This window comes from Pseudomonas sp. MIS38 (genome assembly GCF_019891575.1).
GTDB lineage: Bacteria > Pseudomonadota > Gammaproteobacteria > Pseudomonadales > Pseudomonadaceae > Aquipseudomonas > Aquipseudomonas putida_A.
Map to the genome: position 1 here is coordinate 166,159 of NZ_JAFLXF010000010.1, position 44,768 is coordinate 210,926.

Annotated in this window: 42 protein-coding genes (1 of these 42 running past the window's edge); 18 read left to right on the top strand and 24 right to left on the bottom strand. The window is 61.8% G+C overall.

The annotated features are described in order from the left end of the window. Positions 1-1,237: the 3' portion of an ATP-binding protein gene (locus tag J1G18_RS14080; protein ID WP_223007905.1), read on the top strand. It extends 233 nt beyond the left edge of the window; the window shows 1,237 of its 1,470 coding nt (coding positions 234-1,470); the start codon falls outside the window, past its left edge; its stop codon occupies positions 1,235-1,237. On the opposite strand, the gene J1G18_RS14085 is transcribed toward J1G18_RS14080, so the two are convergent. Continuing rightward, entirely contained in the window at positions 1,202-4,009 is a 2,808-nt protein-coding gene (locus tag J1G18_RS14085) for an ATP-binding protein (protein WP_223007906.1), read from the bottom strand. The genes J1G18_RS14080 and J1G18_RS14085 overlap by 36 nt on opposite strands. A 355-nt stretch (positions 4,010-4,364) precedes the next feature. Here J1G18_RS14085 and J1G18_RS14090 point away from each other — a divergent pair, with 355 nt between their 5' ends. Continuing rightward, on the top strand, positions 4,365-4,934 hold the full coding sequence (locus J1G18_RS14090; protein ID WP_027611586.1) for a flavodoxin family protein: 570 nt from the start codon (positions 4,365-4,367) through the stop codon (positions 4,932-4,934). Between the two features lie 34 nt (positions 4,935-4,968). Here J1G18_RS14090 and J1G18_RS14095 read toward each other — a convergent pair whose 3' ends face one another. Beyond that, complete coding sequence (locus tag J1G18_RS14095) at positions 4,969-5,424, bottom strand: helix-turn-helix domain-containing protein (protein ID WP_223007907.1); 456 nt, start codon at positions 5,422-5,424, stop codon at positions 4,969-4,971. A 118-nt stretch (positions 5,425-5,542) separates the two neighbouring features. On the opposite strand from J1G18_RS14095, the gene J1G18_RS28035 reads away from it, so the two are divergent. The 6 genes from J1G18_RS28035 to ycaC all read left to right on the top strand — a co-directional run bounded on the left by J1G18_RS28035 (position 5,543) and on the right by ycaC (position 10,466). Next, entirely contained in the window at positions 5,543-5,674 is a 132-nt protein-coding gene (locus J1G18_RS28035; RefSeq protein WP_262415589.1) for a hypothetical protein, read from the top strand. Between the two features lie 57 nt (positions 5,675-5,731). Beyond that, positions 5,732-6,655 carry a LysR family transcriptional regulator gene (locus tag J1G18_RS14100; RefSeq protein WP_223007908.1) on the top strand — a complete coding sequence of 308 codons (924 nt, stop codon included), beginning with the start codon at positions 5,732-5,734 and terminating at the stop codon, positions 6,653-6,655. A gap of 214 nt (positions 6,656-6,869) precedes the next feature. Next, positions 6,870-7,286, top strand: a complete 417-nt coding sequence (locus tag J1G18_RS14105) for a DoxX family protein (RefSeq protein ID WP_098964597.1) — start codon at positions 6,870-6,872, stop codon at positions 7,284-7,286. Beyond that, entirely contained in the window at positions 7,279-7,905 is a 627-nt protein-coding gene (locus J1G18_RS14110) for an antibiotic biosynthesis monooxygenase (RefSeq protein ID WP_095136682.1), read from the top strand. The genes J1G18_RS14105 and J1G18_RS14110 overlap by 8 nt, the downstream gene beginning before the upstream one ends. A 30-nt stretch (positions 7,906-7,935) precedes the next feature. Continuing rightward, the gene (locus J1G18_RS14115) at positions 7,936-9,774 is read left to right on the top strand and encodes an amidohydrolase (RefSeq protein ID WP_202370322.1); all 1,839 of its coding nucleotides are present in this window, start codon (positions 7,936-7,938) and stop codon (positions 9,772-9,774) included. A 68-nt stretch (positions 9,775-9,842) separates the two neighbouring features. Beyond that, complete coding sequence (ycaC, locus tag J1G18_RS14120) at positions 9,843-10,466, top strand: isochorismate family cysteine hydrolase YcaC (RefSeq protein ID WP_007961287.1); 624 nt, start codon at positions 9,843-9,845, stop codon at positions 10,464-10,466. Positions 10,467-10,658: 192 nt separating this feature from the next. On the opposite strand, the gene J1G18_RS14125 is transcribed toward ycaC, so the two are convergent. Then, a complete protein-coding gene (locus tag J1G18_RS14125; RefSeq protein WP_027611592.1) occupies positions 10,659-12,086 on the bottom strand; it encodes a mechanosensitive ion channel family protein in 1,428 nt (475 codons plus the stop codon). A 207-nt stretch (positions 12,087-12,293) separates the two neighbouring features. Next, positions 12,294-13,310, bottom strand: a complete 1,017-nt coding sequence (locus tag J1G18_RS14130; protein ID WP_223007909.1) for an alpha/beta hydrolase — start codon at positions 13,308-13,310, stop codon at positions 12,294-12,296. A 129-nt stretch (positions 13,311-13,439) separates the two neighbouring features. Here J1G18_RS14130 and J1G18_RS14135 point away from each other — a divergent pair, with 129 nt between their 5' ends. Continuing rightward, positions 13,440-14,327: a LysR family transcriptional regulator gene (locus J1G18_RS14135; protein WP_096796201.1), complete on the top strand. Its 888-nt coding sequence runs from the start codon at positions 13,440-13,442 to the stop codon at positions 14,325-14,327. Between the two features lie 400 nt (positions 14,328-14,727). After that, on the top strand, positions 14,728-15,534 hold the full coding sequence (locus tag J1G18_RS14140) for a class I SAM-dependent methyltransferase (protein ID WP_135296175.1): 807 nt from the start codon (positions 14,728-14,730) through the stop codon (positions 15,532-15,534). A 135-nt stretch (positions 15,535-15,669) separates the two neighbouring features. On the opposite strand, the gene J1G18_RS14145 is transcribed toward J1G18_RS14140, so the two are convergent. The 18 genes from J1G18_RS14145 to J1G18_RS14225 all read right to left on the bottom strand — a co-directional run bounded on the left by J1G18_RS14145 (position 15,670) and on the right by J1G18_RS14225 (position 34,511). Beyond that, complete coding sequence (locus J1G18_RS14145; RefSeq protein WP_223007910.1) at positions 15,670-16,362, bottom strand: GNAT family N-acetyltransferase; 693 nt, start codon at positions 16,360-16,362, stop codon at positions 15,670-15,672. 55 nt (positions 16,363-16,417) lie between these two features. Next, on the bottom strand, positions 16,418-17,209 hold the full coding sequence (locus tag J1G18_RS14150) for a ChbG/HpnK family deacetylase (protein ID WP_223007911.1): 792 nt from the start codon (positions 17,207-17,209) through the stop codon (positions 16,418-16,420). After that, complete coding sequence (locus tag J1G18_RS14155; protein WP_223007912.1) at positions 17,181-18,365, bottom strand: GNAT family N-acetyltransferase; 1,185 nt, start codon at positions 18,363-18,365, stop codon at positions 17,181-17,183. Before J1G18_RS14155 ends, J1G18_RS14150 begins: the two co-directional genes overlap by 29 nt. 4 nt (positions 18,366-18,369) lie before the next feature. After that, the gene (locus J1G18_RS14160; RefSeq protein WP_223007913.1) at positions 18,370-19,059 is read right to left on the bottom strand and encodes a GNAT family N-acetyltransferase; all 690 of its coding nucleotides are present in this window, start codon (positions 19,057-19,059) and stop codon (positions 18,370-18,372) included. A gap of 215 nt (positions 19,060-19,274) precedes the next feature. After that, complete coding sequence (locus J1G18_RS14165) at positions 19,275-21,194, bottom strand: hypothetical protein (protein WP_223007914.1); 1,920 nt, start codon at positions 21,192-21,194, stop codon at positions 19,275-19,277. Then, complete coding sequence (locus J1G18_RS14170; protein WP_135296944.1) at positions 21,191-22,495, bottom strand: lipopolysaccharide biosynthesis protein; 1,305 nt, start codon at positions 22,493-22,495, stop codon at positions 21,191-21,193. Before J1G18_RS14170 ends, J1G18_RS14165 begins: the two co-directional genes overlap by 4 nt. Continuing rightward, the gene (locus tag J1G18_RS14175) at positions 22,492-23,493 is read right to left on the bottom strand and encodes a polysaccharide deacetylase family protein (protein ID WP_098964582.1); all 1,002 of its coding nucleotides are present in this window, start codon (positions 23,491-23,493) and stop codon (positions 22,492-22,494) included. Before J1G18_RS14175 ends, J1G18_RS14170 begins: the two co-directional genes overlap by 4 nt. A gap of 13 nt (positions 23,494-23,506) precedes the next feature. Next, positions 23,507-24,643: a glycosyltransferase gene (locus tag J1G18_RS14180; RefSeq protein ID WP_223007915.1), complete on the bottom strand. Its 1,137-nt coding sequence runs from the start codon at positions 24,641-24,643 to the stop codon at positions 23,507-23,509. Then, positions 24,636-25,604, bottom strand: coding sequence for a glycosyltransferase (locus J1G18_RS14185; RefSeq protein WP_098964579.1), 969 nt, complete (start codon positions 25,602-25,604; stop codon positions 24,636-24,638). Before J1G18_RS14185 ends, J1G18_RS14180 begins: the two co-directional genes overlap by 8 nt. Next, complete coding sequence (locus J1G18_RS14190) at positions 25,601-26,971, bottom strand: O-antigen ligase family protein (protein ID WP_134786784.1); 1,371 nt, start codon at positions 26,969-26,971, stop codon at positions 25,601-25,603. The genes J1G18_RS14185 and J1G18_RS14190 overlap by 4 nt, the downstream gene beginning before the upstream one ends. Next, positions 26,968-28,059 (bottom strand): glycosyltransferase family 4 protein, encoded by a 1,092-nt coding sequence (locus J1G18_RS14195; RefSeq protein ID WP_210558971.1) that lies wholly within the window; start codon positions 28,057-28,059, stop codon positions 26,968-26,970. Before J1G18_RS14195 ends, J1G18_RS14190 begins: the two co-directional genes overlap by 4 nt. Further along, entirely contained in the window at positions 28,056-29,648 is a 1,593-nt protein-coding gene (locus J1G18_RS14200) for a GumC family protein (RefSeq protein WP_223007916.1), read from the bottom strand. The genes J1G18_RS14195 and J1G18_RS14200 overlap by 4 nt, the downstream gene beginning before the upstream one ends. 17 nt (positions 29,649-29,665) lie before the next feature. After that, positions 29,666-30,691, bottom strand: a complete 1,026-nt coding sequence (locus J1G18_RS14205) for a polysaccharide biosynthesis/export family protein (protein WP_098964572.1) — start codon at positions 30,689-30,691, stop codon at positions 29,666-29,668. Positions 30,692-30,712: 21 nt separating this feature from the next. Then, positions 30,713-31,360, bottom strand: coding sequence for a CpsD/CapB family tyrosine-protein kinase (locus tag J1G18_RS14210; RefSeq protein ID WP_007961335.1), 648 nt, complete (start codon positions 31,358-31,360; stop codon positions 30,713-30,715). Beyond that, positions 31,360-32,034, bottom strand: coding sequence for a sugar transferase (locus J1G18_RS14215; RefSeq protein ID WP_410477712.1), 675 nt, complete (start codon positions 32,032-32,034; stop codon positions 31,360-31,362). Before J1G18_RS14215 ends, J1G18_RS14210 begins: the two co-directional genes overlap by 1 nt. Next, the gene (locus J1G18_RS28430; RefSeq protein WP_227698836.1) at positions 31,989-32,096 is read right to left on the bottom strand and encodes an ESPR-type extended signal peptide-containing protein; all 108 of its coding nucleotides are present in this window, start codon (positions 32,094-32,096) and stop codon (positions 31,989-31,991) included. Before J1G18_RS28430 ends, J1G18_RS14215 begins: the two co-directional genes overlap by 46 nt. 28 nt (positions 32,097-32,124) lie before the next feature. Next, positions 32,125-33,162: an NAD-dependent epimerase gene (locus J1G18_RS14220; RefSeq protein ID WP_134786781.1), complete on the bottom strand. Its 1,038-nt coding sequence runs from the start codon at positions 33,160-33,162 to the stop codon at positions 32,125-32,127. After that, positions 33,159-34,511, bottom strand: coding sequence for a UDP-glucose dehydrogenase family protein (locus tag J1G18_RS14225; RefSeq protein WP_096796216.1), 1,353 nt, complete (start codon positions 34,509-34,511; stop codon positions 33,159-33,161). The genes J1G18_RS14220 and J1G18_RS14225 overlap by 4 nt, the downstream gene beginning before the upstream one ends. A 389-nt stretch (positions 34,512-34,900) precedes the next feature. Here J1G18_RS14225 and J1G18_RS14230 point away from each other — a divergent pair, with 389 nt between their 5' ends. The 7 genes from J1G18_RS14230 (at position 34,901) to J1G18_RS14260 (ending at position 42,232) form a co-directional block, all read left to right on the top strand. After that, a complete protein-coding gene (locus J1G18_RS14230) occupies positions 34,901-36,598 on the top strand; it encodes a sulfatase-like hydrolase/transferase (protein WP_210558969.1) in 1,698 nt (565 codons plus the stop codon). A 195-nt stretch (positions 36,599-36,793) separates the two neighbouring features. Continuing rightward, positions 36,794-37,447: an ABC transporter ATP-binding protein gene (locus J1G18_RS14235; RefSeq protein WP_223007918.1), complete on the top strand. Its 654-nt coding sequence runs from the start codon at positions 36,794-36,796 to the stop codon at positions 37,445-37,447. Further along, the gene (locus tag J1G18_RS14240) at positions 37,444-39,915 is read left to right on the top strand and encodes an ABC transporter permease (RefSeq protein WP_223007919.1); all 2,472 of its coding nucleotides are present in this window, start codon (positions 37,444-37,446) and stop codon (positions 39,913-39,915) included. Before J1G18_RS14235 ends, J1G18_RS14240 begins: the two co-directional genes overlap by 4 nt. Continuing rightward, positions 39,905-40,975, top strand: coding sequence for a lipocalin-like domain-containing protein (locus tag J1G18_RS14245; RefSeq protein ID WP_223007920.1), 1,071 nt, complete (start codon positions 39,905-39,907; stop codon positions 40,973-40,975). The genes J1G18_RS14240 and J1G18_RS14245 overlap by 11 nt, the downstream gene beginning before the upstream one ends. Positions 40,976-41,125: 150 nt before the next feature. Then, a complete protein-coding gene (locus tag J1G18_RS14250) occupies positions 41,126-41,368 on the top strand; it encodes a hypothetical protein (protein ID WP_098964563.1) in 243 nt (80 codons plus the stop codon). Between the two features lie 11 nt (positions 41,369-41,379). Next, complete coding sequence (locus J1G18_RS14255) at positions 41,380-41,562, top strand: hypothetical protein (protein WP_027611616.1); 183 nt, start codon at positions 41,380-41,382, stop codon at positions 41,560-41,562. A gap of 85 nt (positions 41,563-41,647) precedes the next feature. After that, the gene (locus J1G18_RS14260; RefSeq protein WP_098964562.1) at positions 41,648-42,232 is read left to right on the top strand and encodes a hypothetical protein; all 585 of its coding nucleotides are present in this window, start codon (positions 41,648-41,650) and stop codon (positions 42,230-42,232) included. Positions 42,233-42,561: 329 nt separating this feature from the next. Here the strand turns inward: J1G18_RS14260 and J1G18_RS14265 are convergent, their stop codons facing one another. Beyond that, a complete protein-coding gene (locus J1G18_RS14265) occupies positions 42,562-43,368 on the bottom strand; it encodes a glycosyltransferase family 2 protein (RefSeq protein ID WP_223007921.1) in 807 nt (268 codons plus the stop codon). A 205-nt stretch (positions 43,369-43,573) separates the two neighbouring features. On the opposite strand from J1G18_RS14265, the gene J1G18_RS14270 reads away from it, so the two are divergent. Then, positions 43,574-44,386 carry a VanW family protein gene (locus J1G18_RS14270; protein ID WP_223007922.1) on the top strand — a complete coding sequence of 271 codons (813 nt, stop codon included), beginning with the start codon at positions 43,574-43,576 and terminating at the stop codon, positions 44,384-44,386. Positions 44,387-44,424: 38 nt separating this feature from the next. Here the strand turns inward: J1G18_RS14270 and J1G18_RS14275 are convergent, their stop codons facing one another. Beyond that, positions 44,425-44,598: a hypothetical protein gene (locus J1G18_RS14275; RefSeq protein ID WP_262415581.1), complete on the bottom strand. Its 174-nt coding sequence runs from the start codon at positions 44,596-44,598 to the stop codon at positions 44,425-44,427. Positions 44,599-44,768 lie beyond the last annotated feature (170 nt).

Below are 44,768 nucleotides of genomic sequence, written 5' to 3' on the forward strand. Positions count from 1 at the left end.
CATTGCCGCCCTGCGCCGGGCGCTCGGTGACGGTGAGAACGGCCAGCGCTACATCGTCAATGTGCCGCAATGTGGCTACAGCTTCGTTGCTCCGGTGCACGGCGACAATTTCGAGCACGTGGCCCTGGAACACCTGCAAGCGCCACAACACAACCTGCCTGTGCGGCTGACGCCGGTGACCGGTCGCGATTCAGTGGTGGGCTCGATGGTGCGGCAATTGCCACTGTGCCGATTGATGACCGTGACGGGGCCTGCGGGTGTCGGCAAAACCACGGTGGCGTTGCGTGCTGCAGAGTTGCTGTTACAGCATTTTCGCGACGGGGTCTGGCTGGTGGACCTGGCGGTAGTCAACGACGCTACGCCACTGCTCGATTATCTGTTGCACACCCTCGAAACCGATCTCGTCACGCTGGCAGCGCGTCACAGCTTGCTGGTGCTGGATAACTGCGAGCATCTGCGTGAAGCCTGCAAGGCTCTGGTTGAACGTTTACTGGAGGCCGCGCCACGGTTGTCGATTCTTGCGACCAGTCGCGAAGCATTGCAGGCCAGTCTGGAGACCGTGCAAACCCTGCCGCCACTGGCCATTCCCAAGTCCTCAGCGTTGGGCAGTGTCGAAGAGACCATGAGCTATTCGGCCGTGCAATTGTTTGTCAGTCGTGCCCGAGCCCGGCAGCAGGGTTTTACCCTGCGTGAACAGGATCTCAATGCTGTGCGCGACATCTGTCGGCGGCTCGATGGGCTGCCACTGGCGATTGAACTGGCGGCGGCGCACATTGATGCGCTGGCGTTGGTCGGCTTGCAGTCTCAACTCGACAATTGTTTACAGCTGCTCAGCCATGGTCGGCGTACTGCCGTGCCACGCCATCAAACCCTGAAAGCCGCGCTGGACTGGAGCTATCACCACCTGAGTGAGCAGGAACAGCGGGTGCTGCAACGCCTGTCGGTCTTCAAAACGGCGTTTGCCATTGATGCGGCGATGGGCGTCATCAGTTGCGCGCAATTACTTCCGTCGACGTTGGCCCTGATGATTGATCGGTTGGCGCAGAAGTCTTTGCTGGCGGTGGAGCGGGGCAGTGCCGGGTTGCGCTATCGCATGCTCAACACCACTCGTCGATACGCCCGCGAACAACTGGAACGCAGCGGTGAATCCAACGAGTACGAGCGTCGGCATGCGCGCTTCGTCAGCCGCAGTCGTTGGGTGTCAGGCTCGCAGTTGGCGGCCCAACTCGTCGAGTAACCAGCGCACCTTGCGCAGGTCCGGGGTGGCGTAGCCCTCGGTGAAGCGTTGATAGATCGGGTTCAATAACTCCAGTGCTTCGCGGTAGCGGTTCTGCCGTTGCCACAACTGCGCCAGCGAAGTGGCGCTGCGCAGTTCCCAGGCCAGCGCGCCCTGGGTTTGCGCGATCGACAGTGCCTGGAGCAAGACCTTTTCGGCTTGCCGGGTGTTGCTGTCGGGGCAAGCCGAATCTTCAATCAACATCCGATCGGCCCGAGCCCGCAGAATCTCCGCCGTGCTCCAGCCTGCCGCTCCGCTGTGTGCCCGCTCAAGCAACGCATCATCAACAAAGCGGCTGTCCAGGGTCACCATGATTTCTCTGATCAGACCGCTGTCATCGGTCGCTATCGGCACGGCGGCATCGGCGTCGAGGACCTGCGCGTATTGCCGTGCCCAGCGATAGAACAGCAATACGGAATGCTTCTGCGCCTGCTCCAGCAACAGCTGCAGCAAAGCACGGGCGTTTTGCGGGTCACCGTTGTAATGAGCAATCAGGCAACTGGCCAGCGCCAGGGTGTAGCAGATCGAGGTGCCGTGGTTGATTTGCACGGCGATGTCCAGTGCCTGCCTGGCCGTACGCCAGGCCTGTTCAGGGAAACCTTGCAGCCACAACACCCGGGCCAGCACCGTCAGCGAGGCGACGCTCTGGTCGTACTGCACGCCGAAGCCATGGGTGAAGCGGTTGGGGTTGCCGTTTTGCGCCATGCGCTGAATCACTTGCTCGGCATGCAGGCGTGCCTGCTGCTGGTCGCCGGCGTAATGCAGCGCCAACACCCGCAGGCGATGTGTACTCAGCGACAACTGCGGGTCGCCGTGCAGGCCGAGTCGATCGAACTGTTCGCTCTGTTCCAGCGCCGACCGATAGTGGCCACAGCTGAGGTTGACCGCCATGTGCCCGGACACCGCACGCAGTTGGCCAGCCACGTCGTCGTACTCTTGCGCCAGCGCATGGGCATCGACGAATGCGGCGATGGTTTCCGGGGTGCCACCCCAGGTGTGGTAGCAGGCGCTGCCGAGCGCCAGTTTCAGCGCGATCTTCACCCGAGGGCAAGGTTCGGCAGCGTTTTCCAGCAGGGCCAGCGCCTGACGCACGTAACCGCCGTATTCCTTGAGCAGCGACAACTCTTGCCACAGGGGCGCCGAGGTCGCGGCCAGATAAATCCCCACATCATTGGGGCCTGCACCGTTCAGGCTCCAGTCGAGCGCCGCGCGCAGGTCTTCCAGACCGCGTGCGTAGCGTTCGATCCACAGGGCGGTTGAGGTCGTTTCCCAATCGGTCTGCGCCTGATACATCAGCGCCAGACAACGTTCAGCGTGGCGTTCGCGGGTTTCGGCGAGTTCGGCGCCTTGCTCGAGTTTTTCCAGGGCATACCTGCGCGTGGTGTCGAGCAACCGATAGAACACTTCCTCGTCACCGACTTCGACGTTGAGCAACGATTTGGCGACCAGTTGGGTGATCGAACCGAACACCTCGCCGGGCTGGATCTGCTGTCCACCGATCACCGCAGCGGCGGACTCCAGCGTGAAGCCACCCCGAAACACACCGAGCCGGCGCAGGCAGGTCTGTTCGCAATCGGTGAGCAGGTTGAAGCTCCAGTCCAGCGTGGCACGCAGCGTCTGGTGGCGCTCCACGCTGCTCTGATTGCCGGCAGCCGATACCGGCAGACGCCCTTGCAGCTGGCTGAGCAAACCCTGCAGGCCGAGTTCTCCAACCTGCGCCGCCGCCAGCTCCAGCGCCAGCGGAATGCCGTCCAGACGCCGACAGATTTCAAGCGCATCGGGCAACTCGGCGTCGCTCAATTCAAAGCCCTCGTGCGCGGCCAGGGCGCGTTCGGCAAACAGTTGCAGTGCCGAAAAACTCAACGCCTGCGCACGATCAAGCACGGCAATCGGCGGCGGGTAATCGAGGGATTCGAGACGTTGCACATACTCGCCTTCGGCACGCAGGCTCTCGCGGCTGGTGGCCAGAATGTGAACCTGCGGCGCACCGCGCAAAATGCTCTCGCTGAGCAGTGCCATGGCGTCGATCAGGTGTTCGCAATTGTCGATTACCAGCAGCATCTGGCGCTCGCGCAGCGCATTGACGAGGTGGGTCAGCGGATCGTTGTCATGCGGCACCACATCCAGCAGGGCCGCCAGGTGCGAGCAGATCATTCGTGCGTCGTTGATCGGCGAAAGATCCAGCAGCCGGATACCGTCCCGATAGTGGCCGATCATCTGCTCGGCAACGCGCAGGGCCACGGTGGTTTTGCCGATGCCGCCGGGGCCGACCAGCGTGATGCAGCGCTGGCGCGGCAACTGCCTGATCAGGCTGTCGACCAGCGGCTGGCGGCCGATCATTCGCGTGCGGCGCAGTGGCAGGTTATGCCGGGTGCCGGTCTCTGCGCAGGTGTGCTGTTCGATCGATTGCAGCCTGATCGGTGCGACAAAGCTGTAGCCGCGCTGCGCCACCGTGACGATGTATCTCTGCCCGCCCTGACCATCGCCCAGGGCTTTGCGCAACGCCGCCATGTGCACCCGCAGATTGATGTCTTCGACGACGCTGTCCGGCCACACGCCGGCAATCAGTTGCTGCTTGCTCACGACATCGCCGGCATGCGCCAGCAGGATCAGCAGAATATCCATGGCACGTCGGCCCAGGCGTAACGGCTGCTCGCCTTCAAGCAGCAGCCGTTTGCCGGGCTGAATCCGATAGGGGCCGAAACCGAGGGCCTGATTCGGGGGAAGACTCAACAGCTCACTCCTGCGAAATTTTTATAATCCTGCCCACGGCGTGTGAAGCCTCCGTGAAGGGCAGCGCGGATCAGCGTCAGCGGCACGCAAGCCTTCTAATCCGCAGTTTTGCGGACATATTCCGCAGGTTCTGGCGTCAGTGCAACGTGCAGATTGCCGGCAATGCTCGAAAGTGATGCTGCGATCGGCATTTTTGCCCGCTGCAATGTTCAGACCAGCGCTTTGTCTCGCGGACAATTAACAACGATTAACTCGTCTGTGTTCGCTTCAACCCCAAAAATCCGCTGAATCAAGCCTGGCCTCAGGCCAGGACCTGATGGCTGCAATGGAGTGCACCCGAGCGGAGGACGGCGCAATGAGCAACGTGGTGGTGGTCTATCACAGCGGCTATGGCCACACTCGCGTCATGGCAGAAGCCGTGGCGCAGGGCGTCGAACGGCACTTGGGCAGTACCTGTCGGTTGGTGGCGGTAGAAGAAGTCGAGTTCTATTGGGATGAGTTGCACCGCGCCGACGCGATCATTTTCGGTGCGCCGACTTACATGGGCAGCGCGTCGGCGGGCTTCAAGCATTTCATGGAGGCCAGCGCGGCGTTCTATCTGGCAAAACCATGGCGCAACAAGGTTGCCGCCGGGTTCACCAATTCCGGAAGCCTGTGCGGCGACAAGCTCAATACATTGCTGCAAATGGCGGTGTTCGCCGCGCAGCATTCGATGATCTGGGTGGGGCTCGACCTGCTCCCGGCGCGCTCGGTGGCGGGCTGCTTCGATGGACAGTTGAATCGTCTGGGCAGCGCGCTCGGGGCCATGTCCCAATCCAATGTCGAACAGCCCCCCGAGCAGGCGCCGCCGCTCGAAGATCGGCGTACGGCGGCACACCTGGGCGAGCGGGTGGCGCAAGTGGCGCAGCGTTTGAGGCAGCAATGAAGCGCAGGGAAATGAGCTTGGCGCGCGGCAGCGTCTAGACCGCCAGGCGTATGCCGACAGGCGCGGCCGCTGGTTGCGGTCTTTCGGGCTTCATGCCCGGCACCTCACGACACCGCCAGGCGAAAGGGCTGATCCCTTCGCTGCGGGTGAAGATATGGCAGAAGTGCGCCTGATCACAGAAGCCACATTCCAGGCTGATCTGCGTCAGGCTCAAGTGGGTGAGCCGGATCAACTGCTTGGCGCGAGCGATGCGCTGGGTGCGGATCCAGTCCTGTGGCGAGAGTCCGGTACTGCATTTGAACGCCCGGGAAAAATGACTGCGTGACAACGAACAGGCCTCTGCCAGTTCGGTGACTTCCAGGCTTTCACCCAGGCGATCGAGGATCAACTGTTTGGCCCGCCGTTCGCGTTGCGGACTGAGGCCGCCGATGCGCGGTGTGCAAGATTCGCTGGAGGGGGCGAGGGCGACTGTTTGTTGTAAGTGAGCCATGGCCAATGTCCGTGTCGGGGGGCAACGCACGCTCGGCACGTTTCCCTCTGGTCAAAAAAACAATGTTTCGCAGAGGGTTTCATTGTTGGACGGGGCCGGAAGACTGACGAGTTAAACGTTGTTAATTGCGCCGCAAAACGTTGAACTCAGCACATCGCTGCAAGTCGCTGCCCTCGACAAACACTTCCAATGGATACCGGTGGAATACGGCCCATACAAACGCGCGGCCAACGTACCGTTGATCGAGTAAAGTACGGCGCTATCGCACCTGACTGAACACGACTTCTCAAGCAAGGAACACGAGCCCATGAACCGTAACGATCTGCGTCGCGTCGACATGAACCTGTTGGTGATTTTCGAAGCGCTGATGTTCGAAAAGAACCTGACCCGCGTCGCTGAAAAACTGTTCATGGGCCAACCGGCGGTCAGTGCGGCGCTGGGTCGTTTGCGCGACCTGTTCGATGATCCGTTGCTGCTGCGCAACGGTCGCAGCATGGAGCCGACCGCCCGCGCGCTGGCGATTCTGCAGGAGCTGCAACCGGCGATGGATGTGATCTCCGGCGCGGTCAGCCGGGCCAAGGAGTTCGACCCGGCGAGCAGTTGCGACGTGTTCCGCATCGGCCTGTCGGACGACGCCGAGTTCGGTCTGTTTCCGCCGCTGCTGCGACAGCTTCAGCAGGAAGCACCGGGGATTGTCGTGGTGGTGCGCCGTGCCAATTATCTGTTGATGCCGGCGCTGCTGGCGTCCGGGGAAATCTCGGTCGGCGTCAGTTACACCACCGATCTGCCGGCCAACGCCAAGCGCAAGAAACTGCGCGACATTCCCTGCAAAGTGCTACGCGGCGATGATCGCCCGGGGCCGCTGACGCTGGACGAATACTGCGAGCGCCCGCACGCAATGGTGTCGTTCTCCGGCGACCTGAGCGGCAACATTGACCTGGACCTGGCCAAGGTTGGCCGGCGGCGGCGCGTGGTGCTCGGTGTGCCGCAGTTCAGCGGTTTGCGCGCGTTGCTCGCCGGCACTGAAATGATTGCTACCGTCCCTGATTACGCCGCCTGCGCACTTGTCGAAGGCTGCAACCTGCGCGCTGAAGATCCACCGTTCCCGATCGACGCCGCACAGCTGTCGATGGCCTGGAGCGGGGTGCACGATAACGACCCGGCCGAGCGCTGGCTGCGTTCGCGGATCAGCCAGTTCATGGCGGCGCCGCTGGATATCCCGCATTCCTGACGCGCCAAATTTCCCTGTGGAAGCGGGCTTGCTCGCGAAAGCGGTGTGTCATTCAACAATGATGCTGGCTGACCGGACGCCACTGTCGGATCGCCGCCCGCACCAGGCTCGCTCGCACAGGAATCCGACTCGCCTGAAAGAGAGCACATCCATTCAATTTTCCCTCGCCCGCACCGAGCATGATTCAACCCGATAAGGATTAAAGGGTAGGGTCATGAGCGCATCACAACACGATGAACAGGCACAGGATGTCGGTCTGCTGTTTCTGCGGGTCAGCGGCGGGCTGTTCCTGCTGTGGGTCCACGGTTTGCCCAAGCTGCTGGACTTCAACGCGCAATTGCAGCAGATCGAAGACCCGTTCCACCTCGGCGCGCACCTCACACTCTGCCTGGCGATTTTCGCTGAAGTCCTCTGTCCGCTACTGATCGTCGCCGGGGTGCTGGCGCGATTGGCCTGCTTGCCTATTCTTTTTGTTCTGCTGGTGGCGCTGCTGGTCGTGCATCCGCAATGGAGTGTGGCCGAGGGGCAATTCGGCTGGTTGCTGTTGATCCTGTTCGCCACTGTGTTTATCGCCGGGCCGGGACGCCTGGCGCTCAATGTTCGTCTGCCCGGAGTGCTGCGTTATGCCTGAAGCCCTGAGTCCAAAAGCACCGGGGGTCGGTGAAACCGTGACCCTGATCGTCAAGCACCGGGTCAAGGCCGGGTTTGAACAGCCTTACGAAGCATGGTTGCGCAACATCGTCCGGGTCGCCGGGCAGCGCGACGGTCACCTCGGGGTCGACGTGGTGCGCGGCAAACTGGCCGGTCTCGACACCTACACCTGCGTCCTGCGCTTTTCCTCCACCGAGGCCATGCAGCTGTGGCTGGAGTCGCCGCAGCGCCAGGCGCTGGTGGATGAGGCGGCGCCGATGCTCGCTGATGGCGACCAGACCGAAGTCGCGCCGGTCAACGAATTCTGGTTCGCGCCGCTGGCCGATGCCGCGAAGCCGCCGCCGCGCTGGAAGCAAGCGGTGATCACCCTGCTGGTGATTCTGCCGCACACGCTGCTGGTGCCGCTGATCTGGGGGCCGCTGCTCAAGCTGCATCCGCTGCTTTCCAACTACGTGGTCGCCACGTTCCTGATCACCCTGACCATCGTCCTGTCGGTGGTGTACGTGTTCATGCCCCGCGTGACCCGGTTGTTCGCGCCGTGGCTGGAAGCCGGTCAGGCCCATGCTCACGTCGAGCCGGCGAAACAGCCGTCACGCTGACACCCATTCATCTACTCGAAAGGAACTGCGATGAACGCCGATCTGATTCTGTTCAATGGCCAATTTCATACCGTAGACCGCAGCAAGCCGCTGGCCAGTGCCGTGGCGATCAAGGACGGCCGCTTTGTCGTCGTTGGCAACGACACCCAGGCCATGGCCCTGCGTGGTTCGGCCACGCAAGTGATCGACATGCACGGGCGCTGCGTGATCCCCGGTCTCAACGACTCGCACCTGCACCTGATCCGTGGCGGCCTCAACTACAACCTCGAACTGCGTTGGGAAGGCGTGCCGTCGCTGGCCGATGCGCTGCGCATGCTCAAGGAGCAGGCCGACCGTACGCCGACCCCGCAATGGGTGCGCGTGGTGGGTGGCTGGAACGAATTCCAGTTCGCCGAAAAACGCATGCCGACCCTCGAAGAACTCAACCAGGCGGCACCGGACACCCCGGTATTCGTTCTGCACCTGTACGACCGCGCGCTGCTCAACCGTGCCGCACTGCGGGTTGCCGGTTACACCCGCGACACGCCGAACCCACCGGGTGGCGAGATCGTCCGCGATGCCAATGGCAATCCGACCGGGATGCTGGTGGCAAAACCCAACGCGATGATTCTGTACTCGACGCTGGCCAAGGGGCCGAAGCTGCCGCTGGAATATCAGGTCAACTCGACCCGGCAGTTCATGCGCGAACTCAATCGCCTCGGCCTGACCAGCGCGATCGATGCCGGCGGTGGTTTCCAGAACTATCCAGATGACTATCAGGTGATTGAGCAACTGGCCAAGGATGATCAGTTGACCGTGCGCATCGCCTACAACCTGTTCACCCAGAAGCCCAAAGAAGAGCTGACCGATTTCCAGAACTGGACCGGCAGCGTCAAGTTGCACCAGGGCGACGATTACCTGCGGCACAACGGCGCCGGCGAGATGCTGGTGTTCTCCGCGGCCGACTTCGAAGACTTCCTCGAACCGCGTCCGGACCTACCGCAGACCATGGAACAGGAGCTGGAACCGGTGGTGCGCCATCTGGTCGAGCAGCGCTGGCCGTTCCGCTTGCACGCCACGTACAACGAATCAATCAGCCGCATGCTCGACGTGTTCGAGAAGGTCAATCGTGACATTCCGTTCAACGGTCTGCCGTGGTTCTTCGACCACGCGGAAACCATCACCCCGCAGAACATCGAGCGGGTGCGGGCGCTGGGTGGCGGCATCGCGATTCAGGATCGCATGGCGTTCCAGGGCGAATACTTCGTTGACCGTTACGGCGCGAAAGCCGCCGAAGCCACGCCGCCGATCAAACGCATGCTCGCCGAAGGCATACCGGTCGGCGCCGGCACCGATGCCACCCGGGTTTCCAGCTACAACCCGTGGACATCTCTGTACTGGATGGTCAGCGGTCGCACCGTCGGCGGTCTGGCCTTGTACGAAGAAGGTCTGCCACGCACTACCGCACTGGAACTGTTCACCCACGGCAGCGCCTGGTTCTCGTCGGAGCAGGGCAAGAAGGGCCAGATCAAGGTCGGGCAACTGGCGGATCTGGCGGCGCTGAGCGCGGACTTCTTCCACGTCGAGGAAGAAGCGATCAAGTGGATCGAGTCGGTGCTGACCGTGGTCGGCGGCAAGATCGTCTACGCCGCCGGCGACTTCGAAGACCTCGGCCCACGCTCGATCCCCGTGCTGCCGGACTGGTCGCCGGTGGTCAAGGTGCCGGGCCACTGGCGCCCGAACTCGCCTTTGCAGGCGCAAGTGCACCAGTGCGTCGGTGCTTGCGCAGTGCACTCGCACAGCCATGAAAAAGCCCGACTGTCGAACGCACCGGTCAGCGACTTCGCCGGTTTCTGGGGCGCGTTCGGCTGTTCTTGCTTCGCTTTCTGATCACTACAAAAAAGCGCCGGCCATCCGGTCGGCGCCTCACGCAACAACCATCCACCGAGGAGTTTCCCATGAGCGTTCCCTACAAGCGTCTGAACAAAGATGATGCGGTCGTGCTGCTGGTCGACCACCAGACCGGTCTGATCTCGCTGGTACAGGATTTCACCCCCAACGAGTTCAAGAACAACGTGCTGGCACTGGGCGACATCGCCAAGTTCTTCAAGCTGCCGACCATCCTCACCACCAGTTTCGATGCCGGCCCGAACGGCCCGATCGTGCCTGAGTTGCGCGAGCAATTCCCCGATGCACCGTTCATTCAGCGCCCTGGCCAGATCAATGCCTGGGACAACGAAGACTTCGTCAAAGCGATCAAGGCCACCGGCCGCAAGCAACTGATCATCGCCGGTGTGGTGACGGACGTCTGCGTAGCATTCCCGACCCTGTCGGCCATTGCTGAAGGTTTCGAAGTGTTCGTGGTCACCGATTCTTCCGGCACCTTCAACACCACCGTGCAACAAGCCGCGTGGGCGCGCATGTCGGCCGCCGGTGCACACCTGCTGAACTGGTTCTCGGTGGCGTGCGAGCTGCAAGGTGACTGGCGCAACGACATGGAAGGCCTGGCGCATCTGCTGTCCGAACGCCTGCCGAACTACCGCAACCTGATCAACAGCTACACCAAGTTCACGGCCAAGTGATGCCTGAAGCCCCTCACCCTAGCCCTCTCCCAGAGGGAGAGGGGACTGACCGAGGGGTTTGTTCGCGATACGCCGACCTGCAATACCGAGCCGATCTCCGAAATTGAAGTACACGGAGATCGGCTCCCTTTCCCCCTCGCCCCCTTGGGGGAGAGGGTTGGGGTGAGGGGGGCTCTTGATCTTGCTCTCGCATCAGCGCTTTTGCAGCCAACCTAAAAAACCACCCTTGCGCACCGCCACCGGTTTGGCCATCAACGCCAGCCGGCTGTTCTGCTGTCGCACCGCCTGCAATTTGTTCAGCGCCTGGCCGACTTCGCTGCGCTGCTCCATGCATTGGCGGGTCAGCGCTTTGTCGAGGCGATAGATGATGCTCGACGTCAGCGCGGTGAACGTGGCTTGCGACGGGGTATCGGCGAGGATGCTCTGTTCGCCCATGACCTCGCTCGGCCCCATGCGTCCGGCCTCGGTCTGGCCGTTGCCGTCGGGCACGGTTGCACTGACCACACCAGTGGCGATGACAAACAGACTGTCGGGCACTTCATCCAGCCCCAGCACCACCTGACCGGCCGCGTATTGCTGCGCGACCATCGATTCGGCGAGGCGATCACGTTCCTCATGGCTCAGCGAGCGGAAAACTTTCACTTCATCGAGCAACGCCCGGGCGCGGGTCGAGGGCTCGATCACGCCATCGGGATGCCGGGAAATACCTGCAGCTTCGAGATGCCGATGGGCGAGGTCGAACAGTTGATTGCGCACTTCGCCTTTCTTGCTCAGTTCACTGATGAAGCCGCTGGCGACGTACTCCGACATCTCCTCGCCGGCCTCTTTCAACACGGCTTTGGGCGGCGGATTGAGCAGCAGACTGCTGCTGCCCTGCAGCGTGCGGTCGAGGGCGTCGAGCACCCGCCGCGGGCGAATGTGATTCGGCACCTTGATGCTGATCGACACCCCGTGCAGGTTGGTCGGGCGACTGAGATTGACGATCTTCGCCTTGGCCGCCACCGAGTTCGGCACCACGGCCAGCGTGCCGCTGCTGGTCAACAGATGCGTGGCGCGCCAGTCGATGTCGATGACCTTGCCCTCGACACCGTCGATCACCACGAAATCGTCGACCTGATACGGCTTGGTGGTGTTGAGCACGATTCCCGAGAACACGTCGCTCAAGGTGCTTTGCAACGCCAGACCGACGACGATCGCCACTACCCCGGAAGTCGCCAGCAAACCTTTGACCGGCAGTTCCAGCACATAGCCGGCGGCCGCGACGATCGCCGCCAGAAACACCAGCGCACCGATCACGTCTTGCAACAGCCGACCGCTGTGGCCGATGCGCCGCATCAGTGCCAGACCGATCACCTCGGTGAGCACCCGCGCAGCGTACAGCCACCAGACAATCCCCAACGCCGTTGCGCCCAGTTGCATCACCCGGTCATCGGCGAACAGCGGCGCCTGCAACGGGCTGATCTCGGCGTTGATGATCAATGCGCTGAACGCCAGAAACAGCGCCAGGCGAATGCCGACTCTCGGTGCCCGATGCTGAAACGGCGCGAGGTGCCAGAGCAGCGCATCGAGCAGCAGCAGGGCGGCGCTCCAGGACAATGGGTGAGTGAGGAGGATGGACATGGCGATCTCCGGAACTGCATGAACGTTGGTGTAGAAGAGGCTTTTGTGGTGAGGGGATTCATCCCCGATGGACTGCGCAGCAGTCCCCTGCCTTTCTGGTTAGCGGCGGGGTCGCTTCGCAACCCATCGGGGATGAATCCCCTCACCACAAGGGTTCTTGCAATCAAAAAACTCGCCACACCGTCAGGTGTGGCGAGTGAGGGGGGCTCAGTTCAGATGTGTTTTCAGCTCAGCCGCGGCCTGGCGCACGGCCGCTTTCACTTCGGGAATCTGACTCAGCGGATTGAGCAGGCCAAAGTCATGAATCATCCCGTTGTAACGCACCGACGTCACCGGCACACCGGCCGCATCCAGATGCCGCGCATAGCCTTCGCCTTCATCACGCAACACGTCGAACTCGGCGGTCTGCACCAGCGCGGCGGGCAGGCCCTTGAGCTGTTCGCTGCTGGCGTTCAGTGGCGAGGCGTGGATCTGTGCGCGCTCGGCCGGGTTGGTGGTGTAGTTGTCCCAGAACCATTGCATCATGCCCTTGGTGAGGAAGTGGCCCTCGGCGAATTGCTGGTACGAGCCGTCGTCGAACTGTGCGTTGGTCACCGGCCACATCAGCAGCTGGAAGCGCAGGGCCGGGGTTTGCTGTTCCTTGGCCATCAGCGCCACGACCGCCGCCATGTTGCCGCCGACGCTGTTGCCGGCCACCGCCAGACGCTTGCCGTCGACGCCAATGTCCTTGCCATGCTCAGCCACCCATTTGGTCGCCGCATAGGCCTGGTTGATCGCTGTCGGGTACTGCGCTTCCGGCGACGGCGTGTAATCGACGTAGACTGCGACCGCTCCAGAGCCGACCACCAGATCGCGAATCAGGCGCTGGTGCGTCAGGTAATCGCCCAACACCCAACCGCCGCCGTGGAAGAACATGAACACCGGCAATTCACCTTTGACCTTGGCCGGCCGCACCACTTTGAGGTTAATCGTCTGGCCATCGACCTTGATTGCCTTGTCACTGACTTCAACTCCGGACAGGTCAACCTTTACCGAGGCCTGAGCGCCGGTCAGCACTGCACGGGCATCCTTCGGGCTGAGTTGCTCCAGCGGTTTGCCGCCGCCGGCGGCGAGGGCTTCGAGGAACGCCTGGGTGTTGTGTTCGACACCCGGGCTGCCAGCGGCGAACGCGTTGCCGATGGACAGGGCGAGGAAGGATGCGGTCAGGGTTTTTTTGATGTTCATGCTCAATTCCATTTTCGAAAGTTATTGGTGTTGTGTCGGGCTGTTTTCAAACCGTGAGCACAGATTAATGAGCTGTCGAAAAGTGAAAAAGCGGCTATAAAGCGTTTGACTGTCTACCAGAGAGTGACAATGAACCCGTTCGAAGACATGCGTATTTTTTGCCAGGTCATGGACTCCGGCAGCTTCACCGCCGCGGCCGATCAGTTGGGCCTGTCCAAGCAGTTCGTCAGCCGCCGTTTGATGCAGCTCGAAGAGCGCCTCGGTGTGCGGCTGTTGAACCGTTCCACCCGACGCCTCGACGTCACGCCACTGGGTCAGAGCTACTACGAATCGGCGCTGCGTCTGCTGGGCGAAGTGGAACAGGTCGAGCAGGGCATCGCCGGGCAGACCGCCGAGCCGCGCGGGACCATTCGCGTCAGTGCGCCGCTGTCGTTTGCCGTCGCGCATCTGGGGTGTCTGCTGCCGCTGTTCCTGCAGCGCTATCGCGATGTCACCGTGGAGGTGGATTTGAGCGACCGCCCGGTGGACCTGCTTGGCGAAGGTTATGACCTGGCGCTGCGCATTGGTGTGCTGGAAGACTCGACGTTGATTGCGCGGCGCATCGCCGCCATCGAACGGGTGTACTGCGCCAGCCCGGCATATCTGGCCGAACGCGGCACGCCGCTCAATCCCGAAGACCTGCACAGCCACGACTGCCTGCCGTACGGCCACGGTCGTTCGGTGCAATGGCGCTTCAACGCGGGGCAGGGCAAGCCGCTGCTGGTCAATGTCACCGGACGCATGCGGGTGAACAATGGCGAGCTGCTGAGGGACGCGGCGGTGCAGGGGATGGGGATTACTTATCTGCCGACGTTCATCGTCGGCGCGGCGCTGAAGGACGGGCGGCTGATGCCAGTGCTCGACGACTACCGCCCCGAACCGCTGACCCTGTCGGCGGTGTATCCGCAGCACCGCCAGGCTTCGCGCCCGGTGCAGGCGCTGGTCGAATTCCTGCGCGAACGCCTGAACCAGATGTGACCACGCCAAAAGTGTGGGAGCGGGCTTGCTCGCGAAGAGGTCGTGTCAGTCGATGAAGATGTTGGCCGGACCGACGTCTTCGCGAGCAAGCCCGCTCCCACAGGTTTTGTGACGTGTGCAAATCTTGCGTTCTATCTGAAATCTTGTGGGAGCTTTTTGCAGCGATGAGGCCCGGTCGCAAAAATCTCTACGAAGCCGCCGCATTACCCCCTGTGGGAGCGGGCTTGCTCGCGAAAGCGGTGGTTCAGGCAATGAAGATGTTGGCTGGGCCGACGCCTTCGCGAGCAAGCTCGCTCCCACAGTGGAGCGGCGGTGTGGCTTACAAAGTCGCAACAACCGTATTGATCGGGCTGTTCTAGACTCGGGTCCGCTCAATCACGAGCATCGCCCGGAGTGCGCCATGGAAGTGCCCAACAATAAAACCGCCATCGACAGCAATCGACAGGCGTGGAACGATTCTGCTCGTCATCACCGTGAGTCGGCGGAATGGCAAGCGCTGTTGAACGAGGTGTCAAAGGCTGATTTTTCTTGCCTCGACGACACCTTGCGTGGCGTGCTGGAACAGGTCGGCGTCGATGGCAAAGCGCTGATTCAACTCGGTTGCAACAACGGCCGCGAAAGCCTGTCGCTGTTTGCCCTCGGCGCGCGCAGTGTGGTCGGCGTCGATCAATCGGAGGCGTTTCTCGAACAGGCCCGTGAGTTGAACCAGCGCTCGCCGTACAACGCCGAATTCATCGAAAGCGATATCCATCACCTGCCGGCTGCGCTGCACAGCCGCTTCGACGTGGCGCTGATCACCATCGGCGTGCTGAACTGGATGCCCGACATCGGCGAGTTCTTTCGCCACGTGGCGTTGACCCTGAAGCCGGGCGGCAAACTGGTGATCTACGAAACCCATCCGTTTCTGGAAATGGTCGACCCCGACGCCGAAGACCCGTACCGCCTCGCCAGCTCCTACTTTCGCGCCGAGCCATTCGTGCAGGAAGAACCGATCGTCTACGTCGGCAAGGTCGAACAGCAGGCTGCCAAGTCATACTGGTTCGTGCACACCCTCGGCGCGATCTTCAGCGGCGCCATCGCGGCCGGGCTGAACATCGCGCATTTCAAGGAGTATGCGCACTCGAATCGGGAGGAGGTGTATGACCAGTATCTGAATTGCGAGGCGCAGATGCCGTTGTGCTTCACCTTGGTCGCTCGCAAAACCTGAGAATTTGTTGCTCCATCTGGCCTCATCGTGAGCAGGCTTACTCCTACACGTGATCGGTGTCGTACACAAATCCACTGTAGGAGCGAGCCTGCTCGCGATGGCGGCCGAATGGCCGCCATGCCTTTTACAACCGAATCAAGCCTGCGCCGCCGCACTCACCGCCGGCCGCTCCGGTTTGCGCAGGGGTTCCAGGCGTGAGCCGTCGTAGCGGCTTTCGCGGTAGAAGCGCCAGCGGCCGAACAGGCCGTAAACGTGGGTGATGCGCCCTTGTTCGTGGTAGCCCATGCGGATGTGCAGTTTCATTGCCGGAATGTTGCGCGTTTCGCAGGTGTCCACGACGGTATGACAGCCCTGGGCGGCCATGGCTTCCCAGAGGGCGACTTGCACGTCCACCGACAGGCTGGTGCCGAAGTAAGGCCGGGCCATTTCGCCGCCGAATTCGAAGAACTCGCCGGGTTTGACCGGGAACCAGCAGCCGTAATAGTGGCGGTCGTGGTAGTCGCGAATGCTGCCCCAGATGAATGCCACCGCGTGGCCGTCGGCATCGAGGTACATGTGCCCGGTGTGGCCTTCAGCGGCGAGTTCGGCCATGGTTTCCACGCGGTCACCGAAATGCTTGGCGAACGCCCCGGTGTTGTGCGGTGTGATATCGATTTTGCGCACTCCCTCGTATGGCCGCAGCTTGTGTGGCGGCACCGGGGTCACCAGATCGCGCTCCATCCACAGCAGTTCCCAGTGGAAGAACACGTAGCGCTTCCACAGACTGGCGAAGAAGTTACGAAAGCCTTTTTGACGAATCCGGTCACGCAGTTTTCCGATGACGTTCATGTTGCCCTCCGTGGCCGAAGCCCGGTGTGGTGGATGTTGCTGTTGTGGGGATGAATCAATCGAGTGCCGCGGCACCGCGTAAAAAATCCTTGTGCAGATCGGCATAGGACACCCGTGGCACACCCGGCAGCCGCTGCTCCAGCACGTGGCTCAGGGATTCTCCGGGATTGAGGTAGGCATCACCGAAATCGCTGCCCAGCTGATTCGGGTGGGCAACGACTTCCAGCACGCCGTCGCTCGGCGCGGGGTCGTTACGCAGATCCACCGGCGTGCACACATAGTCCGCCGTGGCTCCGGCCAGACTCTGCAAGCGCCAGTTGAGCAAACCTTTGAATACACGTTTGGGCAGACTGAGGTTCTGCCCCAGGTTGCGCGCCAGGCGAATCGGCACGCCTTGCCGGGCGGCAAAGCGCGCGACGATTTCGCCGATCGGCCAGATGTTGTGTACGTGCTGATGCGAGTCGATATGGCTAGGTCGCACGCCATGTTCGACACAGCGCTGCCACTGCGCCTGCAACTCTTTACGCACCGCGTCGCGATCCTCACGTCCGAGCCACAGGCTGTGCCGTGGCAGGCTCAGGTCGAATACGCCGTGGCCGTCGCAGAAGGTGCGACTGCGCAGGATTGAGGTACTCAGCGGCCGCCCGTAGGTCAGGTTGAAATGCAACCCGACCCGACCTTGCAGCGACGGATGCCGGGCCATCGCGCAGGCTGCTTCGAACGCCGGCATGTTGGCCATGGCCGTGGCCGAGCTGATGACCCCGGCCTGAAACGCGGCGAAGATCGTCGCGTTTTCGTTCGGGCTCAACCCGAAATCGTCAGCGTTGACTATGACTTGGCGAGGCATGATCGCCCTCCGTGGTGATGACGACAGGTGTGGGCGCCGGTGCCGGTCTGGCCGCACGTCGCGCGCGCCATTGCTGCACCGTCGGTTTCAAGCGCTGCCAGAGCCGCAATCCCAGCCCCAGCAACATCCCGCTGGGGCGCCAGGAATAGAAACTCCAGCGCCAGTGTTCCAGTTGTCCAGTCATGCGTTCGTGCAGTTGGTGGCTGGAGTTTTCCAGACTGACCCGCGAGGCATCGATCCAGCGCCAATGCTCGTCCAGCCCCCAGCGAATCCATTCCTCCAGCAGCACCCGGCCGCTGCCCAGATCGGCGTATTGCGGCAGGAACGCGAGGTTGTAATCGTAGAGTCGGCCCTGCTCCAGCAAGCCGAGGCGATAGCTGATGCAACGTCCGTTGAGTTCCAGCGTCACCACTCGCACCAGGCCCTGGCCGGCGAGGGCAGTGAAGGCGCGTTCGATCCATTGCCGACTGCGTTCGCTGGCGAAAATCCCCACGCCTTCGTCGCCTTTCCAGCTCACCGCCTCGACTTCGCTGATCGCCCGCAACAGCGGACCCATGCTCAGCGCGTCGGGGCAGATGCGTCGCACCTGGGCGCCACACGCGGCAATCCGTTTGCGCGCCCGCCGCAGCTTGTAGCGCGGGTCGCCGGAGACCTCCTGGTGATCCGCGTCGCTGATCAGATGCACCGGAACCCGGCAACTGAGGCGGCGTTCGCCCGCAGAACTGTGGGCCATCCATTCGGTCAGGGCGCTTTCCTCACCCGCCGGCTCGGACAATTCGTTGAGTTGCAGCAGGGCGTGCGGCAGCTGTCGGCGGATCAGGTGCAAGGCTTCGCGCATGTCTTCGCCCTTGAGCAATGACAGCAGCGCCAGCCGGTCCGCCAGCGGATAGCCCAAGTGGTGCAGTACACGAAACGGCACGCCGGCAAAGCGCTCACGACCCGCTACCAGCGGCAGGCACAGGCGCAATTCGTCCGCTTCCCAACCGAGTAGGATGTGCAGGCGCTCACCCGCGCCCAGTGCCTGCTCCGCCGCGCACAACCAGCCCAGGTGGTTGAACGGCGTGTGATCCGTCACCTGCAGGCGCAGCGCTTCATAGGCGGCTGCCGGGAAGTCGGCGGCGCACAGTGAAGTGCGCCATTCGAATCGCGCCGTCATAGGCTCAGACCGCCGTGGCTGTGACAGGTGGACGGGACGGTTTGCGCAGCGCATCCAGTCGCGAACCGCTGTAGCGGGTTTCGCGGTAGAAGTGCCAGCGACCGAACAGGGTGTAGACATTCATGATCCGGCCTTGCTCGGTGTAACCCATGCGCAGGTGCAGTTTCAGCGCCGGGACGTTGTGGAACTCGCAGACGTCCACCACCTTGTCGCAGCCCTGGGCCGCCATGGCTTTCCACAGTTCCAGTTGCAGGTCCACCGAGAGTTCGCTGCCCCAGTAGGCACGGGTCAGCTCGCCACCGAATTCGAAGAACTCGCCGGCTTTCACCGGGAACAGGCAGCCGTAGTAATGCCGGTCGAAGTAGTCCCGTGCGCTGCCCCAGATGAACGCCACGGCATCGCCCTGATCGTCCAGGTGCATGTGCCCGGTGTGGCCTTCGTTGGCCAGCTCGGCCATGGTCCCGACGCGGTCGCCGAAGTAGCGGGCGAAGGCGCTGGCGTTGTTGGCGGTGATCTTCACCACCCGCAGCGGCGGATACGGTTTGAGGCTGTGCGGTGGCACCGGACTGACCAGATCGCGTTCCATCCACAGCAATTCCTGATGGAAAAACACGTAGTGCTTCCACGCCTTGGCGAGGGTGGCGCGCAGGCCTTTTTGTTTGATGTGCTGGCTGAGTTTGCTGACGGTACCCATGTTCTGTACTCCGGCGTTCCGGCAGGGCGAACAACTGTGGCGAGGGGCTCTGTGGCGAGGGGATTTATCCCCGATGGGCTGCGAAGCGGCCCCGCATTTACAGGCTAAAAGCGACGACTGCTGCGCAGCCGATCGGGGATAAATCCCCTCGCCACAAAAACTCCCTACCCACAAATCTTTGTTCGCTTTACCTTTTCTGATATTCGGAATTGGCTTCATGACGCGCTCCAGCTCAGGGCGAACAGGGTTTCCCCTGGCAAGTCGAAGCTGACGCGTCCGTCGCGGCAGGCGAATGGCGCGTCGCGGCTGCGGTTGTCCGCGCCGAAGTAACGCAACGCACCGTTGTTCAGCGGGCACTTGGCGCCACTCAGGTCAACACGCTGCAAACGCGTGCCCTTGTTCACACCGAGCAGACCCCGCTGCTCGTCGCCGGCCATCGCCAGCACATCGACTTCAAAGCCATCGTTCTCTAGCCACAGCACTTGGTGCAGCCAATGCTGCGCGATGAACTGCTGGGCCAGACCCACCGGTTTCAGCTCAAAACGCTCAGCGCCCAAAACCCGGATCATGCCCTTGGGATACTGCGGTTCATCGGCGGCCTGAAACCAGTTGAGCATGCTCAGCAAACCGTCCTGCGAAGCGTTGATCACCACCGACGCCCACCACAGCGAGGCGTAGTGCGTCTCCTGATCGTAGGGGCTGAGGCTGGAACCGCTGGACAGATTGGTCTGATCCAGCAGCAAGGCTTTGCGCGGCTGGCCGTGGGCGTCGAGGCCGACCAGTTCGGCGGCGCGGCGCACGCTGTCGCGGTAGACCCGGGTGGCGAGCAGGTCGCGGATCATCCATTCGTGCCACGCCAGCGCGTCGATCTGCTCGGCGGACTCGCCGAGCAAGCGCCGCGCCCAGTCGATGCCGCGCTTGTCGGCCGCGTTGTCGGCGAACGGCCCGTTGACCAGCCGTGAACTGGCCGGCATGGCGATGCGCACGCCGGCCTTGGCATTCGCCGGATCGCTGCGCACCTGCCTGGCCATGCTGGTGAAAATCGCCCGGTATTGCTCGAAGCTCGAATAGTTGAGGTTCGGCTCATCAGCAAAACCGATGTAGTGCGTGCCTTTGCCGCCCAAGGCGCGGGTGCCGGCCAGCCATGCATCGAGGCCGCCATTGCTTTGCACGTCGGCGCGCAGATCGGCCTGACGCTGGCTGCCGGCGAGCAGGGTGATGTCCTGACGGATGCCGAAGCGCTCCTGATAAGCCTTGCGGAACGCGTCTTCGAAGTGCGGATTCTTCGCCGTGACATCGACAAAACTGTAATAACTGGCGGCGGTCGGTTTCAGCGCATCCAGCACCGCGTGACTACTGGCGGGTGGCATCACGTAGGGCAGGGCGATGCCCAGATCCGGCGTGCGCCCGAGGATTTTGTCGTGCAGGGTCAGGTGGATCTGGCCGGTCTCTTCGCGCACGGGTTTGAGTTGCTGCGGAGTCTGCGCAAACCGATTGGCCGTGCCGTCGAGCCAGAATGCTGCTTTGCCGCTGCCTTGCAGGCGCAGGCGCCAGACCTGTTCGCGCTCGCTGACCGGCAACGCCAGTTGATCGAACTGCCAATAGGCGCGATAGGGTTTGAGCGTCAGCGTCAGTGACTGATCATCGCCCACTCGCTGCGCCTGCAACGCATTGACCCCGCCATGGAACTTGCCGGCGAGTACCGCGTGTTCCCCCGGCGCGACTTTGAAATACAACTCGTCGCCATTCTGCGTCTGCGCGCTGAAATGCACCTTGGCCGGTTCGAACAGCGCCACCGTGTGCTCGTCGTGTTCGACCCGGTAATTGCGGAAGCTGTAGCCGGGAATTTCCAGGCGATAACTGGCGGCACCCGGCAGCAACGCCCAGCTCTGGGTGCCGCGGGTTTCGCTGGCCTTGATCAAGCGCTCGCCCTGCAATTTGCCCTGGCCGTCGAGCAGGTACAGATGCTCTTCGTTGGCCTCGGCCTGCCACGCGGGTGTCCAGCGCACGGTCACGGTGTCCGGACGGTCGGTTTGCAGGTACAGGCTGCCGTCGCGGATCTCGCCCCAGCGCATCGACGCGGCAAAGGCGTCCAGCGACAGGCCGAGACCGAGCAGCAGGACCAGGCCTTTCATGCGGCCTTCCGGTGCAACATCTGCCACATCGGCGCGATGTCGCTGGGCAGGATGATCAGGGTTTGCCAGAACGCCACGCCGCTCAAACGGCAGTACAACACCAGCATCGCCACCGTCACCGCCAGATAGGCAATCGACGACGCCGCTGCCGCGCCGACGATGCCGTAGGCCGGAATCAACACCAGGTTCAGCGCCAGATTGAGCAGGGCGCCGAGGCCCATCAGCAGCGACACCGTGCCGGGGCGGTTTTTCCCCAGCAGGTCCAGCCGCAGGATGCTCGCGTAGCACAGGCCGAGCAGCCCCGGCAGCAACGCCAGCAGCGCCGGATACGCCGGTTGGTAGGCGATGCCGAACAGGGTGACGATCAGCCAGTTGCCGATCACGGCCATGCTCAGGCACGCGCCGAGCATCACCGTGGCGGTCAGGCGCAGGGCCAGCGGGGTGACCTTGTCCATGCCTTCGTCCTGTTGTAGCAGGCGTTTCATCAGCGGCGTGGTCACCGCTTCCGGCACGATCAGCAGCAGTTCGGCGGCGGCACTGGCCATCGCGTAATGACCCAGTGCGGTGCTGCCGAGCAGGGCGCCGATGAACAGGTAGTCCGAGCGCAGAATCACTTGCTGGAACAGCAGATCCGGATGGCTGCGCGCGCTGTAGCGCAGCAGTTCGTTCTGGCTGGCGCGATCCCATTGCAACTGCAGCGGTTGCGCGCGTTTGAGCCAGACCCAACCGGCCAGCACCACCAGGCTGATCCCGGCCAGCCAACTGATCAACGCCGCTTCCAGCGCCGCGCTTTTCCACATCCAGAACAGTGCGAGAAACAGCAGCAGTGGCGCCAGTGATTCGGTCAGGCGCAAGGCGTTGAACGCGACCACGCCGCCGGAGGCGTTGTGCAGGGTCAGCAGGCCGCTTTTCAGCACGGTCAGCGGCACCGCCAGCAGCAACAGCCACGCCAGCAGACCGAGTTGTACTGTGACATCCAGCTCACTGCCGAACTCACGCACCAGCGCCACCACCAGCAAGGTCAGCAGACCGGCGAGCAAGCAACCGAAGACCAGCACCTGACTCAACAGCAGCCCCATCGGCCGTTGCTTGGCGGCTTGATAACCCACGGCTGAATTCAACCCGCCACTGGTGGCGGCGCTGATCAGGTCGGGCAAGGTGCTGAGCAGCGCAAACAGCCCCCGTTCGCTCGGCCCGAGGATCCGCGCCAGCAACACGTTGCGCAGCAGGCGCAAGGCGATCATCGCCAGTTTGGTGCCCATGCTCAGCGCCAGATGCTTGAGGTAATGGCTGCGGCTCATGGCCGGTTTCCACGAAAGATGCGCCACGACAGCAGCTCAGGATTGCGCGCAGTACGCTGGCTGACACCGAAACGCGGCAGGTTCAGCGGATCGCCTTCACCGCGATAGATGCCGGTGCCGGTGCCCAGCGCGAACGGGTAATCGTGGGCAGCAATCTGCTTGCGCACCCGCTCGTCGTTGTTGCCGTTGGGGTAGCAATACACCGGCAACGGCCGGTTGCAGCCGTTGCTCAAGGCATCGCGGCTGCGGCTGATTTCTTCGCTCAGGCGCACATCGTCCAGTTCAGTGAGGATCGCGTGGCTGGCGCCGTGCGGGCCGAAACGCACCAGCCCCGAAGCCTCCAGCGCGCGTACCTGATGCCAGTCCAGCGCTTGCGGCTGCGCTTCGGGCGGGCATTCGTCGGTCAGGCGTTCGAGCATCGCCGGTTCAAGGGTTTTCAGGCTTTGCAGGTAATGCAGCAGCGACAGGCTGCGGCGATCGACGTCGATGTCATCCACCAGCACCGGCACCGGGTGGTGGATTACGTGCAGGCATTCGATCAGATGCATGCGGGCCTTTTCGCCGTGGCTGCCCCACAGGGTTTCGCCAAGGCTTTCCCACCAGAAGCGCTGACGGCTGCCGATGAAATCGGTGGAGAGAAAAATGCTCGCTGGCACCTGATGTTTTTGCAGCAACGGGAACGCATTGACCGCGTTGTCGCGCCAGCCATCGTCGAAGGTCAGCGCCACCCGTGGGCGTTCGCTGCGCAATGCGGTGGGCGTGAGGATGTCCATCAGCGGCACGCAATCGAAGTGCCGGCGCAGCCACACCAGCAGGTGCTCGAACGCCTTGGGCCCGACACACAGCTCATTGCGGTGCGGCAAGTCGGCGGCGCGGTCGTTGGCCAGCACCCGATGCAGCATCAGAATCACCCCGGCGCCGTGCAACTGGTTTCGTCCCACGGGCGAGTTGAGGTAAAGCCAGCCACTGGTGCGTTTTATTAATTGTTTGATCGCCATGGCTTCGGTCCTCTCAACGGTTTTGTTCAGGGTTCCACTGGGCATATCGGTGGCCGCGCAGGAACTGCCACAGGCCGAGACTCATCCCGGCGAGGGTGACCAGCAGGAACGCGGCCAGACGAAACGGTTTGGGCAAGCGATGTTGCGAGTCCAGCAGTCCGGCCAGCGCAATGGCGTAGCCGAACAGTTGGGCGATCAGGGCCAGTCGATAGAAACCGTGGTCATCCCACAGCCAGAAGTTGCTCAGCAGCAGCGGCAGCAGGAGGATCGGTGCCAGGCGCCGGATCAGTTTGTGGCTGATCAGCGCCAGCGAATACAGGCCATGTTTGAGTGGGTTGAGCAGCTCACTGCGCTGGGCGAGGCTTTGCAGGCCACCGACGGTGACGCGTTGACGGCGGCGGAACTGTTTGTCCGCTTCGTCGACACCGTGGTCGATCACTTGCGCCTCGGGCACGTACACAATGCGCTTGAAGGCCACCGGTGCACAGGTGCTGAGAAAGAAGTCGTCGTTGACCTCCGCCGGCACGCTCTGGAACAGCTCGCGGCGCAGGGCGAGCAGGGCGCCGTCGGCCGAGACCATGCAGCCGGTGCGGTTCTCCACCCGACGCAGCCAGCCCTCGTAATGCCGGTACAGACTGTCGCCGACGCTGAGGCCGCCGCCGGTCACCGGAATCACCATGTGCCCGGCGCAGGCGCCGACATTCGCGTCACTGAGCGGCGCCAGCAGGTAGCCAAGGGTTTCCCGCGACCATTGGTTGTCGGCGTCGGTGAACACTAGAATATCGCCAGTCGCCAGGGCTACACCGGCATTCAGCGTTGCCGCTTTGCCCTGGCGCGGCAGATCGAGCACGGTGATGCGCGAATCGACCACCTTGTGCGCACAGGCCACGGTGTCGTCGGTCGAGCCGTCGCTGGCGAGAATGATCTGCAGCGTGGCCGGCTGATAGTCCTGCGCCAGCAGCGTGCGCAACTTGTGCTCGATGTGCCGCGCCTCATTGTGCGCGGCAATCACGATGCTGATGTTCAGCGGCGGCGCCGGGCTGTGGCGCCAGGCCGGGAACAGCGGCGCCAGTACAGTCAGCAGCAGCGGGTAGCCAAGGTAGGCGTATACCGGCAGCAGCAGGCACATCCAGAAAATGAATTCAGCCACGGGCAGGCCTCCTGGCGTTCCAATGACACAGACTGAGAATCAACGCCGCCCCGGCCAGGTGCAGCCGCACCCAGTGCAGGCCCCACAGTTGCAGGGTCAGGCCCACATCATGATGGCGTGAACTCTGGCGAATGCTCAGCACCAGCGCCGGTATCGTGGTCAGCATCACCATGACGGCCGCGTGGTGCGGAAAACCGTTGAGCAGTGCGGAAATCGCCAGCAAGTCGAGCAGCCACGCGCCAAGCGAGAGCAGAGGAAAGCGCAGCAGGCGCAGGCTGAAACCGTGAGTGCGCAGCAGTTGCAGATGACTGCCCTGACGCCACATTTCCTTGCCCATCCACTCGCGCCAGTTCATCTCGTAGCCCCAATGCAGGGCCACGCTGCTGTTCACCGACAGCAGCCGCGCGCCCTGTTCGTGCAGGCGCAGGGTAAATTCCTTGTCTTCGCCGGTACGCAGGTGTTCGTTGAAGCCGCCGACCTTGTCGAACCAGCGCCGGCGCATCAGCAGGTTGGAACTGGGCAGCCAGTCCACCGGGTGCGATGCCTGACTCGACGGGCGCAGCGTGCGCCGTTGCCAGGCGGCGGCGTACCACGGCGCAGTGGCGGGGGTGTGCAGGTCGAGACCGAAGACGTCGGCCTGACCCTCGGCTTGCAGCTCGAACAAGGGCTTGAGCCAGTCTTCGGGCATTTCGACGTCGGCATCAATGAACGCGATCCACTCGCCGCTTGCCAGCAGCGCACCGCGATTGCGCAGCGCACCGATCAGCAGGCCCGGCAGCACCAGCACCTGTGCACCGAACTGACGGGCGATGTGCGGGCCGTCGTCGCTCGAACCGTTGTCGACCACAATCAACTCGCACTCGACATCGGCCGCATGTGCGGCTTTTTGCGCTGCCAGCAGCGTGCGGCCGATGTGCCGGGCCTCGTTGTACATCGGGATGATGATGCTGATCCGGCTCATGTCCTGGCCTCGGTCAGTGGCGCCTGTTCGGCCTTGAGGCGCAGGACGCTGGTCAGCGCGAGCATGATCCACAGGTATTTCTGGTTCGGTGCGCTGAGGAACATCAGGAACAGGGTCAGCGACAGAAAGCTCACCCCGAGGTGAGTCATCAGGTCCGCCTGCTGCCAGTCGCGTCGCAGCATCCACGCGGCGCGGGCGCGGATCAGGTTGTACAGGCCCAGGCCGAGCATGCCGACAAACAGCAGGCCGGCGGGAATCCCCAGTTCACTGAAAATTTCCAGGTAGGTGTTGTGGGCACGGCGATACAGGTCGCCGATCTTGCGGTTGGCGGAAAACGCCTTGGCGTAACCGGTGGTCGCGTAGTGCAGCGGGAAGGTGCCGGGACCGGAGCCGAGCAGCGGGTTCTCGCGGATCATCTGCCCGCCGACCACGATGTACGAGGCGCGCCGGCCGAGGGATTCGTCGTCGTGGCCCTTGGCGCCGGCGCTCAACACGCTCAGGGACTGAATGCGCGCGAGGTAACCGGCGGGCATCGCGTAGATCGCCAGCGGAATCACGATGGCTGCGCCGAGCATGGCGAAACCCAGGTGCCGTGGGCGAATGCGGGTCAGTTGCGCGCGGTAGTGCCAGCAGCCGATCAACAGACTCAACGCCACCACCACCAGCCCGGAGCGCGATTCGGTCTTGGTCATGCCGCCGAGCAGCAACAGGCAGCAAGCGCCCCAGAACAGGCGGTGCAACAGATTCGGCCCACGAATCACCAGCAGCAGCGCCAGCGGAATGGCGAAGGCGATCAGCAGGGCGAAGGCGTTGGGGTCTTCAAGCAGACCGGCAGCGCGGCCCTGATCCTGGAATTTGACTGAAAACATCGCCATGGCACAGGTGGCGCTGACACTCAGGGTCACCAGGCGGGCGAACAGGTCGAGGTTCAGTTCACGGCCGATCAGCAGGGTGATGACAAACAGGATCAGCCCGACGCTGAGTTCGCGCAGATGCCCCAGCGACATGCCCAGGTCATCGGTGTTGAACAGGCTGAGGAAATACAGCGCCAGAAACCACAGCAGAAACCGCCAGATATTGCTGCGCAGGCGCTCGGAAGGAATCTGGTGCATGGCCAGTTGCAGCATCAGGATCACCGCCAGCGAAGCGCCGATCAGTTTGCTTCCGGACAATGCGCTGTCCTTGAAGAAACCTTCGAACGGCACCAGCGCGGCAATGCCCAGCAGGCCCCAGGCCGGCTTGCGATACAACACTGTGAAACCCACCAGGCCAATTACCGCGCCGGGTGCGAGAAACGGATAAGGGCTGGCGAGCAGACCGATGCACACCATCCCGAGCAGCGTGACGATCGAGAGCGGGAAAATCATGCGCGTGCCTCCCGTGCCGTGCGGATGTACAGCTGCGACCAGCGTTCGGCCAGGGCCTTGAGGTCGTAGCGATCCTGTTGCGTACGCTTTGCGTTGTCGCACAAATGCCGGGCCAGTTTCGGCTCGCTCAGCAGGTTGTCGAGCTGACGGGCGAGGTCGGCGCTGTCGGCAGGTGTCGCCAGCAGACCGTTATGCCGGTGCTCGAGCACATCGGGAATGCCGCCGACGGCGAACGCCACCACCGGCACGCCGCTCTGCATCGCTTCGAGCAGAATCATCGGCGTGCCTTCGGTGCGCGAGCTGATCACCAGCGCATCCAGGCGCTGCCACCACGGTTGCATGGCGGTCTGGTAGCCGGGCAGACGAATCCGTTGCTGCAAACCTGCGGCGTCGATCCGCTCCTGCAGCGCCTCGCGTTCCGGGCCGTCGCCGAGCATCACCGCGTCCAGTTGCGGATGCTGGTGACACAGCGGAATCAGCGCATCGAGAAACAGGTCCGGACCTTTCTCGCTGCTCAGGCGCCCGACGTAACCGGCGAGCCAGCGCTGGCGGTCAACGGTGCTGACCAGCGCGTCGGCGGCGGGCAATCCGTTGGGGATCACCTGGAGTTTTTCCGCCTGCACGCTGGCCTGACGATGCAGCACGGCAATGCTCTCGGCCACGCACACCACCCGATCCACCGACGCCGTGCGGCACAACTGCAGACTCAGCCAGGTGTAGAACTTCTGCTTGCGGCTGCGCGGGGTGAAGCCGTGTTGGGTGATGACCAGCGGCAAACGCAACAGCGTTGCGCCGACCCAGCCGAACAACAGCCCTTTGAAGTTGTGGGTGTTGATCAGCGGCCGTTCGCTGCGCCGGGCCCGCAGGTGGCGCAACAGCTCACCCAGCCCGGCACAGCCACGGCAGTCCACCCCGGCCTCGCGAAAGCGCGCGATCAACGCCGGCGGTGCATCGAGGAAAAGCACCTGGTGCTGCCCCGGTGTCGCCAGGCAGTGATCGAGCAGCATGCGCTCGGCCCCATAGAAGCCGCCGCTGCTGAGCAAATGAATGATCGGCAGCGCGGCGTTCGGGGTGGACAGCGTGTTCAATTGCGCACCCAGTGCACGAAGCTTGGCACGGTCCAGTTCTTGTGCGGATTGCTCGGCAGCACGTTCTCGTCGTTGATCACCAGCAACACCGGCAGGCCCAGTTCGTGGGTGATTTGCGCAGGGTGTTTGAAACGGTGATCGAAGAACTCACGCACATAGACCAGGGCTATCGCCAGCAGCAGACCGGTGAACAGCCCGAACGGAATGATCAGCAGCGGTTTGGGGAACGCTGGCTCGGTCGGCTCGAACGGCGGGCTGAGCACCTTGGCGTTCGACAGGTCGTCGTTGAGCGAACCGGCGGTGCTGCTTTCGGCAAAGCGTTGCGCGTAGGTCGAGAACGCCGTGTGCAGCGCGTCGATTTCCGTGTCCATCTGCCGCAGCTTGCTCTGGGTCTGCTGCAAGGTGTGGATGCGGTTCTTGAACTCGGCGATGCGCGCGGTTTTCTGATCGATCACCTGTTGCACCACGGCCAGATCGTTGGTGCGCTCCTGAATGCGGTTGCTCACCACTTTGAGGAACTGCTGGCGGGTGCGGGCGATCTGTTCGCGGGTCAGCAGCATCGGCTCGCTGCCGGGCTGGAACACCGCGAGGTCATTCATGTAGCGGCTGACCTGAGTGGTCAGTTGCTCGCCCAACTGTTTGATTTCCCGATCCTCGAACGCCACGTTATCGACGGTGGTGGTGAAGGTGAAGGGGAACGTGTAGTCGTTGAGCTTGTTGCTGCTGGCGGCCGTCAGCGCGGTTTTCAGGTATTCGAGCCAGCGCTGGCTCTGTAGCAGACGATCCTGGTACAGGTTCAGGGCTTGCTCTTCGGTGTTGATCGCGTTCAGGCGGAAGGTGATTTCTTCCTTCGGATCGGACGATGCAACACTTTCCAGCAGCGCCTGCCGATTACCTTCCAGCCCGTCGAGACGCACCTGATACAGGTGCTTCTTGGTTTCGTAGAAGGATTGCGGCAGGTCGATCGATTGCAGCGCCTGACGGCTGCCCAGATAGTTCTGCAGCAGAGTGGCGACGAACGTCGTGCCCTGATGCGGATCGGGGAAGCTGTAGACGATCGAGATCACGTTGGAGCCGGGCAGGGTCTCGATTTTCAGGCTGTTGATCGCATCTTGCGTCAGGCCGTCGAGCACGGTGTCACGCACCGGATCGGTTTGCAGCCCGAGCATGTTGCGCAGCGGATTGATCACGTACTCACGCAGCGGCGAAGAGATATAGCGGCGGAACGGTTCGCTCACCAGTTTGGCGAACACGCCCACCGGCGGGTTGTACTCGCCCTTGTCGCGCAGCTCGCTGATGGTCTGGCGGATCAGCGCCGGGGACCGCAGGATGTTGCTTTCGGTTTCCATGTCCGCCAGCGACGGCGGAATGAAGGTGGCGTTATCGACCGTCAGTGACGTGGTGGCGTCACCCTGGGAGAGTTTTTTCGACTGCACGATCACCTGAGCGGTGATATCGAAGCTCTGTTTGAGCACCAGCGGCAGTACCAACGCGATGACTGCAAAGATCAGGAAGACCCGTTTCACCAGTTGCTTGTTGGCGAAGAAGATCCTGAAGAACTCATGCAGGTAGTTTTCCTTTGGATTCATGATCGGTCACCTGAGAGTCAGTTACTGCTGCTGCTTTTGTTGTCGACGCGGTAGCCGAAGCTGAAGCCCACGCCCTGGAACAACACCACGTCGGCCAGTTGCCGGGCGAGATCGCCGGCACTCGCCAGTTTGGTTTTTGGTACGAACAGCATGTCGTCCGGTTGCAGGTAGGCGATCTGCGACGCATCGCCCGACAGGGCTTTTTCCACGTCGTAGTGCACGGCCTGCACCTGGTTGCCGTTGCGCCGCATGATCACCACCGAGTCGAGGCGCGCCTTGACGTTGGTGCCGCGCGCCAGGGTCAGCGCTTCAAGCACCGACACTGGACGGCGGATCGGGTAGGAACCCGGTTGGCCGACTTCGCCGAGCACGTAGATCTCGTTGCCGGCGGTGGACTTGAGCATCACATCGACGCTCATCCGCCCCGGCAATTGCGCGTATTTCTGGTTAAGGAAGGTTTCCAGTTGGTTGATGGTCATGCCTTGCAGCGGCACCGCGCCGATTTCCGGAAAGCTTGCATAACCGTCATTGCCCACGGTGATCTCGCGGCTCATGCCGGTGGCCGGGTGATTCAGTGCGCTTTTCAGGTTCTGCTCATTGGTCAGCGGGCTGATGACCTGCACGGTCAGCTGATTGCGGTTGGGCTGGAACAGCTGTTTGCGCTGGTAAGCACGCTGGATTTCATCGCGCGCTTCGTCGGCGGTCAGGCCGGCGATTTTCACCGAGGTGTTGGCGCCGGGCAGGTTGATGGTGCCGTCGGGCAGCACCAACTGGTTGCCATTGAGCTGGCTGGCGGCGGTGAAGTTCAGGCCGATCTGGTCACCCGACTGCACGCGGTAAGCGTCCGAACCGCTGGTGCTGATGTGGAAGATCACATCCAGCACGTCTTGCGGGCGCAGGGTCTGTTCGACCTTGGGCATATCGGTGGCCTGGGCATTGGCCGGGGTGGCGGTGAGAATGTTCACCGGCATGTTCTGGGTTTCGGAAGTGCTGGAGCAGCCTGCAAGCGGCAGCATCAGCAGAACAAGTATCTTGGCGTTCATGGCGTCATCCTTCGCGTTTGCTTACAGGTTTTTGTAGAGCCACTTGGGCATGTAGTACTTGCGCCGGTTGAACACGCTGCCGACTACTTTCGCGCCGGCCTGGGTCAGGCGTTGCACGGCGGCCTGGGCGACTTCCCAGCGGGTGTCTTCGGCGCGGACCACGAACACCACGCCATCGACCTGAGTGGCGAGCACCAGCGTGTCGGCGGCGGAATACACCGCGTCACCGTCGATCACCACGAAGCGGTACTGGGTGCCCAACCGATCGAGCAGCGGACTCAGGCGCTCGGCGGTCAGGTGTTCCAGGGTGCGGATCGGCCGGCCATTGGGCAGCACATGAAACGGCAGGCTCGAGACCTGCACCACGCAGTCCTGCAACAGCGGCGGGTTGTCCGGGTTGAACAGCAGGTCGCGCAGGCCGCGCTCCTTGCCCAGGTTCAATTGCTGCGTGAGGTTGCCTGCCGACTGACTGGCATCGACCAGCAACACCTGGCCGCTGCTCATCTGCGCCAGTTGGCTGGCCAGCGCCAGCGCGCTGGTGGTGGTGCCCGCGCCGGGGTTGGCGGCGGTCAGGAACAGGATCCGCAGATCCAGATCCAGCACGGTCGAAATCAGGTTCGATTCGCTGGGGTTGGCAATGCTCAGGCTTTTGTTGGTTGAACCGTCCATTAGCTTGCTCCGTGGCCGCTGAATACTTTGAAGGGGGTTTTCAACAAGATCTTCAGATCAAGCAAAAGGCTTTGCTCGGCGATATAGCTGAGGTCCAACTCAACGCGCTGGTCGAAGTCAATGTTGCTGCGCCCGGAGATCTGCCAGAGGCCGGTCATGCCGGGGTAGATGCTCAGGCGTGCAAGGTGGTTGTCCTTGTAGCGGTAGGCGTTGAACGAAGTCGGCCGCGGGCCGACCAGGCGCATGTCACCGCTGACCACGTTGAACAGGTTGGGCAGTTCGTCGAGGCTGGTACGCCGCAGGAAACCGCCGATGCCGGTGATGCGTGGATCCTTGTCGATCTTGAAGTCGATGGCGTCGACCCCGTGCTTGTTAAGGTGGCGCAGCGATTCCTTGAGTTCTTCGGCGTTGCAGACCATGGTGCGGAACTTGTACATGCCGAAGGTGCGGCCGCGATAACCGGTGCGTTTCTGCACGAACATCACCGGTCCCGGGCTGGTGAATTTGATGGCCAGCGCCAGGCCCAGCAGCAGCGGCGAAAACATCACCAGAATCAGCAGCGCACCGAAGCAGGCCAATACCCGGTTGGTGCGTGACAGCGTCCATGGCCGACCGCCGTCGCGGCCGGTCAGCCAGCCACGGCCCTGCCGGTGGATGGCGCTATCGAGGCGCATTCGGTGCTCGGGATCCATGCGCTTGTCGCGGCGCATCTGATTGATCGGTACACCTTGTTCATGTCCAGTCATGGGGTCCTCCGCTGATGTTCAGCCGCGAGCGGCGCGTGGGCGATAGGCAGTGGGGTAGTAGTCGCGAAACCAGGCGATGAAACGCCCCAGTCCTTCATCCAGCTCGATCCGGGGCTGGAACCCGGTGGCCTGGGCCAGATCATCGGTCTCGGCACAGGTGTTGAGCACATCGCCCGGTTGCAGGGGCAAGAGCTCGACAATGGCTTTCTGGCCGAGGTGTTTTTCCATCAGCGCCAGATAGGTTTTCAGCTCCACCGGGTGGTGGCCGCCGATGTTGAACAGGCACCACGGCGCCATGCTGCTGCCCGCGTCGGGATGTTCACGATCCCACTCCGGGTGGTTGTGCGGCGGATGGTCGGTGAGGCGCGCGATGCTTTCGACGATGTCGTCTATATAAGTGAAATCGCGCTGGTGCTCGCCGTAGTTGAACAGCTTCAGCGGCGTGCCTTCGGTGATCGCCCGAGCGAACTGGATCGGCGACATGTCGGGCCGACCCCATGGCCCGTACACGGTGAAAAAGCGCAGGCCGGTGCTGGGAATGCCGAACAGGTGGCTATAACTGTGGGCCATCAGCTCGTTGGCTTTTTTGGTCGCGGCGTACAGCGACAGCGGATGATTCACCCCGTCATGCACCGAATACGGCGTGTGCTGGTTGGCGCCATACACCGAGCTCGACGAGGCGTAGATCAGATGCTCGACCGGATGGTGCCGGCAGCCTTCGAGAATGTTCAGGAAACCGCTGAGGTTGCTGTCGAGGTAGGCCTTCGGATTCTCCAGCGAGTAGCGCACCCCGGCCTGCGCCGCGAGGTGGATCACCACTTGCGGTTGCTCGCGGACAAACAGCGCTTCAATCGCCGCGGCATCGGCCAGATCGATCCGCGCCAGCGGGAAATGCCCGACCTGATCGCGCACCCATTGCACCCGATCGTGTTTCAGTTGCGGGTCGTAATAGCCGTTGAAGTTATCCAGGCCGACCACCGCATGCCCGTCGCGCATCAGCCGCAACACGCAATGGGCGCCAATGAAGCCGGCTGCGCCGGTGACCAGGATTTTCATGGGCGCAGTCCTTCCGGAGCGATGTGGCGCAGGCCGATGCCGCTGTAATGCAGACCGGCGGCGGCCACGTGTTCCGGGTTGTAGAGGTTGCGACCGTCGACAATCACTTTTGAGCGCAGCTTGCTCGCCAGCAGCTCGAAATCCACTACGCGAAAATTCTTCCACTCGGTGCAGATCACCAGCGCATCGGCATCTTCCAGGGTGTCGTCGCGGGTGGCGCACAGGTGCAGGTCGTTGCGATAGCCGTACAGGCGCCGGCATTCGGACATGGCTTCCGGATCGTAGGCCTGCACGCTGGCGCCTTCGGCCCACAGCGCGTCCATCAGGTAGCGGCTGGGGGCTTCGCGCATGTCATCGGTATTGGGTTTGAACGCCAGGCCCCAAATCGCAATCGACTTGCCGGCCAGACCCTGCGGAAACTGCGCCTTGAGTTTGCCGAAGAGGATGTGCCGCTGGCTGTCGTTGACGTCGGTGACGCTGCGCAGCAATTTCAGCGGCATGCCGTTGTGTTCGGCGGTGTGCAGCAGGGCGCGCAGATCCTTGGGGAAGCATGAACCGCCGAAGCCGCAACCGGGATAGATGAAGTGGTAGCCGATGCGCGGGTCGGAGCCGATGCCTTTGCGCACCGCTTCGATGTCGGCGCCGAGCAGTTCGGTGAGGTTGGCCAGTTCGTTCATGAAGCTGATGCGCGTGGCGAGCATCGCGTTGGCCGCGTACTTGGTCAGCTCGGCGCTGCGGTTGTCCATGAACATCAGTTTTTCGTGGTTACGGCAGAACGGCGCGTACAACTCGCTCATCTGCTCGCGGGCTTCGTCATCGCGGGTGCCGACGATGATCCGGTCCGGGCGCATGCAATCGGCGAGGGCGCTGCCTTCCTTGAGGAATTCGGGGTTGGACACCACGCGGACCTTGAGGGCACTTTTGCCGCGACGCAGCAACTCTTCGCTGGCTTTGGCGGCGACCTGGTCAGCCGTGCCGACCGGCACCGTGGACTTGATGATCAGGGTGCGATCGGCCTCCATGTGCGAGGCGATCTCCCGGGCGACGTTGAGCACGTGGGTCAGGTCGGCGGAACCGTCTTCATCGGCCGGCGTGCCCACGGCGATGAAAATCAGCTCGGCATGCTCCACCGCGTCGCTGGCCTGAGTGCTAAAGAGCAAGCGGCCGGCCTTGATGTTTTCTTCGAGGGTGCTGGAAAGACCTGGCTCACTAATAGGTGGCACAGCTTGTTGCAGTTGCTTGATCTTGTTGGGGTCAATATCGACACATAAAACCCGATGCCCTACATCTGCAAGTGCGGCGGCTTGAATTAATCCGACATAGCCGGTGCCAAATACGCTCACGTCCATCTGCGCACCCTCGATAGAGCGAAAAGAAGAAGTTCGGAAGAAGACTGTAAAAGGGGTATAGCGCAGGGTTTGGAAAGCGTGTCAGCAAAATGACATGTTGCACCTGTATAACACTTGAGCGCTTTTTGGCGATTGGCCATCAAGTCATTGCTGCGATTGGATTTGTTGTTTTTTTGCAGATTTGTTCAGATTTTAAATAAGCGATAAACGGTTGTAAGTCTTTAATTTAAAGGCTTCTAGCGTTTTGTGTGTGTCAGATTTGAGTCACCGGTTTTTTGACGCTTTCTAAAGAAAACAGTCAATTCTTGCGCTTTGATGGCTGGGTGCTAGTGTCAGGTTCTGACCGACAAACCTTTGACTCCCTGCCGTTTTGCACGAGCGGTATCGCCATGTTCAGATATGCCAAAGAAGTACTTTTAATTGTTTATTTGCTGCTTTATTCCGAATATTACGTTGATCGGTTAAATGCTATCGGCGTCGGTTTTGCTGTACTTCTTTTTGGCGCGATGTTTTTGGCGCTTACTTTAGCGTTATATCTAACGGCTTATATTCGTCAGGCTCTCATTCGCCACTTGTTCGCAATAACACTGTTTGTCTCGGCGGTGTTTTTCGATGTCTATACCCGAGTCACCGCGGATTACCTGAGCTACAGCAGTTTTGTCTCGCTGGTGTACTCCGGCGGCTTCATTCAGGAGGCCGCCTACCAGTATCGCGACGCGATCATTCATGGCGCGCTCAGTGGTCTGCTGTTGCTGTTCGGCATCGGTCTGAAACCGCGCCATGCACTGGTGGTGCCCAACGCGTTGCGTGTGGCGGCGCCGGTGTGTGGTGTGCTGCTGTTGAGCGCGGTGTTGTTCCTGCGGGCGGGCGAGGGCGCGCGCGGTTTGCCGATCATGTACACGCCGCTGGCCTATCTGAACCTGTTCGCTTATGAAGCGCTGCACAACACGGTCGGCCCGCGCGAGCCGGTGACGCTGGCGCGCAACGCAGTGGCGATCAATCACGACATCGTGCTGATCATCGACGAAAGCATTTCCGGCAATTACCTGGACATCAACGCGCCGTTCGGGGTGCACAGCAACCTTAATCAGGCGCATCCGGGCGTCGACATTTTCAACTACGGCTACGCCGCATCCATCGCCAATTGCAGCGCCGACACCAACGTCACGTTGCGCTATGGCGGCACCCGCGACGATTACATGCGCATCAACAGCACGCTGCCGTCGATCTGGCAGTACGCGAAAAAGGCCGGGTTGCGCACGGTGTACATCGACGCTCAGCGGACTGCCGGCAATCTGCAGAACCTGATGACCGACACCGAGAAAAAAGACATCGATGAATTCGTCCAGTTTGACCAGACCAGCGTGCGTGACCGCGACATGGCTGCCGCCGCCAAGCTGATCGAATTGCTCAACGATGATCAGCCGGAGTTGGTGGTGATCAACAAGGTCGGCGCGCATTTCCCGGTGCACGACAAATACCCCGACGCCTTCATGGCCTACCGTCCGACCTTGCCGCGCGGGCAATTCACCGAAGTGGCGGATACCGGTAAGCGCGACGGTTTCAACGGCCAGCCGGATGATTGGGTGCTGTACCGCAACGCCTACAAGAACACCGTGCTGTGGAATGTCGGCGAATTCTTCGCCCGGGTATTTGCCCAGGCCAATTTGCACAATGCGCTGCTGATCTACACCTCCGATCACGGCCAGGACCTGCATGAACGCGGCAACCCCGGGCTCAATACCCACTGCGGTGGCGATCCGGTGGAGGAAGAAGGGCTGGTGCCACTGGTGGTGATTCAGGGCGATCAACTGCACGGGCCGGACTGGGCGCAAGCGTTGCCGGCGAACAAGGATCGCTCCAGTCACTACAACATTTTTCCGACGCTGCTGCAGTTGATGGGTTATGACCTGGCGGGAGTCGAGGCGCTGTACGGCAAACCGTTGACGCTGCCGACAGCGGACGACTTCACCTTCAACTACCGCTTCAATGCACGGCTGGGGGCCAAGCCTGAGTGGAAGCACATTGATCTGAAGACCATCGTCACACCGGGTGCGGCGGCGACCAGTGTGGCGACCGGGGAGTGAGATTTGTGTCGGGCCAACGGGCCTCATCGCTGGCAAGCCAGCTCCCACAGGGATTGAGGTTGTTCACAAATACTGAATACACCCAAAAACACTGTGGGAGCTGGCTTGCCAGCGATGAGGCCAGTGCAAACACCACTGATCTGAAGAGACCGCAATCCGCTATCCTTGCCCCACACTGACCCAACGGATGGCGGCATGCTTCAGGTTCAAGGCGTGTTCAAAAGTTACCTCACCCCCCAAGGCCCGTTACCGGTGCTGCAAGGCGTCGACCTGACCCTCGAGCCCGGCAGCAGTCTGGCGCTGATGGGCGAATCCGGCAGCGGCAAAAGCACCTTGCTGCACCTGATCGCCGGCCTCGACAAGGTTGATCGCGGCAGCATCCGCAGCGGCGAGCATCGGCTGGAGCAGATGAACGAAGCGCAATTGGCCGACTGGCGGCGCACTGAAATCGGTCTGGTGTTCCAGCAGTTCAACCTGATCGGCAGCCTGCGGGTCGAGGACAATCTGGCGTTTCAGGCGCGTCTGGCCGGGCGCCATGAGCCGCGCTGGCAGGCGCATCTGGTGCAGCGTCTGGGGTTGGGCGAGTTGCTCAAGCGTTACCCCGAACAGCTTTCTGGCGGCCAGCAGCAGCGGGTGGCTTTGGCCCGAGCCTTGGCGTCGCGGCCAAAACTGTTGCTGGCCGACGAACCGACCGGCAGCCTCGACGAAGCCACCAGCGATGAAGTGCTGCGCCTGTTGCTCGAGCTGCTCGACGACACGCCGACCACGCTGTTGATGGTCACCCACAGCCCACGCGTGGCGGCGCGGTTGGCGCAGCGGGTGGTGTTGTCCAGTGGCCGGCTGACGTGAACGTTTTCTGGCAAACCCTGCGCGCGCTACTCAGCCATTGGCGGCGGCATCCGGTGCAGTTCTTCAGTGTGCTGACCGGGTTGTGGCTGGCGACCAGCCTGCTGACCGGGGTCGAGGCGCTGAACAGTCAGGCCCGCGACAGTTACGCCCGGGCCAGCCAGATGATCGGCGGCGAACCTCAGGCCAGTCTGGCCACACCGAGCGGTGCGACGTTCACCCAGCAGTGGTTCATCGATCTGCGCCGCGCAGGCTGGCCGGTGTCGCCGCTGCTGCAAGGCCGGCTGATGCTCAAGGATCATCCGGATCAGCGGCTGCAACTGATGGGCATCGAACCGGTGTCGCTGCCGACGGACGCTGCGGTGGCCGGGCAGGCGATGCCGATCGAGCGCATCGTCGCGTTCTTCTCGCCGCCGGGCAGCACGTGGATTTCACCGGAAACCCTGCACGCCTTGGGCCTGACCGAAGGCGCCACGCCGCAAACCGCCAGCGGCCAGACGCTGCCGCCGCTGCACGCGCAAAAGGACATGGCACCGGGCATGTTGCTGGTCGACATCGGCGTCGCGCAAACCGTGCTCGAACAGCCCGGGCAACTGTCACGCTTGTTACTGCCCAAGGATTTTCATGGCGAGCTGCCGGCCGCGTTCAATGGCCGGCTGCAGCTCAAAAGCAGCGCCGAGGAAAACAATCTTTCGCGCCTGACCGAGAGCTTTCACCTCAACCTGGATGCCTTGGGCTTTCTCTCGTTTCTGGTCGGACTGTTCATCGTGCACGCGGCGATCGGTCTGGCACTGGAACAACGTCGCGGCCTGCTGCGTACGTTGCGCGCCTGCGGGGTCAGTGCGCGGATGTTGATCGGCTGTCTGGTCGTCGAGCTCGGTGTGTTGGCGTTGGCTGGCGGGGTGTTCGGAGTCATCAGCGGTTACTGGCTGGCGAGCGTGTTGCTGCCGGATGTCGCCGCCAGCCTGCGCGGCCTTTATGGCGCGGAAGTGGCGGGGCAGTTGCGCTTGAGCCCGTGGTGGTGGTTCAGCGGTATTGGTTTGAGCCTGTTCGGCGCGTTGCTCGCCGGTGCCAACAGTCTGCTGCGTGCGGCACGCTTGCCGCTGTTGGCGGTGGCGGATCCGCAGGCCTGGCATCAGCAACATGCGCGCTGGTTGCGCCGTCAGGGTTGGCTGGCGGCGGTGCTGGGACTGATCGCGCTGCTGGCGCTGGTCTGGGGCGACAGTCTGAGCAGTGGTTTTGTGTTGATGGCCGGGTTGCTGCTCGGCGCTGCGCTGGCGTTGTCGGTGGTGCTCAGCGCAGTGCTCAATCCGTTGCTCGGGCGCAGTCGTTCGGTGCTCGGTCAGTGGTTTCTCGCCGATTGCCGCCAGCAACTGCCGGCACTCAGTCTGGCGCTGATGGCGTTGCTGCTGGCGCTGTCGGCCAACATCGGCGCCGGCAGCATGACCGCCGGTTTTCGCCAGACCTTCGACGACTGGCTCGAACAACGCCTCAGTGCCGAGCTGTACCTCAACCCGGTCAATCCGGCGCAATCGCGCGAGATGTACGCCTGGCTCAAGCAACAGCCGAACGTCAGCGCGGTGCTGCCCAACTGGCAAGTCGCGGTGACCCTGCAAGGCTGGCCGGCGGATGTGTTCGGGGTGATCGATCATCCTTATTATCGCCAGCACTGGCCGTTGCTCGAGGCGATCGCCGGTGATCCGTGGGCGCATCTGGCGAACGACGATTCAGTGATGCTCAGCGAACAACTGGCACGACGGCTGAAGGTGCGGGCGGGGGATCATTTGAACGTGCCGACACCGGGCGGGGCGTGGTCACCGCGGATCGTCGGGATCTACGCCGACTACGGCAATCCCAAGGGGCACGTGTTGGTCAACAGCAATCATTTGCTGCGGTTGTGGCCGTCACTGACGCCGAACCGTTTCAACCTGCGCATCGCGCCGCCCGATATCCCGCCGTTTTTGCGCGCACTGCAAACGCGCTTTCAGCTTGATGACAGCCGCATCGTCGATCAGGCGCGGCTCAAGGGTTGGTCGGTGCAGGTTTTCGAGCGCACTTTTGCCGCCACTGCCGCGCTCAACAGCCTGACTTTGGCGGTAGCCGGTGTGGCGCTGTTCATCAGCCTGCTGACCCAGAGCCAGAGCCGCCTCGGGCAATTGGCGCCGCTGTGGGCCTTGGGCGTGACGCGCCGTCAGTTGATGCTGCTTAACCTCGGCCAGACCTGGCTGCTGGCGGTGCTGACGCTGGTGCTGGCGTTGCCGTTGGGGATCGCGTTGGCGTGGTGTCTGGACGCGGTGATCAACGTGCAGGCATTCGGCTGGCGTTTGCCGTTGCGGATCTTTCCGCTGCAACTGCTGCAGTTGCTAGGGCTGGCGTTGCTGGCGACGCTGTTGGCCTCGGCGTGGCCGCTGTATTCGTTGTACCGCACGCAACCTGCGGATCTGCTGAGGACGTTTGCTCATGAGGATTAACCGGGTTGCGCTGCTGTTCGCGTTGCTGCTGTTGGGCGGTTGCGATCAGCCTGTGCCAGAGCAGAAGGGTTTTGCCGGGCTCGGCGATCAGGCCGCGCAGTTCACACCGGTGGTGCCGGGGCGGGTGTTCAGCTTCCCGGCAGATCACGGCGCACATGATGGTTTTCGTATCGAGTGGTGGTATGTCACCGCCAATCTCAAGGATCAGCAGGGCCACGATTTCGGCGTGCAATGGACGCTGTTTCGCAGTGCGTTAAAACCTGCGGCAGACCAACCTGGCTGGGCCAACCAGACGATCTGGCTCGGGCATGCCGCAGTGACTTCGGCCACCGCGCACCATGCCGCCGAGCGCTATGCCCGAGGCGGAGTGGGGCAGGCCGGGGTGAACGTCGCGCCGTTCGAGGCGTGGATCGATGATTGGCGCTTCGCCAGTCAGGCGCAGGATCCGCTGACCGATCTGCAACTCAGTGCCAGCGACAAAGCTTTCAGCTATCAATTGCACCTCACCTCCAGTCGTCCACTGGTGTTGCAAGGTGACAACGGTTTCAGCCGAAAATCCGAACAGGGTCAGGCTTCGTACTACTACAGTCAGCCGTTTTTTCAGGCCAGCGGCACCCTGCAAATCGACGGCCAGACTTACACCGTCAGCGGCCCGGCGTGGCTGGATCGTGAATGGAGCAGTCAGCCGCTGGCAGCCAATCAGACCGGGTGGGACTGGTTTTCCCTGCATCTGGACAGTGGTGAGTCGCTGATGCTGTTTCGCACCCGGCAAACCGACGGCGCGCCGTATCTGACCGGCACCTGGATCAACGCCGACGGCCAGACCGAAACCCTGCACGGCGCGCAGATCAGACTCACACCCAAGGACACCGCAAAAGTTGCCGGCCGCCAGATGCCGGTGCGCTGGTCGATCAGCATTCCCGACAAACACCTCGACATCAGCCTCGACGCGCTCAATCCCGACGCCTGGATGAACCTGCGCATCCCTTACTGGGAAGGGCCGGTGCGGATCAGCGGCAGCCACGGCGGGCGCGGCTATCTGGAGATGACCGGGTACTGACGCTCACACGCAAAACCTGCGGGAGCGGGCTTGCTCGCGAAGGCGCCGGTACAGCCACCCACAGAGCAATTGCCCGGAACTCCGCCCCGTCTACCACCCTCTACCGATCAATCCCGGCCCATTTCCGAGACCCCGGCGAGGAGCCCGCCCATGAGCGACGACCTGCAACCCCCAGACCTCACCACCTGGCAGCGCCTGTTCGACGATCAGACCTACTGGCAGCAATCCCCCGACGCTCACTATTTCGACCTGCAACGCATTGCCGACGATCTGCTCGGCCAGGGCGCGATCGATCTGGAGCAGTGGCAGATCCTGCGCGCCAAGGCCGATGACCTGCATAAGAATTCGCCAGCCGTGAACGTTACCAATGAACTGGATGACCCTGACGCCTGAGGAGAACCACCATGAAACCCGTATCCCCCAGCGAACACCCCGACGAACCCCGGCCACCGGGAGAAACCGAGCGCGACAACGACGCGCTGCGCCCGACCGACCCCAAACAGCGCGAGGACAGCGGCAAGGGCACCACCAGTGGCGAGTCCACCGCGCAGGAGACCGCCGCGGCAGAAACGAAAGCCAAGCCCTGAACAGCGTCTATGCTCAGTGGCACATTCGGCGCCAAACAGACGTTGGCGCCGGTTGCTGCCATTCATTACAGGGAAAGTACCGCTTATGAAGCTCCACGCTCTGGCCAAGGCCATCACCCTCGCAACCGTCCTGTCCGCCACCAGCTTCGGCGCCATGGCGGCCGATATTCCGCTGTCCGCCACCGTCGAGGCCGATCAGGTCACCACCAAAGTGCTGGCCGTCGATGCAGCCAACCATCAGGTGGTGCTGGAAGGCGCCGAAGGTCGTCAGGTTCACGTTCAGCTCAGCGACAAGGCGAAAAACCTCGCCAATCTTCAGGTCGGCGATCTGGTAAAAGTCGAAGTACAACGCTCGGTGGCGGCTTACCTCGATACCGATGTAGATAAAGGTCTGCCTGGCACCGTCGAGCGTAGCGGCGAGCTGCGCAAGGCGCCGGGCAGCGAAAACCCGGGCGGCGAGGCTTATCGCCAGATTCAGGTGCAATTGAAAATCACCAAAATTGATTTGAAGCAAAATCAGGTGACCCTGGAAAACCCTCAAGGTCAGTCGAAAATCCTCGACGTCAAAAAGCCTGAAATTCAGGCCAAGCTGAAAGATCTGAAAGTCGGGCAGAGCGTAGTTGTCACTTATACCGATGTATTAAAAGTGACCAGTCAGCATGAAAGCTGAGTATTAACTCTACAAGATGATTGTTCTTGTACAGATTATTGTATGAGAACAATCATCTGAAATGAGCTGAACCGTGCTTTGAAAGTTTCACGAAAGGATTTCGTCGATAAATATCTATTAACTTTTTCGTACGTAAAATTTACCTTTGTGCATGACGACATATCAGCCAACTTCTATTAAAATCCTTCCCGTTCGCCCAGTGTCAGGGCTCTTTACCGGTGCATGGATTGCCAGGCCATTACACTGGGCGAACACCTCTTCGGAGCGGATGTATACAATTTCAGATAAAAAAAGGGCGACTTTGCAGTCGCCCTTTTTTGTGTTCGCGATTATGCCGATGCCTGCCCCTCAAATCGTTTGAGGGTGGCTTCATACATCTTGGTGCGGCGGTGGTTTTTGCCGTACGTACCGGCGGCGGCGACGGTTCCTGCCTGGATGTGATCCAGATAGCGGAAAATCTTGCGTGGTGACAGCAGCTTGATGCCATAGCCCAGACCGACCATTCGATCCTGCAGGGTATAACCGGGCACTCGGTCATCCATGCAAAAGTGCAGTCCATGGGACTTCATCAACTTGGCGTTCCACAAAGTGCAGAAACTCTTGAGGTGAGTTTCCCGATAAGGTTTCGGCTCTTTACTGCGCAAACCCAACGCAGTTTTCGCCCGGCGAATATAGTGTTTGCAAAACCGCGAAGTTAGTCGCCAGGTGTCTCTCAGAATCCCTCGATTGATTTGCTCGACACACCCGACTGCGGCGATGTCCGCAGACTTTGTACACTCACGCAGCATCATCGCGAAGACTTCCTTGTCGTAGACAAAGGTGTCGGTGTGCAGCAGAAACAGATAGTCGGTTTCAACTTTTTCCAGCGCCAGATCCAGCGCCTTGCCATGCGCAATATGTCCCGCTTCTTTGCCGGGGGAGGGACGTTCGATCAGATTGATCCAGTCCAGCGAACGCAAGTAATCCAGGCTGGCATCCGCCGAATCATTGTCCACCACCCAAACCGGAATGCGCTGCGCCCGGACGTGCTCGCGCAACAACTCCAGGCACATCCGGGTGATGTCCGGGGTTTTGTAATTTACCAATACAAGACTGAAATTCGGCTGCGTAACGGCTGGTAAATCAAACTGGCTCATTCGGGAAGCTCATCCGCGGTTGATCGGCGACAGGTGTCTCTCGGGCCGGGATGCTAGCGACGCAAGCTTAGTTGAAGCTTAATTCGGCGTTCAGCAAACACGTCAAAGTGTGTCGAGCCAAGACACCTCGCGCGCGACGTACGCTAAACTGCGCACCCCTTTTGCACGCTTCAAGGAACAAACGGCGCCCGCCGTAGACTCACGGATGAAACCACTTTCCCTCTACCACCCGGCCCTGTACTGGCTGCGCGTGTGGCAAAAAAGACTGTTCCGCCAGATCGCCTGGCGTTGCTCCAGCAAAAGCTATTCGCGCCTTGTTGCCGACGCTGACCGTCTGCCATTCCGCTACCTCAAACACACCTCAAAACTCATCCGCAAACTCGGCGACTCCGACCTCGCCCTGCAACACAACAAAGTCATCAACCTCAAACTCGCCGTCGCCGCCATCGACGGCCTCATCATCGCCCCCGGCGAACACTTCTCCTTCTGCCGCCTCGTCGGCCGCCCAACCCGCAAACGCGGCTACGTCGAAGGCATGGAACTGTCCTTCGGCGAAGCGCGACGCGGTATCGGCGGCGGAATCTGCCAACTGAGCAACCTGATCCACTGGATGGCGATCCACTCACCGCTGATAGTCGTTGAACGCTCCAACCACAGCTTCGACCCATTCCCGGACGAAGGCCGAGTACTGCCATTCGGTTCCGGCGCGGCGATTTTCTACAACTACGTTGACCTGGTACTGCACAACCCGACGGATCGGAGTTTTCAGTTGAATTTGAATGTGGGGGACACGCAGCTGGAGGGCGAGTTGTTGTGCGATCAGGTGCGGGAGTATCGGTATCACGTGTTTCAGGAAGGGCACCGGTTTGTACGGGAGGGAGAGCGGGTGTATCGGGAGAATGAGATTTGGCGGGAAGTGCGGGAGAAGGGGCAGGTGGGGGAGTTGGTGGAGCGGGTGAGGTTGTATCGGAATCGGGTGGTGGTTAAGTATGAGGTGATGGACGAGTTGATCGGGTAGGGCGCACAAATAGCTACGATGATATTGGCGCCCACTGATCAGTTTCTGAAATAGAGCTCATCCAGTTGGCGTTTGCGTATGGATAGATACTCTTCCCATACCTTGGGGAAGTCTTCATCTTTGGTCAGCGGGAAGGTCAGATAGATGTACCTTCCAACCACACTGATATATTGCCTCGCACGCTTGAAGGCCGGTTGTTCGTAAGCTGCCACGCTTACGTCGTAGGCGTCATGGTAGTGATGGATGCTAACTCGGTGCGGGGCGATCATGCACCGCGAAAAATCGATGACCCGAGAGTGTCAGATTTTTTGTGTGCGGGCCGGTAATGGCCTGCCGTCAGGCAGGCCTTCATTTCACCAGTTCGGCCTGATGAATCGGTCTC

Coding starts and splice junctions, on each gene's coding strand:
- J1G18_RS14090 (WP_027611586.1), top strand. CDS start 4,365: ATGAGCAACGTGGTGGTGGTCTATCACAGCGGCTATGGCCACACTCGC.
- J1G18_RS14095 (WP_223007907.1), bottom strand. CDS start 5,424: ATGGCTCACTTACAACAAACAGTCGCCCTCGCCCCCTCCAGCGAATCT.
- J1G18_RS14100 (WP_223007908.1), top strand. CDS start 5,732: ATGAACCGTAACGATCTGCGTCGCGTCGACATGAACCTGTTGGTGATT.
- J1G18_RS14105 (WP_098964597.1), top strand. CDS start 6,870: ATGAGCGCATCACAACACGATGAACAGGCACAGGATGTCGGTCTGCTG.
- J1G18_RS14110 (WP_095136682.1), top strand. CDS start 7,279: ATGCCTGAAGCCCTGAGTCCAAAAGCACCGGGGGTCGGTGAAACCGTG.
- J1G18_RS14115 (WP_202370322.1), top strand. CDS start 7,936: ATGAACGCCGATCTGATTCTGTTCAATGGCCAATTTCATACCGTAGAC.
- ycaC (WP_007961287.1), top strand. CDS start 9,843: ATGAGCGTTCCCTACAAGCGTCTGAACAAAGATGATGCGGTCGTGCTG.
- J1G18_RS14125 (WP_027611592.1), bottom strand. CDS start 12,086: ATGTCCATCCTCCTCACTCACCCATTGTCCTGGAGCGCCGCCCTGCTG.
- J1G18_RS14130 (WP_223007909.1), bottom strand. CDS start 13,310: ATGAACATCAAAAAAACCCTGACCGCATCCTTCCTCGCCCTGTCCATC.
- J1G18_RS14135 (WP_096796201.1), top strand. CDS start 13,440: ATGAACCCGTTCGAAGACATGCGTATTTTTTGCCAGGTCATGGACTCC.
- J1G18_RS14140 (WP_135296175.1), top strand. CDS start 14,728: ATGGAAGTGCCCAACAATAAAACCGCCATCGACAGCAATCGACAGGCG.
- J1G18_RS14145 (WP_223007910.1), bottom strand. CDS start 16,362: ATGAACGTCATCGGAAAACTGCGTGACCGGATTCGTCAAAAAGGCTTT.
- J1G18_RS14150 (WP_223007911.1), bottom strand. CDS start 17,209: ATGCCTCGCCAAGTCATAGTCAACGCTGACGATTTCGGGTTGAGCCCG.
- J1G18_RS14155 (WP_223007912.1), bottom strand. CDS start 18,365: ATGACGGCGCGATTCGAATGGCGCACTTCACTGTGCGCCGCCGACTTC.
- J1G18_RS14160 (WP_223007913.1), bottom strand. CDS start 19,059: ATGGGTACCGTCAGCAAACTCAGCCAGCACATCAAACAAAAAGGCCTG.
- J1G18_RS14165 (WP_223007914.1), bottom strand. CDS start 21,194: ATGAAAGGCCTGGTCCTGCTGCTCGGTCTCGGCCTGTCGCTGGACGCC.
- J1G18_RS14170 (WP_135296944.1), bottom strand. CDS start 22,495: ATGAGCCGCAGCCATTACCTCAAGCATCTGGCGCTGAGCATGGGCACC.
- J1G18_RS14175 (WP_098964582.1), bottom strand. CDS start 23,493: ATGGCGATCAAACAATTAATAAAACGCACCAGTGGCTGGCTTTACCTC.
- J1G18_RS14185 (WP_098964579.1), bottom strand. CDS start 25,604: ATGAGCCGGATCAGCATCATCATCCCGATGTACAACGAGGCCCGGCAC.
- J1G18_RS14190 (WP_134786784.1), bottom strand. CDS start 26,971: ATGATTTTCCCGCTCTCGATCGTCACGCTGCTCGGGATGGTGTGCATC.
- J1G18_RS14200 (WP_223007916.1), bottom strand. CDS start 29,648: ATGAATCCAAAGGAAAACTACCTGCATGAGTTCTTCAGGATCTTCTTC.
- J1G18_RS14205 (WP_098964572.1), bottom strand. CDS start 30,691: ATGAACGCCAAGATACTTGTTCTGCTGATGCTGCCGCTTGCAGGCTGC.
- J1G18_RS14210 (WP_007961335.1), bottom strand. CDS start 31,360: ATGGACGGTTCAACCAACAAAAGCCTGAGCATTGCCAACCCCAGCGAA.
- J1G18_RS14215 (WP_410477712.1), bottom strand. CDS start 32,034: ATGCGCCTCGATAGCGCCATCCACCGGCAGGGCCGTGGCTGGCTGACC.
- J1G18_RS28430 (WP_227698836.1), bottom strand. CDS start 32,096: ATGAACAAGGTGTACCGATCAATCAGATGCGCCGCGACAAGCGCATGG.
- J1G18_RS14220 (WP_134786781.1), bottom strand. CDS start 33,162: ATGAAAATCCTGGTCACCGGCGCAGCCGGCTTCATTGGCGCCCATTGC.
- J1G18_RS14225 (WP_096796216.1), bottom strand. CDS start 34,511: ATGGACGTGAGCGTATTTGGCACCGGCTATGTCGGATTAATTCAAGCC.
- J1G18_RS14230 (WP_210558969.1), top strand. CDS start 34,901: ATGTTCAGATATGCCAAAGAAGTACTTTTAATTGTTTATTTGCTGCTT.
- J1G18_RS14235 (WP_223007918.1), top strand. CDS start 36,794: ATGCTTCAGGTTCAAGGCGTGTTCAAAAGTTACCTCACCCCCCAAGGC.
- J1G18_RS14245 (WP_223007920.1), top strand. CDS start 39,905: ATGAGGATTAACCGGGTTGCGCTGCTGTTCGCGTTGCTGCTGTTGGGC.
- J1G18_RS14250 (WP_098964563.1), top strand. CDS start 41,126: ATGAGCGACGACCTGCAACCCCCAGACCTCACCACCTGGCAGCGCCTG.
- J1G18_RS14255 (WP_027611616.1), top strand. CDS start 41,380: ATGAAACCCGTATCCCCCAGCGAACACCCCGACGAACCCCGGCCACCG.
- J1G18_RS14260 (WP_098964562.1), top strand. CDS start 41,648: ATGAAGCTCCACGCTCTGGCCAAGGCCATCACCCTCGCAACCGTCCTG.
- J1G18_RS14265 (WP_223007921.1), bottom strand. CDS start 43,368: ATGAGCCAGTTTGATTTACCAGCCGTTACGCAGCCGAATTTCAGTCTT.
- J1G18_RS14270 (WP_223007922.1), top strand. CDS start 43,574: ATGAAACCACTTTCCCTCTACCACCCGGCCCTGTACTGGCTGCGCGTG.